This is a genomic window from Mesorhizobium prunaredense, from assembly GCF_900156895.1.
GTDB classification, from domain to species: Bacteria; Pseudomonadota; Alphaproteobacteria; order Rhizobiales; family Rhizobiaceae; genus Mesorhizobium; species Mesorhizobium prunaredense.
In genome coordinates this window covers 596,758-652,986 of record NZ_FTPD01000045.1, presented here as the reverse complement: position 1 = coordinate 652,986, position 56,229 = coordinate 596,758, and the positions used below count along the sequence as shown (strand labels likewise).

Genomic DNA, 56,229 nt, shown 5'->3' with positions numbered 1-56,229 from the left:
CGGGCATCACCTGAATATCGACAGATCCTAGATGACGGCGGCTACGCTGCGCAGGATCGGCTGCAGGCGTACGAGACCGATGTCCTCGCGTTCGAAGCGGCTGCCGACCTTGGTCAGTTTGGCCAGCACCTGCTCGCCCTCCTCGGGTCCGATCGGGGCGATGACGATGCCGCCGCTCGACAATTGATCGAGCAGGAAGCGCGGCAGGCTGTCGAAGGCCGCCCATGCGACGATACGGTCGAACGGCGCTTCATTGGCCAGTCCGTTGGAGCCGTCCGCCTGGCGCACGATGACATTGCCGATGCCGAGCGCCTCGAAGCGCTGTTTGGCCTGCTCGACCAGCGTCTTGTAGCGATCGATGGTGACGACGCGCGCGGCGAGCCGCGACATCACCGCCGCCGTGTAGCCTGACCCGGTGCCGATCTCGAGCACCCTGTTGCCCGGTTCGATGGCAAGTGCTGCGATCACCGCGGCTTGCAGATCGGCGCCCTCGATCGCCTCGCCGCATTCGATCGGCAGCATGCGGTCCGACCAGGCGATCGGATGGGACTGTGCGGAAAGGAAGCCGCGCCGCGGCGTCGCCTCGAAGGCGGCGATCAGCGCCTTCGGCACCACGCCCTTGCCACGCAGGCGGAGCAGGAAAGCGGCGAAGCCTTCGCGGTCATCGACTGTCGGACCATGGTTCAGGTTCATGCGAGCGCCTTGGTCAGTTGATCGCGAATTTCGTGCGCTGTGAGATCGAGCTGCAGCGGCGTCACCGACACCAGCCGGTTGCGCATGGCATAGAGATCAGTGCCTTGCTTGCCCTCGACCGGCTCGCGGCCGAAGCGCAGCCAGTAATAGGGAAGCCCGCGGCCGTCGCGGCGCTCGTCGACCCACAGGCTATGGACGAGCTTGCCTTGCGAGGTGACCACCGTGCCGGCGACCTCTTCTGGCGCGCAATTCGGAAAATTGACGTTGAGCAGCACGCCATCCGGCAGCGGCATGGCGACCAGCTTTTTGAGCAGCGCCGGCGCCAGCGCCTCGGTGGTCTCGTAAGGAACGACGCGATCCTCGCCGAGATAGGAATAAGCCTGGCTGAGCGCGATCGAGCGCACGCCGAGCAGCGCGCCTTCCATGGCGCCGGCAACGGTGCCCGAATAGGTGACGTCGTCGGCGATGTTGGCGCCGGAATTGACGCCGGACAGGATCAGGTCTGGTGCTGCGGGCAGGATTTTTTTCACGCCCATGATGACGCAGTCGGTCGGCGTGCCGCGCACGGCAAAGTGCTTTTCGCCGATCTTTCTCAGACGCAGCGGCTCCGAGATCGACAGCGAATGCGCATAGCCGGACTGATCCTGCTCCGGCGCCACCACCCAGACATCGTCCGACAGCGTGCGGGCGATGCGTTCGAGCGATGCGAGGCCCTCGGCATGGATGCCGTCATCATTGGTCAGGAGGATGCGCATTATCTCGATTCGATCTTTTCCAGACCGCCCATGTAAGGCCGAAGCGCTTCAGGAATGGTTACGCTGCTATCCTCATTCTGGTAGTTTTCGATGACCGCAATAAGGGCGCGGCCGACGGCGGTGCCGGAACCGTTCAGCGTGTGGACGAAGCGGTTGCCCTTGCCGTCCTTGTCCTTGTAGCGGGCATCCATGCGCCGCGCCTGGAAATCGCCACAGACCGAGCAGGACGAAATCTCGCGATAGGCGTTCTGGCCCGGCAGCCAGACCTCGATGTCATAGGTCTTGCGCGCGCCAAAGCCCATGTCGCCGGTGCACAGTGTCACGGTGCGGAACGGCAGGCCGAGCCGCTTCAACACTTCCTCAGCGCATTCGGTCATCCGCTCGTGCTCGGCAAGCGAGGACTCCTGGTCGGTGATCGACACCAATTCGACCTTGTAGAACTGGTGCTGGCGCAGCATGCCACGCGTGTCACGCCCGGCCGAGCCCGCTTCCGAGCGGAAGCACGAGGTCAGCGCGGTATAGCGCAGCGGCAGTTTTTCATGCGGCGTGATGTCTTCGCGCACGAGATTGGTCAGCGGCACTTCGGCGGTGGGAATGAGGCCAAGCCTGCCGTCCCCACGCGGGGCGAAGAACAGATCCTCCTCGAACTTCGGCAGTTGCCCGGTGCCGAAAAGAGCTTCGTCGCGCACCATCAGCGGCGGCTGGATCTCCTCGTAGCCATGCTCGGTCGTATGCAGGTCCAGCATGAACTGGCCGAGCGCGCGCTCCATCCGTGCCAGTCCGCCCTTGAGCACCGTGAACCGCGAACCGGACAGTTTCGCCGCCCGCTCAAAATCCATCATGCCGAGCGCTTCGCCGATCTCGAAATGCTCCTTCACCCAGTTCGGGCGGGCCGGCACCTTGCCGACGGTGCGCTTGACGACGTTGTCGTGCTCGTCCTTGCCGACCGGCACATCGTCGAGCGGCACGTTGGGCAGCACCGCCAATGCGTCGTTCAGCGCCTTGTCGAGCTCGCGTTCGCGCGCCTCGCCGTTCTGGATGAAGGCCTTGATCTCGCCGACCTCGGCTTTCAGTCTTTCGGCAAGGGCGGCGTCGCCCGAGCGCATGGCGTTGCCGATTTCTCTCGAGGCTGCGTTGCGGCGCTCCTGCCTAGTCTGCAACTCGGTCAGATGTTCGCGCCGCGCCTCGTCCCTGGCGATCAGATCTTGGAGTGTCGACCGCGCCAGGTGGCGGCCCAGGCCAAAAGCGCGCTTCAAACATGAGACGCCGGCCTCGATGCCGGCACGGAAGTTGCGCAGCTTGCGATACACCCAGCGGCTCTTGACCATGTCCTCGATCTTGATGCCGCATTTTTTGTGGAAGGCCATGTCCTTCACGCCCCAAGCCTTGGCCTGGATCAGATTGGCGCGGCTGGCATAGCCGCCATCGGCGGCCGCCTGACGTGGCGGCTCGCCATATCGGTCGAAGTGGCGCTGAAGCATCGGCAGCAACCGCTCGCTGTCGGCCGGATTGCCGGCTTCGACGATGAGGTCGAGAACCATGCCGCTCCTGCCCGTCGTCAGGTTGAGCTTGTGGCCATAATGGACATCGCGGCCGCCCTTGACGATGATGTCGGCATGCGGTTCGAACAGGCTGACCAGCTTCTCGGCGGCCGGCACCGCCTCGCCGGCCAGCACCCGCCGCTCGGTCTGGGCGATGATCTGCTCGATCAGCGGTCGATAGTGGCGCAGTTGCTCCTGCCAGACGATAACGTCCAGATCAGCCGCCGGGGTCAGCCGCTCCGCCGCCTGTCGGAGATAGCCCAGTGTCGTGCGAGTGATCCCGAGCAATTCGCGATAGAGTTGAACCCGTTTCGGGCGGCCGCGGCTGTATTGGATCGCCCGCGCCCGCTTCTTGGCCGCGCGGCAGTGATCGTGCCAGGAAAGCGCGCCGCTGCCCAATTTATCCGCCTGCCGCAGCAGGCGAACCATCACCCGTACGGCGTCCCACAACAGGCTGCTGTCGCTCGGCTCGTGGATGAGGGCTGCGGTGACGGTGCTGTCCACACGTATCACCCTGCCGCTTTCCAGCTTCTCGTGGCGGGCGCTCGAAAGCAGCACCTCGTTGATGTCTTCCCAGGTCGAGGCCCGGATCGCGCTGATCGTCTTGTGCAGGACCGACTTCTTCGGGCTCCATCCCCATGGCAGCCGGGCAAACGCCCCGAACGAGGCGGAGTCCTCCAGGTGGAAAGCCAGTTCCTGGTAGCTGAGCTGGCGATGCTGCTTGAGCAGCGCGCAGCGCAGCACCGCCTCCGCCGGCAGGCCCTCGCGGCCGGTCTCCTTGACCCCGTGCCGGCGCAGGTCGGCGGCCACCAGCTCGGTCAGGTGACGCTGCTCGTCCAGCCAATCGGACATGCCCTTCAGCTCACGGCCGATCTCGTGTCCGGCGAAAAGATCGAATACACTGGCTTGGACGGTGCGTTCTTGGCGCATTGTCGGCTCCGGGGGTGACAGAAAACGCTTTGGAATCAGTGGTATGATGCCAAAGTGTATCTGAAACCGCCGGAGCTTTCCTGCGGAAAACTACGATTCCTCAAGTAATTTCAACAACTTGCCGTTTATGGACGGACACTAGCTAAGCGGACGCTGGATGTTGCCAAGCGCGAAAAGATGCTCTCGGAACTCAGCGAGATCGTCTTCAATGCGTTGCCCTGATTCCGATGCACCGTGAGGTCCTCGTCGTGGCTGCCCGGAAGACCTTCAGTTCACGACGCGAGCCGACCAGTATACGCTGGCCATAAATTCCAAGACTGGCTGAGGAGTTGTAGACTTGACCAGCATCGCCACGGGATTCGCGGATCGCGGCCGCGCTGCATACGATCTTGGCGCGACCGCCATCTTTGCTTCCAAATCAGACCCACGCTTCCATTATTGTCTGTATGTGCCGCCTGCGGTGGGGGAAGGCGCCAAAGTCGATCTGCTGGTCGCCGTTCATGGTACAGGCCGTACCTCGTTCCTGGGTTTCCGCGACGCGTTCGCCGAGTTCGGACGCTGGAACGACTGCGCCATTTTGTGCCCGCTGTTCCCAATCGGCGTTCTCGGCGACGACGCCCGCAGCGGATACAAATACATGATCGAGGGCGACATCCGCTACGATCAGGTGCTGCTCGCCATAGTCGAGGAAGTCGTTGCCAAATATCGTCAGGACTGGACCCGCTTCGCCATGTTCGGATTTTCCGGCGGCGGGCATTTCACCCATCGCTTCGCCATCCTCCATCCCGACAGGCTATGGGCGGCTTCGATCGGTGCGCCGGGCTCGGTGACCTTGCTCGATGCCGCGCGGGACTGGTGGGTGGGCATTCGTGACCTGCCGGAGAAGTTCGGCATCAGCTTCGACGCCACGGCGCTGGCAAAAGTACCTGTCCAGATGGTCGTCGGCGATGCCGACCTGGAGACCTGGGAAATCACCCACGCCCAGGGCAGCAGCCATTGGATGCCGGGCGCCAACGATGCCGGGCGAACGCGGCCGGAACGCCTTAGGACGTTGTGTCGATCGTTCGAGGAAGCGGGTGTGCGCGTGCGCTTCGATTTGCTGCCAGGCATATCCCACGAACGCGACGCGGTTCTCGATGCGGTCAAGGATTTCCTGGCCCAGGCGCTCAAGGAGCGACGGAACGCATCAGGATGAATGCAATGGCCAAGCCCCGCACCGACAAGCTTGCGCAAGGATAGCCTGTTGCGGCGGGCCTCAATCGTATTTGGCGACAAAGCGTCCGACGGCGGCGAGGCAATCGTCCTTCTCCTCGACATGCGGCATATGGCTGGAATTCGGGAAGACAATGCCTTCCACGTCCGGGATGCGATCGAGAAAGGGCTGGACGCAGGCCTCGGTCGCTTCGTCGTAAAATCCGCGGAACGCCAGCGTCGGCGCCTCGATCAGATGCAGGCGGTCGACGATGGTCCAGTTCCGCATGGTGCCGATGACGTGGAATTCATTGGGTCCGTTCATGGTGTGATAAACCGTCGGATCCGCGTCGATTGCCGCGAATGTCCGGGCGACCTCCCGCGGCGTCGGAAGGACACGGCAGACGTGGCGGTCATAGAAGGCTTTGGTTGCTGCAACATAATCCGGGTGATCGGTGGTCCCGGCTGCCTCGTGCCGGTCAAGCGCGTTTTGCACATCGGCCGGCAGTCCGGCGCGCAATTGCAGCGCGCCTTCCACCCATAGCGCCATCGAGGCCAGAGAATTGGCCAGGATCAATGCCTTGAGCCCGGCCGGGCGTCGCACGGCGTGCTCTGCCGAGAGTATGCCGCCCCAGGACTGGCCGAGCAGGGCGTAGCGGTCGCCAATGCCAATGTGAGCGAGCAGCGCATCGAGTTCGCCCAAAAAGAAATCGACGGTCCAGAAGTCGCCGCCCTTGTCGGGCAGATGGGTCGATTTGCCGTTGCCGATCTGATCGTAGTGGATGACCGCCCGCCCGGTATCGGCAAGCTCCTTGAACGAATCGACATAGTCGTGGGTGCAACCCGGCCCGCCGTGAGCGACGACCAATGGCAGCTTGCCCGATTTGAGATTTCCGATCACGCGGTACCAGGTGCGGTAGCCCCTGTAATCGCTGAATCCTTCGGTGGTCGCATGTGCAGTCACAGTTCCAAGCTCCGCGTCATGGCGCGGCAGGAACCGAGTGACGGACCCTCCCAAGCCTTGTTTGCGGCCGACGGTACTAAGCCGCCCGGCGCATTTACAGCTAGCACTATTAATAGGTTTGCCCTGTCAGGGGGCGCTGGCCCTCAGGTGGAGAGCCTCAATGCTCCGGCTCGAAACGGTCGCCTGGTTGCTTGCCATCATCCAGGCGGCGGGCAAGGCGCGGGGTTCTCGTTCGGCGGACAGGTGGTTGCATGTGACGCTTCAACGCCACCCGATAGCCGCTAGCTCCCGTCCGCTCAAGCGGGCGCGGCTGTGCCGAGCGCTGCGGCCAGGACATCAGCGAGGCCACGTCCGGCGCTGCCGTCCTCGTCGAGGCGCGGATTGTAGATGGTGACCTCGAGTCCGACCGCCTTTCCGCTCGCCAGGATGATGCGGAGCGCCGCCGACAGCTCGTCCCACGAGAGCCCGCCCGGTACGCGGAAATCGACCGCCGGCATGATCGCATCGTCGAGACAATCGGCGTCGAGATGGATGAAGAAGCCATCGAGTTCCCCCCGCGTCAGCTGGCCAACGGCGGCCCGAGCGGCGGTTTCGACGCCCAGGCGGCGGATGGCGTGCAGATCGTAGGCGATGAGCTCGGCCGGCAAAGGCTGGCTGCCGAATTTGGCCTGGTCCTGGTGGTCGCGAAATGCGAAGGCGACGGCGTCCTCGGGGCGCACCAACGGGCGGCGGCCCTCCAGGTCGGTCAGCAGCGCCGGCCCGTAGCCGGTGACGAAGGCAAGGTCCATGGACGCGCCTTCGCTGTTGGGCTCCGCTTCCGGCTGGAAGAAGTCGGCGTGGCCGTCGATGAAGCACAGGCCGTAGCGGCCGCGCCGGCGCAGCGCGAGCATCGGACCCAGCAAGATCGTACAGTCGCCGCCCAGCACCACTGGGAATTCGCCAGCGTCCAGCACCTCCTCCACGGCGTCGGCGAGCTTGGGCGACCACGCCGCGATCGCGTTGGCATTCAGCGTCAGGGTGGCGGGGTCGGGCTTCGGGTCCTTCGGCGGGACGGCAAGCCGCCCGGCGCGGCGCGCATGAATGCGTTCGGCGAGGCCCAGTTCCAGCAGCCGACCGGGCAAGGCTTCAACGCCGTCGGTCGCCAGACCCAGCGAGGACGGCGCTTCAAGGATGGCATAGGGGCGGGTCGGCATCAGATGCTCCAGCTATCGCGAGAAAGAACCGGCGCAACGCCGGCGGTTTTCTGTTACTGAGCGCTGCGCTCGAGGCTGTCGGTCTGGCGGCCGCATAAGTGACGCTTTGCGGCCAAAAAACTCAACTCGCAGCCGACGTAGCCTCGGTAGGCAACATCCCAAATTGCGCTCCAGCCCGCCACGCTCTTCGACGTTATTTCCAGCGCGGCCGACGGCGTTTTCTCGTCAATTCGATCGCGCTGGTTTCGCCGGAGATCGCACCACTCGGCCAATTGATACCGAAAGTGGACAAAGCCGAGGAAATTTCAACCCGCCCAATTCCGTTTTGAAGCCAACGCGCACGCGGCCGGCGCCATGCCATCCGCAATGTCGGCGACAAGCCAGCTCGCGTGCTCGTCTTCTGCGCGCCGAGTTGCGGTCTTGATCAGATGTTCGCAGAATTGGACGCCGCGACCGCCGCCGGCACGCTGGAGATGGCGAAGGTCGTGGCCATCGCCGCCAAGTACGGCGTCACCATCGAGGCGCCGGCTGAGCCGCCGCGCTGAGGTCGAACGATCGTCTGTCAGGCCGGAAACAGAAATGCGGCGGCGGGATCGAAAAAAATCTGCTGTCCGCGCACGGCGATGCCTTCCTGTGCTTGCGCCATGTCGGAAGTCGGCCTGACGTCGATCTCCTGGCCGGCGGCCGTGCGCGCGATGACGCGCCTCCGCTCGCCGAAGAAGGCGGTGTCGATGAATTCGACCGCAAGCCCGGCAGTGGCCGTGCCGGGTCTCAGCCGAAACGCTTCCGGCCGCACCATCAGCCTGGTCTTCTGGCCATGGCTGAACTCCCGATCGTTCCTGACGCCGGAGACGACCGTGCCATCGGCGAGGCGGATCGTGGCGGAGCCTCTGACGGTTTCAAGATGCTCGGCCGGCAGGAAATTGGAATTTCCGATGAAGCTGGCCACGAATTCGCTCGCAGGTCTCAGATAGAGGTCCTCACCGCTGCCGATCTGCTCGATGCGCCCGTCCCGAAACAGCGCGATGCGATCCGAAAGATGCAGGGCCTCGTCCTGATCGTGGGTGACGTAAAGGATCGTTACGCCGGTTTCGCGATGGATGCGCCGTATCTCGGCCTGGATTTCCTCGCGCAGCTTCTTGTCGAGCGCCGAGAGCGGCTCGTCCATCAGGAGGATCGGCGGATCGTAGGCGAGCGCCCTGGCAAGCGCCACGCGCTGCTGCTGTCCGCCGGAAAGCGCGCCAGGATATCGGCCGCCGAAGCTCTCGAGCCGCACCAGCGACAGCATCTCGGCGACTTTTCGGTTCACCTCGGCGTCCGGCCGGCGGCGCACGCGCAACGGAAAGGCAACGTTCTCGGCGACGGTGAGATGCTGGAACAGCGTGTAGCGCTGGAACACCATGCCGATGTTGCGCTTGTGCGACGGCACCGGCAGCAGCGACCTGCCTTCGAGAAGAACGTCGCCGGATGTCGGATGCTGAAAGCCGGCTATCGCGTAGAGCGTCGTCGACTTGCCAGAGCCGGAAGGGCCGAGAAAGGTCAGAAATTGGCCCTTGGGTATATCGATCGTGACATCGTGCACGGCGACGAAGCTGCCGAACGCCTTGCGCAGGTCGCGAATGGAGAGGAACGGTTCGGTCATTTCGACAATTTCCGCCGAATGAGTGCGGTTACGATCATCAGGCTCAGCGTCAGAAGAACCAGAAGGCTGGAGGCCGCAGCGATGACCGGGCTGAGATCCTGGCGCAGGCTGCCCCAGATCTTGACCGGCAAGGTCTGCAAGGTGGGGCTGGCCATGAAGATCGCGACCACCACCTCGTCCCACGAGGCGAGGAAGGCAAAGATCGCCGCCGAAAAAATCCCGATCTTGATCGCCGGCAAGGTGACCCGGAGTTTTGCTTCGAATGGGCTTGCGCCGCAGACGATCGCCGCATCCTCGATGGTTTTGTCGAACCCTTCGAGTGCCGCGGTGATGGGAATGATGGCGAAGGGCAGTGCCAGGACCGTGTGGGCGATGACGAAGCCCGCCGTGGTGCCGCCGAGCCCGATCCGCAGGAAGAATGCATAGATGGCGATGGCGAAGACCACGACCGGCAGCACCATTGGCGTCAACAGCAGGCCGCGAAGCGTGTTGCGCCCGCGAAACTGTCCCCGGACCAGGGCGAAAGAAGCCAGCAGCCCGATGACGACAGCAAGAATTGCGGCCATGGTGGCAATGCGCGCGCTGGTCAGCGCCGCTTCGAGCCAGGCCGGATCGGCGAAGAGCTCCTCATACCATTTCAGCGTCCAGCTTGGTGGCGGAAAAGCCAGCCACCGCGACGAGCCGAACGACAAAAGCACGATGAAAACCACCGGCAGCAGCAGAAACGCCGCGACCAGGCCGGTGAAACCCAGAAGTGCTGCACGCAGCCAGCCCAGCCGGTCGTAGTCGAGCAGCATCTCAGATGCCTCCTGTCATGCGCTTGGCGCCGACGAGGCGCAGCTGCAGCGCGTAGAGCGCCATGGTGACCAAAAGCAGGATGAAAGCCGCCGCGCTTCCGAGCCCCCAGTTGAGCAAGGACTGGATCATCTGGGCGATCATTGCGGCGAGCATCATGTTGGAGGTGCCGCCGAGCAGCGTCGGCGTCACGAAATAGCCGAGCGACATGACGAAAACCATCAGGCCGCCTGCAGCGATTCCCGGGAGCGACAAGGGCAGCAGGATGCGGCGGAAGGCGTCGAAGGGGCTCGCACCGCACAGGGCGGCGGCGCGCAGCGTCATCGGATCGATGGCGCGCAGGGTTCCGACCAGCGGCAGTATCATGAAGGGCAGCATGATATAGACCATGCCGATGGTGACGCCGGTCAGGTTGTTGATCAGCGGCAGCGGCTGGCTGATCAGGCCAATATCCATCAGCGTCCGGTTGATGACGCCGGTGCGTTGAAGCAGCACCATCCAGGCATAGGTGCGGGTGAGCAGATTGGTCCACATCGACAGGATGATGATGCCGAAGACGATCGAGCCGAGGGCAGGCGGCATGATCGCCAGCATCCAGGCGACCGGAAACGCCACGATCACGGTGACGGCGGTGACGACGGTGGCGACCAGAAAGGTGTTCAAGAAGACCCGCGCATAGGTGCCGTCGCCAAACAGGGTGGCGTAGTTCTGCAGGCCCGGTACAGGTTCGGTTACGCTGCGCAACAGCAACGCGACGACCGGCACCACGAAGAACAGGGTGATGAGGGTCAGCGCTGGCAAGGCGCCGCCGACGCCATCTGGCCTTCGGAGGATTGGCTGTCGATGAAGCAAATTGCCCGACATGGCGATGATCCCGGCAGCTCAGGCGGGACGCCTGGCGACGCCCCGCCGGTTCATGGGTGAGGTCGGCTTCTATTTGGCCTGCCAGGCGTACCAGCGCTCCGCGATCTTATCGCGGTTTTCAGCCCAGTAGTTCATGTCGAGGTTGATCTGCCCGTCGACATAGGCGTCCGGCAGCGACTTGACGACATCGGCCGGCATTTCGGCCTTGGCTGCCGTGTTGATGGGGGCGTAGCCGCTTGCTTCAGCAAACATGGCCTGACTTTTCGGGCTTGTCGCAGCGGCCAGGAATTTCATGGCGCTCGCCTTGTTCTTCGAACCCTTGGGAATGACGAGCACGTCGGCGGCGGTCATGTTCTGATTCCAGGATACGCCGACATCGGCGCCTTCCTGCTCGAGGGCGAAGACTCGTCCGTTCCAGAGCTGCCCGAAGGCCGCCTCACCGGAGGCGATCAGCTGCTGCGACTGCGCGCCGCTGTCCCACCAGACGATTTCCGATTTGATCGTGTCGAGTTTCTTGAACGCCCGGTCGAGGTCGAGCGGATAGAGCTTGTCTGCAGGCACGCCGTCGGCCAACAGCGCAATCTCGATGACGCCCGGCGCCGACCATTTATAGAAGGTGCGCTTGCCGGGAAATTTCGTCAGGTCGAACATGTCGGCCCAGCCCGCCGGTTCGCCCGACACCGCGCCTTTGTTCCAGGCAAGAACGAAGGAGTAGTAGAAGCTCCCGACCGCATGCTCGGTGGTGAAGCGAGGATCGAGATCGGCTTTCGGCACGACGTTGAAATCGATCGGCTCGAGCAGGCCGTCCTTGGCCGCTTTGATGGCGAAATCCATTTCGACATCGACGACGTCCCAGGCGACGCTGCCGCCTTCCACCATGGCCTTCAGCTTGCCGTAGTCGGTCGGGCCGTCCTGCAGGACCTTGATGCCGGAACTCGCTTCGAACGGAGCAGCCCAGGATTTGGTCTGCGCCTCCTGCGTGGTTCCGCCCCAGCTGGTGAACACCATTTCATCGGCGTGCGCGGCAGTGGCTGCCAGGAGTCCGGCCAAGATGCCGGTCAAAATCAGTTTCATGTCATTCTCCTCTGTTGGTTGTTTTTGTTTCTTGTTGTTGTGAAGTTACGCGTTGGCGCTGCCTCATCGCATGACGAACGGGTCCGGGATCGGCTCGTCGGATATCCGTATCCAGACGGATTTCGAGCGCGTGTAATCGCGGATGGCGTCGAACCCGCCCTCACGGCCAAGCCCGGACTGACCGTAGCCGCCGAACGGCACGAGCGGCGAAACCGCGCGGTACGTGTTGACCCAGACGACGCCGGCATGGATGTCGCGCGCCATGCGGTGCGCCTTGGCGAGATTGGTGGTGAACACGCCCGAGGCGAGGCCGAACGGCGTGTCGTTGGCAAGCGCCAGGGCTTCGGCTTCCGTGTCGAAGGTGAGAACGCTGAGCACCGGACCGAACAATTCCTCGCGCACGCAGGGCAGCGCTGGATCCTCGGCGTCGATGATGGTCGGTGCGTAGTAGAAGCCGTGCGGATGATCGTCGGGCCTTTTTCCGCCGGTGACCAGCGTCCCGCCACTGGCGAGGCTCTCGGCAACGATCTTCTCGATCCATTCCCGCTGGCGTGGCGTTGCCAGTGGCCCCATTTCGGTGGCCGGATCCTGCGGATCGCCGATCCTGATGGCCTCGGCCTTGTGCTTCAGCCTGTCCAGGAACTCGGCCTTTATCGAACGCTCGACAAGCAGCCGCGAGCCGGCGACGCAGCTTTGTCCAGACGCGGCGAAAATCCCGGCCACTACCGCGTTGGCCGCACTGTCCAGGTCGGCGTCGGAGAAAACGACAACCGGGCTTTTCCCGCCCAGTTCCAGCGTCGTGTAGGCGAGATTTTCCGCCGTGTTGCGGACGATCGCACGAGCGGTCGAAGGCCCGCCGGTGAAGGCGACGCGTGAAACCAGCGGGTGACTTGTCAGGCGTCGGCCGCAATCGTGCCCGAACCCGGTCAGTATGTTGACGCTGCCGGCGGGAAATCCGGCCTCATGAACGAGTTCGGCGAAGGCCAGCAGCGGCGCTGGACCGTCCTCCGAGGCTTTCAGGACGACCGTGCAGCCGGCCGCCAGCGCCGGGCCGAGCTTGACGGCCGAAAGGAAGAGCTGCGAATTCCACGGCACGACGGCAGCGACGACGCCGATCGGCTCGCGCCGGATGGTGACGTCCATATCGGCCTTGTCGATGGGCAGATGCGAGCCTTCATGCTTGTCGGCAAGCCCGCCATAGTAGCGGTAATAGTCGCCGACATAGGCGATCTGGGCGCGGGTCTCGCGGATGATCTTGCCGGTGTCGCGCGTTTCCAGCTCCGCCAGGCGGCCGGCATTGGCGACGACCAGGTCGCCGAGGCGCACCAGCAGCTTGCCGCGCGCCGTCGCCGTCAGCGAGGCCCATGCGGCCGAGTGCAGCGTCCGGTGCGCCGCCTCGACGGCGCGGTCGACATCGGCCTCGGTTGCGGCGGGCATCGTCGCCCAGGGCGCACCGGTGGATGGATCGATGCTTTCGAAGGTGGTTTTCGGCGTATCGAACGCCCCATCTATGAAGTTGCTGAAGGCCACAAGGGTCATTGCGGCCTCCCATGCCCGAAAGCCGGCATCACCTTGTCGACGAACAGCTGCAGCGACTTCTTCTTGCGCTCGTGTGGCAGGCCGCTGTCGATCCAGATCGAATACTGGTCATAGCCGAGCGCCTCATATGCCTTCAGCCGGGTGATCACCTCTTCGGCTTCGCCGATGACCAGGTTCTGTCGGATCTTGTCAGGCGCGTATTGCGGCATGGCTGCGATCTCGTCGTCGGAAAGCGCTTCCAATATGCCTTGGCGAACCGGCTTCTTGTTCTGGAACCAGGCGCCGAACTGGCAGTAGAACAGCGACAGGTCCTTCGTCAGCTGCTCCGCATCGGCGGCGTCCTCGGCAACGAATGTGTGCATCAGCAGCATGATCTCGGGGCGGGCCATGTCGGGATGCGCCGCGCACGCCGCGTTGAAGCGCTCCATCAGGCAGGTTACTTCGTCGTCGCCGGAGGCGAGCGGCGTCACCTGGACGTTGCAGCCGTTGGAGACGGCGAAGTCGTGCGAGTTTGGATCGCGCGCCGCCACCCAGATCGGCGGGTGCGGCTTTTGCACCGGCTTGGGCGACGATGTGGTCGAGGGAAACGACCAGAATTCGCCGGACATCTCGAAATCGCCTTCCCAGAGGCCCTTGATGGCTGGGATGATCTCGCGCATGCGCTGGCCCGCGCCCCAGGCGTCGAGCCCGGGGAACAGGCGCTGGTACTCGTAGCTGTAGGCGCCGCGGGCGATGCCGATGTCGAGCCGGCCGCCGGTGACGACATCGGTCATGGCTGCCTCGCCGGCGAGCTTGATCGGATGCCAGAACGGCGCGATCACGGTTCCTGTGCCGAGCCGGATGCGCTGCGTCCTGGCGCCGAGATAGGCGATGTTGATGAACGGATTTGGCGAGATGGTGAACTCCATGCCGTGGTGTTCGCCGATCCAGGCCGTCTCGAAGCCTGCCGCCTCGGCCATCAGGACCAGTTCCTCAAGCTCGTCGATGAGCTCGGCATGCGGCTTTGCCGGGTCCGAGCGTTCCATGTGGACGAAGAGTGAGAACTTCATATCTGTTCACCCCGAAGTGTTCATGGCTGCCGGCTTGGCGAGCGGACGGACTTCACCTTCGACCGCGTTGCCGACATAGACGCCAAATGCATCCTCCCGACATTCGCGCACATAGCGGGCAAGCATCGAGCGCACAGCAGCATCGGCGATGTTCAGTCCGGCGATCCTGTCGATGTCGACGAGCCGGACCTTGCCGTCGCTGGAGTGGGGCGCGTCTATCGTGCCGCGGTAGTAGACATGCGTTCGCGACGGGCTTGCCGCGTCGTCCCAGACCGCAAACAGGAATCCGAGATGCGCCTCGATGGCTTTCGCAGCGAGGCGTCCCCTGAGGCTTCGCGCGTCGCCGGGTGCCCCGAGCCCCCGCCCCACTGGCAGTTCGAAAAAGCCGTCGGTGGTTTCGAGGAACAGCACGCGGCCTTCATCTTCGAGGATGGCGCCGACCTCCATGTCCGGAGGCGCGGCCGCCAGTGCTTCCTGGCTGAGGCCGGGCGAGACATAGGCGCCACGGCAATAGCCGAGGGGCTGCGATGAATTGTGGGAGAATTCGCGAACGCGGCCGATGAGGATCGAATGATCGCCGGCGTCGACCAACTGCTCCATGTCACAGTCGAACGTCGCCACCGATCCAGCGAGCAGCGGGCTGCCGGTCGGGCCGAAGCGCCACTCGACAGCCGAGAACTTGTCCTGCGATTTGGAAGCGAAGACGCCGGATGCGGCTCGCTGTTCCTCCGAGAGGACGTTGACGGCAAAGCACTTCGAGGTCGAAAACACCGGATGACCCAGCGCCTTCTTGGCGATGCAGACCAGCACAAGCGGCGGATCGAGCGAAACGGACGTAAACGAATTGGCGGTGAAGCCTCGAGGCTCTCCTTCCGGCCCGATCGCGGTGACGATGGTAACGCCGGTCAGGAAGGAACCGAGCGCCCGCCTGAATTCGCCCGAGTCGAAGGCTGTGTCCATTGCCGGTCGCGCCGATATGCTTGCGCCGTCGTTGCTCGCGAGAAAATCGACAATGCGCCGTGTGACCACGTCAGGCGAGGCTATGGCCATCATGTGTCGCTCGCCCTCCAGAACGACGCAGCGACCGCGCGGCGCGAGGCGTGCCATTGCCGCCGACATCACAGGCGAGGAATTTCTGTCCTGCGAGCCGGTCATGAACAGGGCCGGCACAGCGAGACCGGAGAGACGATCGCCATGCGCCGCATCGGCATGGGCGAAAAGTCGATAGGTGCGCGCATAGCCTTCGGAGTTGACGCTTTGCAGTGCCGCGCGCGTCGTCCTTGCAGCCTCGACTAGGCTGTCGGGGACCGGGTTGCCGAACCAGCGCGCGATGGTTGCGTCCGTCCCCGACGGGTTTTCCGCGCCATTCAATTCGGCGGCTCGCTCGCGCACTGCCTGCGCAAGCTCCGCCGGGCGGCGAAATACCGCATTGAGCGACACCAGGTTGCGGACCCGTTCGGGTGCATTGAGAGCGATTTCCTGCCCGACCAGCGCCCCCATTGAATGGCCGAGGATCGAGACGGTATCCAGGCCAAGGTGATCGAGAAGCCGGATTGCCTGTCCGGCATAGTCGGCAAGGCTGGCGGCCTCGGGCGGCAACGGCGACTGGCCATGTCCCAGGATGTCGATCGCGATCACATCCCATCTGTTTTTCATCAGCTCGATCTGGGGTGCCCAGATCGCCGCGTTCATGCCGACGCCGTGGATGAGGAGGACTGGCGCGCCGGATCCGGCACGGATGAAGCCGGTGCCGTCAGGCGCCGTTCCACGATGCCAGCCACGGTCCGCCAACTCAGCCATGCAGGTCGCCGACCTCCTTGAGATCCTGGTAGCGGTCGCCTATGCGATGATGCGGTCGTCCGCCGATCGAGGCGCCAAGCGCCACCACCAGCTCGTCTGGCGCCGGCGCGTCGCCGATCTGGAAATGCACCGTCAGGTAGTGCGAACGTCGGCCTTCGTCGTTCTTGTCCATGAGCGGGATCATGATCGGCGTGTTCGGACCGCCGCGCAGATTGGTGAAGGCAAGATAGGTCTTGGCGCCGACGGCACGCCGATAGTGGTTGCCGAAATGCAGCGTGTGGATGAGCGCCGAGGCATGCTCGATCTCGCCCGACGTGCCGCAGATTGCGGCCTTGCCGTAGCCTTCGATCGCTTCGCCAGATCCGGCGACTGCGAGGATTTCGTGGGTCAGCATCTCCCCCAAAACCGGCGCGTAGGCGCGGATCTCGGGAGAAAGGTCCTCGGTGAAACCGCGCCCGGCCCAGGGATTGTCGAGCACTGCCGCCACGCCGATCAGGCGTAGCGGCCGGGGGGCCACCTTGCCGCCTTCAATCAGCGTGTTCTCCACATAGGTGACGATCTTTCGGATGGCAGGCTTCATCAAATCCTCGGTGATCGATTGGGCTGAGGCATTCGGAAAGTTCCCTTTTGCCTAATCATCTTATGGTATACCATACTATTGAAGACCAAAACCCTTGTCAACGGATCATCGAATCTGTTTCTTGCGGATGCTGGGAGTAGATGAATTGGCCGACGACACACTGAGGATCGAACGATCCACCAAGACGCTGAGAACGCTGGCGCTGGAGCGCATGCGCGACGCGATCATGGGGTTTCACTTCCAGCCTGGCGAACGGTTGGTCGAGCGCCCGCTTTGCGATCAGCTCGGCGTCAGTCGCTCGGTGGTGCGCGAAGTTCTGCGGCAGTTGGAGACTGAGGGCCTTGTCCAGATGATACCAGGCCACGGACCCGCCGTGGCCCGGCCGGATCTCAGTCGCACCGATGAGATTTATGAACTGCGCGCTCTGATGGAGGGCATCGCGGCGCGCGCCTGCGCGCTGACGGCGACTGAGGACCAGATCGCTGCGCTTGAGCGCGCATTCGATGTGCTGCTCACCGCGTGGGCCTCAGCCAACCCGATCGAGGTGATGCGGGCGACGACAAAATTCTACGAAGTGCTTTTCGATGCCGCCGACAAGCGCATCGCCTGGGAGATCGTCCAGGGTCTGAACGTCCGCATCAACCAGCTGCGTTCCATGACCATCGCCTCGGAGAATCGTCGCGATGCCGCAATCGCCGAAATGACCGAGATCATGAACGCGATCAAGTCGCGCAACGGCGATGCCGCCGAAGCCGCGGCCCGGCGGCATGTGGAGCAGGCCTGGCGAATTGCGCAACAGACCCTTCGCGACAGCTGAAGCAGAAATTTCACATCACGGGATCGTCCGTCGCCCTCGCGCAGTGCTTTCGTCACAATTTCAGGGGCAATACTGTAACGGCTTGGTCGTTCTGAGCGCTGTCATGGCGCTGCGCGGACGGCGGCTGCAATGAGAAGGGATACACGATGAGCAAAGGGGCGCCGACATCCCCGGACGATTTTCTAACCGGGCTGAAGGGGCAGCGCGTGCTGGTGACGGCAGGCGCCGGCGGCATCGGCTTGGCCATTGCCGACACGCTGTCGCGGCTCGGCGCGCGCATCGTCGTTTGCGACGTCTCCGACGAGGCGCTGGCCGCCGCTCCGGACAAGATCGCCCTCGTCGCCGCGGTCAAGGCCGATGTCTCGCGCGACGACGACGTCGACCGGTTGTTCGAGACCGTGAAGGAAAAGCTCGGCGGCCTCGACGCGCTGATCAACAATGCCGGCATCGCCGGGCCGACCGGCGGCGTCGACGAAATCGATCCGGCAGAGTGGCGGCGCTGCATCGACATCTGCCTGACCGGCCAGTTCCTCTGCGCCCGGCGTGCCGTGCCGCTGATCAAGGCGGCGGGCGGCGGCTCGATCGTCTCGATGTCGTCCGCCGCCGGCCGCCATGGTTACGCTTTCCGCACCCCCTATTCGGCGGCCAAGTTCGGCGTCATCGGTTTCACGCAGAGCCTTGCCAAGGAACTCGGGCCGCACGGCATAAGGGTCAACGCCATCCTCCCAGGCATCATCGAGGGGCCACGCATCGACAAGGTCATCGCCGACCGGGCCAGGCAGCTCGGTGTGTCGAACGAAGAGATGACGCAGCGCTATCTCCAGAACATCTCGCTGCGCCGCATGACCAGTCCCTATGACGTCGCCGCGATGGTCGCCTTCCTGTTGTCCGATGCGGCGATCAACATCTCCGGCCAGTCGCTCGGCGTCGACGGCAATGTCGAAACCCTTTGAGGAGCCCGACCATGGTGAAAGTAGCAATTGTCGGCAGCGGGTTCATCGGGCGGGCCTGGGCGATCAGTTTTGCCCGCGCCGGTCATGACGTGCGGATGTGGGACCAGTCGCCGGCCGCGAGCGAAGGTGCTCGCGACTACATTGCCGGCGTGCTCGGCGACCTCGCCGCGAACGATCTGCTGCGGGGACAGGCAATCGACGCCGTGCTTGGCCGCATCGCCATTGTGGCAGAACTGGGCGAGGCGCTGGCCGATGCAGTCCATATCCAGGAGAACACGCCGGAAAACCTCGAGGTGAAGCGCGAGGTGTTCTCGCAGATCGATGCAATGGCCGCTCCGCAAGCGGTGATCGCCAGTTCCACCTCGGCGTTGCTGCCGTCGAAATTCACCGACCATCTGCAAGGGCGGCACCGCTGCCTGGTCGTGCATCCGATCAATCCGCCCTATCTCATCCCGGCTGCGGAAGTCGTGCCGGCGCCATGGACGTCTTCCGAAACGATCGAACGGACCCGCGCTTTCCTCGTCGATGCTGGCCACGCGCCGCTGGTGATGAAGCACGAACTCGACGGCTTCATCATGAACCGCCTGCAGGGCGCGCTGCTGGAGGAGGCTTTTCGACTTGTCGCCGACGGCTATGCCAGCGTCGAGGACGTTGATATCGGCATTCGCGACGGGCTGGCGCTGCGCTGGTCGTTCATGGGGCCGTTCGAAACGATCGACCTCAATGCGCCGGGCGGCGTACGCGACTATGTCGAGCGCTATCAGTCGATCTATTCCAACATTTTTCCGCAGATGCTGCGCCGCGTTGACTGGGCCGGCGAGGTCATCGAAACGGTAGAGGCCGACCGCCGCAAGCGGCTGCCGCGGGAAGAACTCGGCGAACGGCAGGTTTGGCGCGACCGCCGGCTGATGGCGCTGGCGGCGCACAAGAAAAAATCGGATCAGGAGTTTGGACGATGACGGAAACAAGCCGCAAGCCCGGTGCTATGCAGACCAGGGGCAAAATTATCATCACCTGTGCGGTGACCGGGGCAATCCACACACCGACCATGTCGCCCTATCTGCCGATCACGCCGGACCAGATCGCCACCGAGGCGATCGCGGCCGCGGAGGCAGGTGCGGCGATCCTGCACCTGCATGCCCGCGACCCCGAGACCGGCAAGCCCGACCAGACGCCGGCGGCCTTCGCCCGCTTCCTGCCGCGCATCAAGCAGGGCACCAATGCCGCCATCAACATCACCACCGGCGGCAGTCCCTACATGAAGGTCGAGGAACGCGTGCGCCCGGCCGCCGAGTTCAAGCCTGAGGTCGCCTCGCTCAACATGGGCTCGATCAATTTCGGGCTCTATCACCTCGTCGACAAATACGAGACCTTCAAGTTCGACTGGGAAAGGCCGCATCTGGAAGCGACGCGCGACCTTGTCTTCCGCAACTCGTTCAAAGACGTCGAATACATTCTTGCGACCTGCTACGACAACGGCACGCGCTTTGAGTTCGAGTGCTACGACATTGCCCATCTCTACAATCTCTCGCACTTCGCCGACCGCGGGCTGGTGAAGCCGCCGTTCTTAGTGCAGTCGGTGTTCGGTCTGCTTGGCGGCATCGGCACGCACCCCGAAGACGTCGCCCATATGAAGCGCACCGCCGACCGGCTGTTCGGCGACCAGTTCCGCTGGTCGGTGCTCGGCGCCGGCGCCAGCCAGTTGCGCATCGCGGCGCAATCGGCAGCGCTTGGCGGCAACATCCGCGTCGGGCTCGAAGACAGTCTTTGGGCCGGCAAGGGCAAGCTTGCCAAATCGAACGCCGAGCAGGTGGTGCTTGCCCGCAAGATCATCGAGGGGCTCGGCATGGAAGTGGCGACGCCCGACGAGGCGCGCGAGATCCTGTCATTGAAGGGCGGCGACAAGGTCGCGTTCTGATCGCGCCTGTCGCCCGCACGCCAAACACAGGAGGACGGCATGAAGATCGAAGTCGTGGTGGACGTGAAGACCACGCTGGGCGAGGGACCATTGTGGGACGTCGAACAGGAGCGCCTTTACTGGATCGACAGTTTCTCGTCCATCGATGGTGGCCACCTCGTTTCATCGCTGGGAGTTTGTCCATGAATTTCGACATTCCCGCCCGCACCGAAGATTACCGCGTCCGCATTGCCGACTTCGTCGAGCGCGAGATCCTGCCGCTCGAAGCCGACAAGACGTCCTATGACGCACATGGAAATATCGCCTTGCCGCTGCTGGAGACGCTTCGCGCCAAGGCGCGGATGGCGGGCCTGTGGTGCCTGCAGCTCAAGCCCGAAACCGGCGGCGTCGGTCTCGGCAAGATCGATATTGCGGTCTGTTACGAGGAGATGAACCGGTCGATCTTCGGACCCGTGGTGTTCAATTCGGCAGCGCCCGACGATGGCAACATGATGGTTCTGGAGGCGCTCGGCACGCCAGCGCAGAAGGAAAAATGGCTGAAGCCGATTGTCGAGGGCAAGGTGCGCTCGGCCTTTGCCATGACCGAACCGCATCCCGGCGGCGGCTCGGACCCTTCGATGATCATGACGCGTGCGAAGCGGCGCGGCGACAAATATGTGGTGACCGGCCGCAAATGGTTCATCACCGGCGCGGAGGAGGCCAGCCATTTCATTCTGATCGCGCGAACCTCGGACGACCCGCGCCACGGTCTGTCGGCCCTGATGTTCCACAAGGACCACCCGGGCTGGCGCATCATGCGTCGCATCGAGATCATGGGCCCGGAGGAGCATGGCGGGCATTGCGAGCTGGAATTCGATGGGCTCGAAATCCCTGTCGAAGACATGCTGGCCGGCGAGGGCAGGGGCATGAAGGTGACGCAGGTGCGGCTCGGCCCGGCGCGACTTACCCACTGCATGCGCTGGCTCGGATTGTCCAAGCGCTGCGTCGAGATCGCGCGCGCCTACGCTGCCGAGCGCTATGGTTTCGGCCAGCGCCTCGCCGACCGCGAAAGCGTCCAGCTGAAGCTCGGCGACCTCGCCATGCGCATCGAGATCGGCCGCATCCTGGTGATGAAGGCTGCGTGGGAACTGGACCGCGGCGGCTTTGCCCGCAAGGACGTGTCGATGGCCAAGGTCCAGGTCGCCAATGTGCTGCATGACGCGGCCGATGTCGCGATCCAGATCAATGGCGCGCGGGGCTATTCCAAGGACACCGTGCTCGAATGGATCTACCGCTATGCGCGCCAGGCGCGGCTGGTCGACGGCGCCGATGAGGTCCACAAGATGGTGCTGAACCGTTTCCTCGACGAGGGGGAGAGGGGCTTCTGGCGCTGGACCGTCGAAGGCGAGGCATAGCGGACGCGGGGTGGCACCCCAGGAGGAAAAGATGGCGCAGCCGCTGAATGCGGATTTCGATCCTGAGGCATTGAAGGGCTTTCTCGCGAACCGCTTCGGCGATGCCGCAATGTCGCTCGAGCGGATCGGCGGCGGACAGTCCAACCCCACCTACTTCGTCGACTATGGTGCGCATCGCATGGTGCTGCGCAAGAAGCCGGCCGGGCCGATCCTGCGTGGGGCGCATGCCGTCGACCGCGAATTCCGCGTGCTTGAGGCGCTCGCACCGACCAACGTCCCGGTGCCGCGGCCGGTGCTCTATCACGACGGTGTCGAGCCGCTCGGCACGTCCTTTTACTTGATGGAGCGGCTGGATGGTCGCGTTTTCCATGACTGTTCGCTGCCTGGCCTCGTCCCCGCGGAGCGACGCGGCATCTATTTCGGCATGGCCGAAGCGATGGCCAAATTGCATGCTGTCCGTCCCGACGCGGTCGGCCTCGGCGACTACGGCCGGCCCGGCAACTATTTCGAGCGCCAGATCGACCGCTGGACCCGGCAGCTCAGGGAATCGCCGAGTGACAGAATTCCGGCACTCGAAGCGGTCGCCGACTGGTTGCCGCAGCATATGCCCGCGGACGACGGGCGCGTGTCGATCGCCCATGGCGACTTCCGCCTCGGAAATCTGTTGTTCCATCCTGGCAAGCCGGAGGTGATCGGCATTCTCGATTGGGAGCTGTCGACGGTCGGCCATCCGCTCGCCGATCTCGGCTTTTGCTCGATGACCTGGCATTCGACGCCAGACGAATATGGCGGCATCCTCGGCCTCGATCAAGCCGCCCTCGGCATCCCCAGCCAGCGCGAATTCCTCGACCATTATTTCGCCCATGCCGTACCCACTGCGCCCCTGCAACGCTTCCACCTGGTTTTTTCGCTGTTCCGTTTCGCGGTGATCTTCGTCGGCATCGCCGACCGGGCGCGGGCAGGCAGCGCGGCGTCGGCCGATGCCGCCAGCAAGTCGCCGCTCGCCGGTCGCTTTGCCGCACGTGCTCAAGAGATCATCCAAGGGGCAAGACCGTGGAGCGCCGCCTGAGACGAGCGCTCGCGCCCAGGTCCTTTCCCTACCCGCGGCGTCAGCAATCCAGTCCGGAAATCCAGTCCGAGAGGTTTTGCGCACGCCGGGTCACGACCGGTGGACAGCGCTTCGTCGGCCGGCGACCAGCTTCAGCCAAGGCGCCGAATGGAAGGCGCTCATCAGCAAGTACATCATCGCCATTCCGCTCAGCGCCCACGCATCTTGCGGCGCGCAGATCATGTCGGCATCACCGGTAACGGCCGTCAGCAGCGCCATGATTGCGAAGGTTGGCGCGGCCGCCAGCGATAGCCAGTCGGCCGCGCCGCGGGCGGCGACATTGTCGCTTGGGAAATCGGCAGATACGCTGTCTGCGGGCGGCATCTTCTGCGTGTGGCTGGAGTGGAGTGTCATCGAAACGTCAGCCATGGCCGTACCGGTTCATGGCGTCGCCATCGGACCCGCGTCAAATTACGCCCTCGTGTTCCGGTCTTGTGTGTCGGCATCGTTCTTCTCCCTTGTGTCGTGCGTCCGTCGCACCGTTTCGATACGGCTCGCTGGCTGTTGCTCCTGAGATAGATTAGGACCGGACATCGAATGGTGAGAGTGACAAGTGTGACGGGATTCCGATGGATTCGCTGATCACCGCTGCGGCGCGCGCCCTCGCAACGGGTGATCCCCTTGGCGCTTTGAAGCGGGTCGCCCTGCGTGAGGATGCGCCCGCGCTCGCGCTGCGCGGCATCGCGATGGCGCAGCTCGGCGATCTCGTTCGAGCAAAGGCTCTCCTCAAAAGTGCTGCGCGCGCCTTCGGTCCGAGAGAGGCGGTGGCCCGCGCGAGGTGCGTCGTCGCCGAAGCCGAGATCGCGCTCGTCTCGCGCGACCTCGGCTGGCCGGCGAAGGCGCTCGACGCCGCACGGGCGACGCTTGAAAAGCACGGCGACCACGTCAATGCCGCGCATGCGCGCAATCTCGAAGCTCGGCGCCTGCTCCTGATCGGACGCCTCGATGAGGCCGAGAGCAGGCTCGCCGGATTCGACCCAACAACGCTCCCACCCGCGTCGAGGGCCGCCCACGAGCTGGTGATTGCGGGGATCGCGATACGCCGCCTCCGCACCAAGGCGGCGCGCGCTGCGCTCGGGCGAGCCGAGCACGCCGCGCGCCAGGCGGACATTCCAGCGCTGACGGCCGAGGTTGAAGGCGCATCCCTGGTGATGAACACGCCCGCGGCGCGCCTGATCGCGCGCGGGGTGGAGCGCCCGCTCCTGCTCGAGGAGGTCGAAGCGCTGCTGGCGTCGGGGGCGCTCGTCGTCGACGCCTGCCGTAATGTCGTGCGGGACGCCGGCACGATCGTCTCGCTGGCGACGCGCCCGGTCTTGTTCGCGCTTGCGCGCACGCTGGGCGAAGCCTGGCCCGCAGACGTGCCGAGGAGCACCCTCGTCGCACGCGCCTTCGGCGGCAAGCACGCCGATGAATCGCATCGCGCACGGTTGCGGGTCGAAGTCGGTCGGCTTCGAGTGGAGTTGCGGTCACTGGCGGATGTGAGCGCGACCAAGCGAGGCTTTGCGCTTAAGCCGCGCCGCCCACGCGATGTCGTGGTGCTGGCGCCACCCGCCGACGAGCCGCATGCAGCGGTGCTCGCCTTCCTCGCCGACGGCGAGTCGTGGTCGAGCTCGGCGCTCGCAATTGCGCTCGGAGCCAGCTCGCGCACCGTGCAGCGCTCGCTCGAGCAGCTTGCGGCAGCAGGCAAGGTGCAGTCCTTCGGCCGCGGGCGAGCGCGCCGTTGGATGACCCCACCCGTGCCGGGATTCCCGACAATCTTGTTACTCCCCGGCTCGCTGTCGAGCTACTAGGATAGAAGCATGAAACGATCTGCAGCCGAAGTCCTCCGCGAATATGGACCCTTTCCGGGTGTCGACCAGGTGGCTGGGGTCACGTTCGACGGTCAGCACATCTGGTTTGCCTCAGGAGACAGACTGAACGCCTTGGATCCTGCGAGCGGCAAGGTGGTGCGCGCGATCGATGTCGCCGCGCACGCAGGAACGGCCTTCGACGGCCAGCACCTGTTCCAGATCGCCGAAGATCGCATTCAGAAGATCGATCCCAACACTGGCCGCGTGCTCGCCACGATTCCGGCGCCAGGTGGCGGCGGCGACTCCGGGCTCGCCTGGGCCGAAGGCTCACTTTGGGTGGGGCAGAATCGCGGTCGCAAAATCCATCAGATCGACCCCCAGACAGGGGCAGTTCTTCGCACAATCGATTCGAACCGTATCGTCACAGGGGTCAGCTGGATCGACGGCGAACTCTGGCACGGCACCTGGGAAGGTGACGAGAGCGACGTCAGGCGGATAGATCCTGAAACCGGAAAGGTCCTGGAGAAGCTCGACATGCCGCCTGGAACAGGCGTGTCGGGGCTCGAGTCCGATGGTGGCGATCAGTTCTTCTGCGGCGGTGGAAACAGCGGCAAGGTGAGAGCCATCCGCCGGCCGAGGCGAGGCTCCGAAACACCGGTCGACCCCACGGGCAAGTAACCGAAGCGGCTGGCGGGCGCGCTTTCCGCTTTGACGAACCGTCCGCCGGGAGCGGCCAATGCGGCGGACCGGATCGCTGGAGCCCTTAAGCGCTGTTGGACTTGTCGCGACGCTCGACGATGTAGATATGGTCGGCCACCAGGACCACGTCGCCATGCTGGTTGATCACCTCGCAGTGCTCGATGACGCGACCTGACTCCGGCCGCTTCGGGTCGTCTTGCTTGGCAGAGATGGTGGTGCGGGTCTTGATCGTATCGCCGATGAACACCGGCTTGATGAAGCGCAGCCTGTCATAGCCATAGGAGAAGGCGACCGGGTTGATGACGCTTGCCGTCAGTCCGACACCGACCGAGAAGACCAGCGTGCCATGCGCCATGCGCTGGCCGAACGGCGTCGTCTTCATGAACTCGGCGTCCATGTGGTGAGGGAAGAAATCACCGGTATGGCCGGCATGCACGACGAAGTCGGTCTCGGTGATGGTGCGTCCGCTGGTCATGCGCGACGAGCCGATTTGGTAGTCCTCGAAATAGATCGTCTGCTCCATGTCAGGGCCTCGCCGCGATCGCTGTTGCCGGCGCCGTGCTCGATTGGTAGGCGGCTTCGACCAGCGCCATTGTGCTCCAGGCGTCCTCGGCCGAACTGACAAGCTCGGCGTCTTCGCCGCAAGCGTAGCGCTGGACATTGGCCATGCGGCCGACGAAGGCGTCCGGAAACCATTCGCCGATGAGTGGCACCGTAACCCAGTCTGAGCCGCCTTTCGGATAGATTTCAAGGATGTCAGGCTCGCCGCGCGGATAGTCGAGGTTGAGCCCGAGTTTGAGATAGGCGGCGCCCTCGGTTCCGCAGATGCGGAACTCGCAGGCCTGGTGTTTTCGGCCAAATTTATGATCGTGATTGATTGACAGCGCGCAGCGCACAATATCGCCATAGTCGAGGATCGCGCTGGTGCGGGTTTGCGCAACCTTATGGCCGGGATGACCGAGGGTCTTGGCGTGAACGCCTCTGGGATCGCCGAGCAATTGCCGGATCAGATCGAGATAATGGATCGAATGCATGGCAATCTCGACGCGCGGCGCCTTCAGCAGGAATTCCCACAGCTGCCAGGGTGTCGCCAGCGCCAGCCAGGCATCGAAGTCGACCACCTCGCCGAGCCAGCCCCTGGCGATCGCTTCCCTGAGCGCCAGCATCATCGGTGCGAAGCGAAGCTGGAAATTCACCGCCGCTTTTAGGTTTTTAGCGCGGCAGATTTCGAGGATCTCGGTGGCCTCGGTCAGATCGCCGCCCATCGGCTTCTGGATCAGCGCTGCGGCGCCGTCGGGCAACGCCCTGAGCACGCCGGCGTGATGAGCCGGCGGCGTCGCCAGGTCGAAGATGACGCCGTCGATTGACGCAGCCTCCTCGATCGACCGGTAAGCGGTAACGCCCCATTTTGCCGCGAGTTTTTCCGCCTTGGCCTGATCGGGATCGAAAAGCCCGGCGACCGGAAAGCCGGCTTTCCGATAGGCCGGGAAATGCGCATCGCCGACGATTGAGCCGGCGCCGAAAATCACGATCGGCCTCGACTTCGATGGCTTCGCCCAAGACTGGGAGAGCGAGGCTGGGTCGAAAACGCCATCAGTCATGATGGAAGACTTCGTCCATCGATGCCCACCATTCGCCCTCCTTGCGGGTCGGCAGCGGCTCCTGGCAAGGCATGCACAGCGCCCACCATTCCTGCGTCTTGGGATCGGCGGCCATCCTGGCCATGTCGGCGGCATAGTCGGTGCCGTGGTACTCGAAAGTGCTGAACAAGAGGTGCTCCGGCTCCTTGAGATAGATCGAATAGTTCCTGATGTTGCAGGCGGAAATCATCGCCAGCACGTCAGGCCAGACGGCAGCGTGAAGCCGCACATACTCGGCGACCTTTTCCGGCTTGAGGCCGAGCACCATTCCCATCCGCTGCATGTCCGGCTCCTATATCACTATGGTCGTTGTGAATCCCGCGATGCGTTGCGTTGCACCGGCGGTGATCTGCCCACTATTTACATACAAACAAATAATTTACACAATCGCCAAGCCGATGGTCCTTTCGGATGCTGACCACGGGGAGTGACTATGGTGGAGGACGAGGACGATGACCGCTATCGCGCGCCGGCGCTCGACAAGGGGCTTGACATCCTTGAGCTTCTGGCCGGCGTCGACGGCGGCTTGACCCAGGCGGAAATCGCCAAAAAGCTCGACCGCAGCCCCAACGAGTTCTACCGCATGCTGGATCGGCTGGTGCGGCGCGGCTACGTCACCCGGCCGGACGGCGATCGTTACGCGCTGACGCTCAAGCTGTTTGGCCTGGCGCAGCTGCACGCGCCGGTGCGGCGGCTGGTTTCCTATGCGACGCCGCTGATGCGCGAGCTTGCTGAAACCTCCCAGCAAGCAAACCAGCTTGTCGTCTTCGACCGCGGTTCTGCGGTGGTGATCGCCCAGCAGGAGGCGCCGGACTACTGGGGCATTTCGATTCGCGTTGGCGCGCATGTCAGCCTGTTCGACACCGGCTCCGGCCATGTGCTGCTGGCATTCCGCTCGCCGGAAGAGCGACAGATGATGATCTCCGAACATCTGCGCAGCACCGACAAACCGCCTCAATCGCCGGAATTCTTCGCTCGCCTCGACCAGATTCGTGAACGCGGCTATGAGATGATGGCGTCGATGCAGACCGCCGGTGTGTTCAACCTGTCGGCACCCGTGCTTGGCTCGGACGGTAGGGCGATCGCCGCGCTGTCGATCCCCTACGTAACTCTGGTCAACGCACCCAAGGCGCCCGATATCACCGGGACGATAGAACTGTTGCTGGCAGCGACGGAAAAACTATCGCAACTGGCGGGAGCCGCGGCCAAGCAGGCGAAATAGATTCCTATTTGAACGAAGAATTTCCTTCGTGAGATGATCGGGAAATGCAGAGGAGCGCGCCGTTATGATCTTCGATACCCATCTGCATCTGATCGACCAGTCAGCGCTGCGCTATCCCTGGCTCTCCGGCGTGCCGGCGCTAAACCGCGATTTTTCCTACGACGAATACGCAGTCCAGGCTCGCCGCGCCGGCATGGAGGGCGCGTTGCACATGGAGGTCGATGTCGATCCGGCCGATATCGAGGCTGAGACCAGTCACGTAAAGGCGCTGTCGCAACAGAAGGACAGTTTACTGCGCGGGGCAATAGCCTCCTGCCGTCCCGAAGAGCCGGGCTTTGCCGCCTATCTCGAGCGCCAGCGCGCCGATCGTTTCGTCAAGGGTTTTCGACGTGTGCTCCACGTCGTGCCGGACGAGCTTTCGGAAGGCGCGCTGTTTCGCGAAAACATCAAGCGGCTTGCCGGCACCAAACTGACCTTCGACCTCGTCGTCCTGCCGCATCAGATCCCCAAGGCGATCGCGCTTGCCGACCTCGCGCCGGACGTGCAGTTCGTGCTCGACCATTGCGGCGTGCCCGACATCAAGGGCAGCAGTGAGCATCCCTGGCGCGAGCATATGGCGGAGATTGCGCGGCGCCCGAACGTCGTCGGCAAAATTTCCGGTGTGGTCGCCTATGCCGACGCTGGATCCTGGACTGTCGAAACGCTGCGTTCCTATGTCGAGCACACCATCCAATGCTTTGGCTGGGACCGGGTCGTGTGGGGCAGCGACTGGCCGGTCTGCACGCTTGGCGGCGGGCTTGCGACCTGGATTGCGGCGACGCATGCGCTGCTCGCCGGTGCAAGCATCGATGAACGGCAAAATCTGCTCTCCGCCAATGCGAAGCGGCTGTGGAATTTGTAGAGAAGTTAGCGAACTCCGCCTCAGCTCAGCGCCGGGTGCCGGAAACTCTCCACAAACAGGCGATTGAGATCGGCAACGACGCGACCGGCATCGTGCTTTTCGGTCAGGCCGAGATTGATGCGATCGGACGCCGCCTGCTGGAAGGCCATGTAGCCATCGTGGCGTGGCCTGACCCAGGCCCTCTCGAGCGTGGCGCGGGTATCCATGTAGAAATTACCGGTGGCTGCGTTGACGGCTGCATCGTCCCAGGCTGCGGCATGGCCGGGCTGGCCGCCGGCCGACGCATAGGGGCCGCGCTGCACCTCGCCGCTGGCGATCCAGTAGGCAAAGTCGATGGCCGCTTGCCTCGCCTTCGAAAAGGCCGACACGGCAATGCCGGTTCCGCCGAGCGCCGAGCCGACCGGACCGGCATTGCCCTCAGCCGGAATGTCGGCGAAGGCAAGGCGGTTGCTCCGAAAGCCGGCGATGGCATAGGAGACATAGCCATAGATCAGCGGCGCGCACGCGATCCGTGAGCCGGACCTGGCCATTTGCTCCAGGATGTCGATCGGGTCCATGCCAAGGCAGGCCGGATCGACGAGAGCCGCGACCTCGCGCATCATCTCGAAAACGCGGCTGCCCATGTCAGGATTTACGTGGGCGCCAGGCTCTTCGACGGCGGGCCGGCCGAGATTGCCGGCAAGCGTGTAGAACACCATGAGCGAATGCGGCGGCCTCAGCGGCAGCAGCACGCGGCCTTGCCGCGCCAGATCGAGCACCTCGGCCCAGTTCGTCGGCGCGGCGGAAAGCATATCAGGCCGCCACGCCTGCACCTGGCTGGCCGTGTCGATTGGAAACGCCCACTGCCGGCCTTGCCAGTTGTAGCTCGGATAGGACCGGCCGACGCTGCCCGCCGCCAGCGCCGCGCGCTCCGCTTCGCGGCCAACGACATCGAGTGGCGCCAAACAAGTCTCGGCGGTGATCTGGCCGACATGCGGATGATCGATGACGATCAAGTCGTAGGCACGGGCCAGATCCTCGACCGGGAAGGATTCGAAATCCTGCAGCGAGCGCTTGTCCCATTCGATGGTGACGCCGGTCCGTTGCTTCCACAGCACCGAACAGGCGACCATCGGGTCGTAGCCGCGCGGATGGCTCCAGGTCATGCCTTTGAGCGTCACGTCGCTCACAGCCCGAACTCCTCGCGGATCTTTGCGCTGTGCTCGCCGATGCGTGGCGCCGCCCGCTCGACCTTGGCGCGGACGCCATCGACCCTCAGCGGCGAACGCGTGGTGAGGATCGAGACGTCATCCTCGCGCGTCACTATCTGCAGCATGTCGAGCACCTGAAAGCCTTCGCTGGCCATCATTTCCGGCCAGGTCAGCACCTTGGCGCACCAGATGTCGGCGGGCTCGAGGATGGCAAGCCATTCGTCGACGGTTTTCGTCGCGATTTTTTGCGCAATGATCGCCTTGATCTCGTCGCGGGCGGTGAACCAGGTCGACGGCTGATCGCGATAGGGCGCAAGCTGTTCGAGTTCCAAAAGGTCGGCCAGCTTCGGGATCGGCGTCATCGCGATCGCCAGATAGCCGTCCTTGGCCGGATAGACGCCGTAAGGCGCCGACAGATAGGCATGGGCGCTGCGGAAGGCCGATCGCCGCGGCAGGCGACGTCCGTCATTGAGATGCGTGGTCAGCACCTCGAACTGGAAGTCGACCAGCGCTTCGAGCAGGCTGGTCTCGACATGGCTGCCGATGCCGGTCAGGCCGCGCCGGACCAGTGCCGCAAGGATGCCTTGCGCGGCGGCGGCGCCGGCCAGCATGTCGGCAATCGCCAAGCCGAACGGCACCGGTCCCTGGTCCTCGTCGCCGTTCAGCCACATCACGCCGGAACGCGCCTGCGCCAGCAAATCCTGCCCGGGCCGCTTGACCCAGGGGCCTTCCTCGCCATAGCCGCTGATCGAGGCATAGACCAGGCGCGGATTGATCTTGCGCACCGCCTCGTAGTCAAGGCCCAGGCGCTCGATGACGCCGGGCCGGAAATTCTGGATCAGCACGTCGGCCTTGGCCAGCAGGCCGCGCAGCGCCGCCAAATCGGCCTCGTCCTTGAGGTCGATGGCAAAGCTTTCCTTGGCCCGGTTGATGGCGTGGAAGATGGTGGAATCGCCGCCGATCTCGGTGTCGCTGAGATAGAGCCGGCGCGACAGGTCACCGCCATCCGGGCGCTCGATCTTGATGACGCGGGCCCCGAGGTCGAGCAGCCGCAGCGAGCAGTAGGGCCCGGACAGGAACTGGCTCATGTCGACGACGACGAGCCCGGTCAGCGGCAATTCGGCAATGGCAGCCATCGCCTATTTCTCCGTCTTGCCGGCGAAATCGGCCGGATTGCGGCACTTCACCGTCTGCAGGTGCTCGCAATAAAGCACGAGTTCTCCTTCGCCCTTGAAGACTTCATAGCTGGCGCGGATCAGCCCCATCTCCTTGTATTGGGGTTGCACGATCGGTCCCCGCGTTGATCTTCTTTGGTGAATAGTATTTTCACATATGGGATTGTGTTTCAAGCGTGAACAGGCGAATTTGCCGCGATCCGCTGCGACTGGGTGCCGGCGGAACAAGGGAGGATTTCGATGCAGGACGCCTATCGGGTCTTCGTCGGCAGCCTCAACCGCGAGGCGCCTTATTTTCAGGGCGCGCGCGGCGTAGGGCTCAGTGTTTACAGTTTCGACGAAGAGACGCTGGAGATGAGGAAACTGGCCGAGACGGGAGACGTCGACAATCCGACCTTCCTGTCGGTGACTCCGGACGGCTCCCATGTCTATGCCAACTCCGAAGTGTTCACCTGGCGCGAAGGCGTGGTCTCGGCCTACCATTTCGACAGGCAAACCGGCACGCTTTCCTACATCAACAAGCAGCCGACGCTTGGCAGCATCACGGCGCACAACACCGTCACGCGCGACGGGACGAAGCTGCTGGTCGCCAATTACGGCATGGGCGAAGGCGGCCCCGATCGCTCAGTCGTGGTTTACGGATTGCGCGACGATGGCGGCCTGACTGCGCCGTTGTCGAGCGTCGCCCATAGCGGAACTGGTCCCGACGCAGCTCGTCAGGAACGTCCCCATGCCCACAGCGTCACCGAGACGATTGCCGGTGGCGTGGCGATCGTCGCCGATCTCGGCATCGATCGGCTTGTCTCGTACCGCATCGGGCCCGACGGCGGCCTGACCAGACTGGCAGAGTCGGTACTTGCGCCCGGCGCCGGTCCACGTCACGTGGCGCTGCATCCGGGCGGGTGCTTCGTGTTCGTCATGAACGAACTGGATTCGACGGTCGTCTCGCTTGCGCTGGACGAAGCGTCAGGCAGGCTCACCGAGATCGACACGAAGCCGGCCGTGCCGGCCGCGGCGCGCGACGGCAATCATTGCGCCGACATCCAGATCTCGCCCGACGGCCGCTTCCTCTATGGCTCCAACCGCGGCCATGACAGTGTTGTGGTGTTTTCTGTCGACCAGCAGACGGGCACGCTTGCGCTGGTCGACCATGCGCCATGCGGGGGCGCTACGCCACGCAATCTGGCACTGACGCCCTCAGGTCGGCATCTCTTCTCGGCCAACCAGAACGCCGACCGCATCTCGATTTTCGCGCGCGCCGCGGCCACGGGGCGGCTGGCCGACACCGGGCGGTTTATCGAAATCGGCACGCCGATGTGCGTGAAGATCGTGCGTTGAAAGCCATCGGTCTTCTTCCAGCAGCGAGGGCGTGCACGGTCCTGTGATTTCGGCTGAGCCATCAGCGTGGTAGCTTCCAGTCGTTCCGCTGCGGAGTCGTCATGCGTGCCAAGCTGCTAGAAATCACCCTTGCTATGCTGCTGCTGGTTAGCCATGCGCAAGTGGCCGAGCGGCCGTCGCCTTCGGGCGGCGTTCTGTCGCTGCTCCCGCCGCCGCAGGTCTCAGATCATTCGATCGTGATCGCGGGACGCACGCTCAACTATCAGGCAAGGGCCGGCACTCTTTCGTTGCTATCCGGCAAAGGTGACGTCACCGCGGAAATCTTTCATGTCGCCTACACGCTGCGTCCCGAGCCAAGCCGGGAACCTGATCCCCGGCGCCCGATCACTTTCGTATTCAACGGTGGTCCCGGAGCAGCCTCCGCCTATCTGCATCTTGGCGCGCTCGGTCCACGCGTGATGGCGACAGCGGCCGATGGAAGTTTTCTCCCACCGCCGCAGCGGCTTTTGGACAACTCGAACACCTGGCTCGACATGACCGACCTGGTCTTTGTCGACCCCGTCGGAACCGGTTACAGCCGCGAAGCACCCGGCACCGAAGCACGCAGCTTCTGGGGCGTCAACCAGGACGCCGCCGCGATGGGCGCCTTCATCCGGCTCTATCTGGCACAGGCGGGCCGCACAGCGTCGCCGGTGTTTCTTGCCGGCGAAAGCTATGGCGGGTTTCGGGCGGCACTGCTTGCCAAGACGCTTCAGGATGATATCGGCATCAGTCCTCGCGGCATCGTGCTCATCTCGCCGGCGCTCGAATTCACACTGGTGCGACCCGACGAGTTCCAGCCGCTTCACTGGGCGCTTGAGCTGCCGTCGCTGGCGGCGGTGCGCCTGCGCAGCGAAAGCGTCACCGGCTCCGAACTGCAGGAGCGGTTGGCCGATGTCGAACGCTATGCGCTAGGCGACTATCTCGTCGCGCTTGCCAGCGGGCTCGAACAGGGCGGGCGCCTGGCGAGCCCGCGCGTTGCCGAAATCACCGGCCTGCCGCTCGAACTCGTCAAACGAAACTTTGCACGCATTCCCACCGCGCTCTTCGCCAAGGAGTTTGCGCGGGCGAGGGGCAATGTTCTCAGCGTCTATGACGGCACGATCGAAACGGCAGACGTTGCCCCGGAAAATCCAAGGCCCAGCGGTCCTGATCCGGTGCTCGACCGAAGCGTGCCGGCGCTCACTTCCGCCTTTGTCAGCTATATCAGGGAGGAATTGAAATTCCGCACCGATCTGAGCTATCGGCTTCTCAACCGTGAAATCAGCGGCAATTGGGATTACGGGACGAGCCCGACGCGTCAGGGCTATGTCGGCGTGATGGACGACCTTCAGCAGGCGCGCGCGTTGAATCCCGGCCTCGGTGTTTTGATCGTCAACGGCTACACCGACCTGGTGACACCCTATCTGGCGTCACGCTACCTTGTCGGCCAGGTCCCTTCGCTTCCCGGCGCAAAGCCTATCCGCGTCCAGCTACTGGAAGGCGGTCACATGATGTATTTCAGGCCGGAGAGCCGGCGCGCGCTGAGAGAGGCCGCGTCCGAGCTTTACCAAACGCCGAAATGAAACGGTTGAAGCCGGGTACAAGAGACAAATCTGCTTCGTCGCAAGAGCGGCGGATGACGCAACATGAACCGGCGAGACGAGCAAGCCGATGACATCTCAGAATGCAGAACTGACCTGGCTCAACCCGCCACCGCATCATGCTTTCGGCGACAGCACCGTACATGTGCGGACCGGCAAGGAAACCGATTTCTGGCGCGAGACGTTTTATGGCTTCTGGCGCGACAATGGCCACTTCCTCTACCGGCAGGTCGAGGGCGACTTCAGCGCCGAGGTCACCGTCAAGGGGGACTACAAGGTGCTCTATGATCAAGCCGGTTTGATGGTCCGGCTGAGCGAGACGCACTGGGTCAAGGCCGGCATCGAGTTCACCGACGGGCTGGCCTATTTTTCCGTCGTCGTCACCAATGATGCTTCCGACTGGTCGTTGGTCAGCATCCCGGCTGGTCCGGACGGCGTCAGGATCCGGCTGACCCGCCATGCCGAGACGATCCGTGTTCAGTATCTCGATGCCTCCGACCATCACTGGAAGCCGGTGCGGCTCGCCTACTTCCCGCCCTCGAAAACAGTCGCTATCGGCATGATGTGCTGTTCGCCGCAACGTGAAGGTTTCGAAGTCACATTCAGCGATTTTTCGGTCGGCCCGGTGATCTCGAGGGAACTGCATGACTGACGCGTCCTGTCAGCGGATCGGGGCTCCGCTTTCACAGCAGCATCGTTCCGACAGGTGAATTGCGCGGCAAGATGATCGTCTCAATTCGTCCGGAATCCTTCCGCTTCAACCGGGACAATGACACCACGCAATCGGCGATGGGACGGGTCGAGGATGTCATCTTCATCGGCAGCAGGTCTTTCTACACTATCTGCCCGGCCGACGGCGTTCGCGCCGTCGGCAGCCATCCACGATGCGATCGAAGACGAAATAGACGAAAGCCGTCATTCCAATCAATCCGCGTGAAATGACGTTGTTGCACTCGAGGCTTACTGCTGTACCTTCAAGGTTAAGGAGGCGTGAGCTTTATGCTGCTTGAGCGAGAGGGGCCGCTTGGAACTTTGTTGGCCAGCGCCGAGAGAGCTGCGGCCGGACACGGCGGGACCGTGCTGGTGGACGGCGAAGCGGGCGTCGGCAAGACTTCCCTCCTGCGCGAATTCGCGGAAAACGCGGACAGGAATTACCGGATGCTGTGGGGCTGGTGCGAGGCGCTCTTCACACCGCGCCCGCTCGGTCCTCTTCAGGACATGGCGCACCTGCTGGATCCCCGCGTGGCGGCGCTGCTCGAGGAGACCGCGGCGCCGGAGCGGCTTTTTCCGGCGTTGTTGAATGCGCTTCAGCACACCAAGGGCACGACCGTGCTCGTCTTCGAGGACATGCAATGGGCCGACAATGCGACACTTGACCTGGTAAGATACCTCGGTCGCCGCGTCTCCCTGCTTCGCACGATGCTGGTGCTCAGCATGCGCAGAGACGAGATAAGTGCCGATCATCCTCTGACCCACGTGCTCGGCGACCTTCCGTCCGACTCGGTGAGCCGCGTGACCCTGGAACCGCTGTCTTCCCAGGCGGTGACGGTGCTGGCCGAGCAGGCCGGCCGCTCCGCCGACGGGCTTTATCGCATTACCGAGGGCAATCCCTTCTTCGTCACCGAACTCCTGTCTAGCAGTGAGGTCGAATCGGGGCGCGTGCCCGATTCCATACGCGATGCGGTCTGGTCGCGCTTGTCGCGCCTGACCCCAGGAGAGCGCGAGGTGCTGGAGGTCATGAGCATCATGCCGGGCAGCGTTGAGCCGTGGCTGATCCGGGCACTTCTCGGGGACGAGACCGAAGTTCTCGTGGATCAGTGCGTGGGACGGGGATTGCTGCGGCGGGATGTTCAAGGCGCGCTGACGTTTCGCCACGAGCTTGCCAGGGAAGCGACGCTCGACCGCCTCGCTCCGTCTCTCCAACGGTCGCTGCATGCGAAAGTCGAAGCGGCACTCTCCGAACTTCCGGCGGCGCAGGCAAGCGCTCTACTTTCGCGACGGGTGCACCATGCCGGCGGCGCCGACAACGGCGAACGCGTCCTGGAACTCGCGCCGCTGGCCGCCGAGCAGGCCGCGCGTCTGGGCGCGCATAGAGAGGCGGCTTCACATCTGGCGACCGCACTCCGATACGTTTCAGAGGCTCGGTCGGCGATGGCTGCCCAGCTTTGTGAAGACTGGGCCTACGAGGCAGGCCTGTCACTGTTCGTCTACGATGAAATCATCGAGGCGCGGCATCGCGCCATTGCGATCTGGCGGGAGCTTGGGCGCATCGACAAGGTCGGGGCCAATCTGCGCTGGCTGTCGCGTCTCCACTGGCGCCGAGGAGAGGGGCAGGAGGCTGAAGACTACGCGGATCAGGCAGTGCGTGAAGTGGAGAACCTGCCGCCTGGGCCGGAACTGGCGATGGCCTACAGCACGCGCTCGCAGCTACACATGCTGCATTATCGCTTCAACGAGGCGATCGAATGGGGCGAGCGCGCGATCAGCCTGGCGGACCGGTTGGGTGAGGTCGAGACACGCGTCCACGCCCTGAACAATGTCGGCACAGCGCTGATGTTCGCCGACCGCCCGGGCGGGCGAGAGCGGTTGGAGGAAAGCCTTACCCTGGCGCTCGATCACGGGTTTCACGACCATGCGTCGCGAGCCTATACGAACTTCGCCGAATGCGCGGTAGTGGCCAAGGACTTCGCCTTGGCCGAACGGCTGCTCGCGGAAGGGATTGCGTATTGCGCCAGGCACGACCTCGATTCGGCGGCGCAATACCTGCTCGGCCGGCAGGCACAGCTTCGTACCGAGCAGGGCCGCTTTCGCGAGGCCGAGACGATTGCCCAAGGCGTCATGAATCTGGAACGCCTGCCGATGGTGATGCACCTGCCGGCTCTGACGGAACTCGGCAGGGCGCGGATCCGGCTGGGTGAACCCAGTGGCGCGGGCCTGCTGGAGCAGGCGCTCCAGGAGGGTCTGACGACCGGCGAGGCTCAACGCGTCATACCGGTTCGCTTGGCGCTGGCCGAGGCCGCCTGGCTTGCCGAGGAGCCCGGCGCCGGCCACGAGCAGCTGACGGCCCTCACCGAAATGGACCTCGACAATTTCCGTCCCTGGGATGTCGGTGAACTGGCAGTCTGGTGGCAGCGCTGCGGAATGGCGGGATCGCTGCCGGTGCCGGCCGGCCGCATTCCTTTGCCGCAAGCATTGGAACTCCGCGGCGACCCAATGGCGGCCTCGGCAGAATGGTCCCGCCTGGGTCTCCCCTATGAGTCAGCGCTCGCCCTCATGCAGGTCCGCGGAACCGATGCCGGCGCGGCGCTGGCTCGCGCCGTGGCTACATTCGAGGGCGTCGAAGCGCGCCCCGCGGCAGCGCTGGCGCGAAAGCTGGCGCAGCGCATCGGAACTGCCAATCAGCTGCCGAAGCAGCGCCGGGGGCCATACACCGTGGCTAGGCAGCATCCACTGGGCCTGACGAGGCAAGAACAACAGGTACTCACAATGATCGCTCAAGGTTTGGGCAACAAGGAGGCGGCACGGCGTCTGTCGCGCTCGCCGCGGACAATCGAGCACCAGGTTTCCGCCGTGCTCGGCAAATTCAACGCAGCAAACCGGATGGAAATTCTGCTCCGCCTTCGCGGCGAGCCCTGGCTTTTGCCGTCGGCAGCCGCGCTGCAAGTCCGTGAAAACTAGGCAAGCCCGTGAAAAACTAGGAGATCAGCTGCCGGGAAACTAGGTGACCGTACCGATGTGCGCGAATGCCCCCGCGCATAGGTTGCGCTTGTGAGTTTGGAATAGACTGGGAAGCAGTCCATGAGCTCGCCAATCGGAGAGAATAGCAATGATCAGATATTCTACCGCATTTGCGACGGTCTTGCTCGCCACCACGAGCGTGGCCGCGGCCTCGGAACTTGCGCCGGGGAACGGCCACAGCATCCATTTCGGCCACGTCAAAGGCGTCGTCTACTACACGGTCGAGCAGGATGGCTACCGGGTCGTTGCGACCCTGGCTTCAGGGGCCGATGCGCAGCCGATGCGGTTCGTCTCCACGCTCGGACCGGGGCAACACATGGTGATCTCCTTGCCTCAAGCCCTCGGCCAGCCATCTCTCGATTTCGAGATCATGCGGGACGGCACCACGGTTCTCCTGAGCGAGCCCGCTGCCACTCCGATGGCCGATCCGATGGAACAAGCATCGATCCAGGACGCTCTCGACCGGTGAGCCGGTAATGGGCCGCCGCTCAGCGCGGTCTCGACGGTGAAACGATGCAGGCCGCACCGAGGGCCCGGTTGCGAACGGCCCGGCAGATCAAAGCCTTGGACGCCGAGCCGCCGTACATCGGGTGCTTCCTCGAAGTCCACGAGGTTTCCTATGACCAGGATCGAAATGGCGCTCCTTGTCTTCACTTCATTCAATGCGGTTGCCGTTCTCAGATGGCAGCAATTGTCCGGGATACGAACGGTGCGACTGCGGTCTCTTATTGGACCTGGAGCCTTTTCGCCGCATCGCATCTTTCAACTGTTGTCGCCTACACCGCTCGTAGCGGTGCGGGACTGGCAGATGGTGACGGCGCTCGCGATCAACGCTGTTTGCTGCATTTCCATCATCCTGCTCGGTTTCATAAGCGCCGTGAGCATCGGAGCCACCGCCGACTGAATGGCGAGACCGCTGCGTACAAAAACGCGTCGTTCCCGACGGGCGCCTATCCGCTGAACCGCACGAAAATTAGGTAATTCCCGCAAAAGCAAGAACACGCCCGCGAAAACTGGGAAACCGGCCGCCCAAAAATGGGTGATGGCACCGATTTGCGAACCCGCCGGCACGCATAGAGTTGGGCTCGCAGCGTGAAAGACTTTCCCAAGATCATTCACGCCTTCCTGATCCGAAGGAAGAGGGCAGTGGGGTGAGGCACAGGAAGCCGCCGACGGCGTCGAAATCGCGCGCCGTCGGTGGGTGCGCCCAACGATCCTTCAAGTCGGTAGCACCGCCCCTCTGCGATCCACGCAAAGATCAGGAGGGTGCCGTTCGAATTCGCCCTAATCCCGCAGCAGATCGAACATCAGTTTGAAGAAGCGGTTCGCATCGACCTCGTGCGCGATGCGGGCATTGTCCTTTTCGCCACGCAGGGGCCATTCACCACACCTGCGGCTGTGCTGGCGCCGAAACCCTCAATGCCATAACAATCCGACCGGACCGCTTGATGGGGCGGATCACGGAGGACCGGATGGCGACTGGACGTTGTCTCTGCGGCGGCGTGCGCTACGAAATCACCGGCGAAGTTGCTCAGCCGATCGCCTGCCACTGCACACCAGGTGCGCGCACCAGCGGCAACTTTGCCGTCATGGCGGGCTGCAAGTCGGCGGACCTCAGGCTTCCGCCCTCTGACACCTTGAATTGGTACCAGTCATCGGAAAGTGTCCAACGCGGCTTCTGCTCACATTGCGGTGGCAATTTGTTCTGGAAGGCCGCGCCGGGCGTGGAAACATACGCCACGCTCGGGACCCTCGATCGGTCGACCGGCCTTCGTCTCGGCGAACATATTTATGTCGGCTCGAAATCCGACTTTCGATCTGAGAGACGGTCTGCCTTAGGAATATGAGTGGTAGGACCTGAATCGCCAATCCGCCGCACTAGAATCCGTACCACACCAGAATCCGTAAGGGAGAAGCTCCATGACATCAGACGTGGCAGTTATCGCAGGAGCAGGGCTGGGGCTGAGCGCCTCGCTTGCACGTCTTTTCACCAAGGAGGGCCTTCGCGTGGTCCTGGCTGCCCGCAACGTCGGCAAGCTGAGCACGCTGGTCGACGAGACCGGCGCGCTGGCGGTCGAAACAAACGTTGCCGATGTCGCGTCGGTCGAAAACCTGTTCGACGTCGCCGACAAGGCCGGTCCTCTGTCGCTTGTGGTTTTCAACGCCAGCGGCCGCGCCCGCGGAGCGATCGCCGACCTCGAACCCGAAGCGGTCAGACAGGCATTGCTGGTCGGCGCCTATGGCGGGTTCCTGGTCGGCCAGCAGGCCGCGCGCCGGTTTCTTTCCCGCGGCTCCGGCTCGATCCTGTTCACCGGCGCCACCGCCAGCGTCAAAGGGTTTCCAGGTTCGGCCGGCTTTGCCATGCCAAAGTTCGGCCTGCGCGGACTGGCCCAATCCATGGCCCGCGAACTTGCCCCGAAAAACATCCATGTCGCGCATTTCATCATCGACGGTGTGATCGCGCCGAACGAGTCCGGACCGAATAGGCCCGGACAGGCCAGCGAACCCGACCGGCAGGATCGCCGGCTATCTCCGGACGCGATCGCCGAAACCTATCTCGCAATCCACCGGCAGCATCGCAGCGCCTGGACTTGGGAGCTCGAACTCAGGCCGTGGGTCGAAAATTTCTGAGTCTCCGGCCGCACTGCAATTCGAGCATATGGTTGCCATGATGCCTTCGTGCCATGGAACACCCGTTCGGACGTTATTTGCCTGGCGGCCGCCAAACGCAGCGCTGACTTTCTTCCATTGGCATCGAGATTGGATCGATCGTTGCTTTGATCGCAACGACCTGCATGTCACCGTTAAGGCCTGATCCAAGCCTGAGGCAGAAGGAGGTTGACCATGGCCAGGATTGTACCCGTGCTCGATCTCAGCCGTCTCGAACAGGGCGCGTCGGAGCGTCGGACCTTTCTGTTCGACCTGCGCACGGCGGCCCGCGATGTCGGATTCTTCTATCTCAGCGGCCATGGAATTTCGGGTGTGGAGATCGACGAGGTGCTCGACGCCTCGCGTCAGTTCTTTGCCTTGCCGGAAGCCGACAAGCTTGCCATCGAAATGGTCAAGTCCCCGCAATTCCGCGGCTACACGCGCACCGGTGGCGAACTGACCAAGGGCAAGGCCGACTGGCGCGAACAGCTCGACATCGGCGTCGAGCGTCGATCCATACCACAGGGGGCGGGCATTCCTGCCTGGACGCGATTGCAAGGGCCGAACCAGTGGCCTTCGGCTCTGCCGGAACTCAAGCCGGCGCTGCTGGCATGGCAGACCAAGGCGACGGCGGTAGCAGTCCGCCTGCTGAAGGCATTCGCGCTGTCGCTCGATCAGGTCGAGGACGCTTTCGATCCGATCTATAGCGGTGAGCCCAACCACCGCATGAAGATCGTGCGCTATCCCGGGCGCGACCCAACCGGCGGCGACCAGGGCGTCGGCGCACACAAGGACGGCGGTTTCCTGACGCTCCTGCTTCAGGACCACAACAAGGGGCTGCAGGTCGAATATGACGGAAGCTGGGTGAACGTGGATCCGATCCCCGGAACGCTGGTGGTCAACATCGGCGAGCTCCTCGAACTGGCATCGAACGGTTATCTCAGGGCGACGGTCCACCGTGTCGTCACGCCGCCGGCCGGTGTCGAGCGAATTTCCGTTCCTTTCTTCTTCAGCGCCCGGCTCGATGCGACGATCCCGTTGCTCACCCTGCCTGAAGAACTGGTTGCCGAGGCGCGCGGACCGGCGAGCGATCCGGACAACCCGCTGTTTCGCGACGTCGGAACCAACGTGCTGAAAAGTCGCCTGCGCTCGCATCCTGACGTGGCGCGCCGGCACTATGCCGATCTTCTGGAAACCAGGACGGCTTCGGCCTGAGGCTTCCGAGGAACAGAACAGAAATTTTCGTCATCCCGCGGCTTTTGGAATTTTGTTCGTCGCCAACGCGTCCAAACAAGCTCAAACAGGCAAGACCGTTCAGCGGTTTCCTCCCATTCCCCTGAACGGTGTTCCCCTCTGAAGGTTGTAACCTTCTTTTGGCCGGGCCGCATTCGAGCCCGGCCTTTTTTTCGGGTGAAATTCGGATTCGCAACACTGGCGGTTTAGTCGAGCCTCGAACCGTGAACCTGGGAACGGGACGCCGGTTTTGCCATAAGCGATCCATATGCGCCTGCCTTCCACACTGCGTCGCGTGGGAGGCCGCAGATGCAGAAGGGTGCGCGACCGAAACAGCCAGGTGACGTGACATGACAGCCGACTCCCTGTTGTCGCCGGCAGCGGTGTCCGGCTTCGTGTTCGGCCTCGGGCTTGTCGTTTCCCTCGGCCCCCAGAACCTCATGCTGATCCAGGCGGGGCTGACCCGCAGCCACCCCTTTGCGGTCGCTTCCACCGGTTACGTCTCGGAAATCGAAATCTGTTGGGGCCACTGTTCGCATCGCGAGGTCTCCGGCAATCGCAAGCGCTTGGTGACGCCTGCCACTCACGGTGCAACGTTTCCAACACGCGCGCTTACGGATCGCTTACGGCATTCGGCGTGACTGGCTCACCGAGCATGCTGCTATGATTTGAGGTCAGCTGCCGGCGCGAACGGCCGGTCGTTCAATCGGCCGGAACGCTTTCCACTCGCTCCGCCAGCCTTGCAACGAAGCTGCGCCAACCGCCATAGGCCGAAATGTTGATCGCTCGTGACAACCCGGCGGTTTCGACCAGGAAGCCCTTGGCCGATGTCCCGTCATCGAGCTCGATCGTGCCGATGCCGAGCGGCGGCGGGATCGCGGCCACGAAGCGTCCGAACGCGGCTGCTGAAAGCCGCCAAACCTCGACATCGATCGACTTCCCGTTGCCATCGGCAACACGCACGAGCCCCGGCTTCGGCACGGATTGGCCGGCGAGTGCATAGAGCTGATAGGAGGCGACCGTCTTGGCGGCCCTGCTCATTCGGCCTCCCAGCGCGCAGAGCTGGCCGTTGAGCGGCATTCCCGACAAATGCGCGCCGACGACCACGATCTCGATCATGTCGTCATCGAAGTCGGGGATTTTGGCGGGGGAAGCAGGCATCGCCCAGCCAGTCGCGCCAAGGCCGAGACCGCTGGCTGCATGGAGCTCGCTGGCCAGCGACGCCGTCAGGGCGTCCCTGCCGGCGGCGGCAAGCAAGGTGACGCTCATCGGCAAGCCATCGTCGCGCTTGCCCGTCGGTATGGCGATGCCGCACATGTCGAGCAGGTTGACGAAGTTGGTGTAGGTGCCGAGCCGGCTGTTGGTGACGATCGGATCGGCCAACACGGCACCGATGGTGTAGTGCGTCGGCGCGGTCGGTACGCAGAAAAGGTCGACCGAGGCGATGATAGGCGCGAGCCTGGCCTTGTAGGCCTGCAGCGCATAGAGGCCGTTGAACGCGTCTGCCGCGGAAAGTTTCCGCGCCCCGCCGATGACTGTGCGCGTCACCGGATGCATGGCCGCTTCGTTCGCGTCCATGAAATCCGCAATCGCCGCATAGCGCTCCGCCACCCAGGCGCCTTCGTAGAGAAGGTTGGCGGTGGCGTAGAAATCGCCGAAGGGAATTTCGATCAGTCGGCAGCCGAGCTGTTCCAGCGTCCGCAGCGCCGTTTCGAATCCCGCCTGCATGGCCGCGTCGCCAAAAAATTCCCGATCCGTCTTTGCCGGAACGCCGACAGCCAGAACGGGTGGACGCGGACCGAGTGACGGCGCCGCGATGGAGCGCGAATAAGGATCGGCGTCATCCTTGGCCGCCGCGGCCCTAAAGACGCCGTAGGCGTCAGCGACGGTGAGCGCGAAGACGGAGACGCAGTCGAGCGTACGGCAGGCCGGCACGACGCCGGCGGCCGACAGCGCGCCGACCGTCGGCTTCAGCCCGACGATGTTATTGAGGCCGGCGGGAATGCGGCCGGATCCCGCGGTGTCGGTGCCGAGCGCGAAGGAAACAATGCCGCGCGCCGTCGCCACAGCCGAGCCGCACGAAGAACCGCCGGGCACCAGTTTCCGATCGATCGCGTTTCTCGGGATCGGATAGGGCGTGCGCACGCCGACGAGCCCGGTGGCGAATTGGTCGAGATTGGTTTTTCCGACGACCAGCGCCCCGGCCGCCCTCAGACGCGCGACGACGGTGGCGTCTTTCGCCGGCAAGTAGGCATATTCGGCGCAGGCGGCCGTGGTCGGCATGCCGGCAACATCGATGTTGTCCTTGACCGCGAACGGCACGCCCCAGAGCGGCTTTGCCACGGGATCGAATCCGCCGAGTGCCTCGGCTTCGGCGAGCAGGTCCGCCTTGCTTGCCAGATGGATAAAGATGCCGGGATCGTTCGCTTCCGCTATGCGCTGAAACACGGTTTCAACGACGGCCGCGACCGACATGCCGGAGGCATAGGCCGCGCGCAGGCTGCCGATATCAAAACGGATGTCGCTCATTTCGTCTCGTCCAGAATGACCACCGGCAGATTCCACTGGATCAGCACGACGCAGCCGTCTTTCGTCCACACCGAATGCTCGGTCCCGACCGGGTTCAGGATCACGCTTCCGGGAAGATAGTCGCCAGTCTCGTCGCTCTGGGTGCCTTCCAGCACAACGATGGTTTCCAGTGCGACGTGGCGATGGCGCGGCACGCCGGCGCCGGGCCGATAGTTCAGGATCGCGACGGAGGGTTCGGCCGGTCCGCCCTTGAGCAGCCAATGCACCGTGATGCCGTCGCGAAAATGCTCGAATGCCAGATCACGCCAGCCCCCATCGATGAGAGCCGGGTATGCAATGTTAGGCATCGGCAATTCCTTTGAGCACCTGGTCCGTCATCGCCGTCCAGCCGACGATCGCGCCCTGCGCCCTGATCATGGCCAGTGCGGCCGCCTTGAATTCCGGAAAATAGCTTTCCGTCGCATCCTCCGCCAGCAGGCATTCGTAGCCGCGGTCGTTGGCCTCGCGCATCGTCGTCTGCACGCAGACTTCCGTCGTGACTCCGGCGAAGACGAGCTGCCGCACGCCGAGCCGCTTCAGGTCCTCGCCGAAACTGGTAGCGTAGAACGCGCCCTTGCCGGGTTTTTCGATGACGATTTCGCCAGGCAGCGGGGCCACCTCGTCGAGGATCGCCGTTCCCGGCTCGCCGACGACCAGCACGCGGCCCATCGGACCGACATCGCCGTTTCTGACAGACGGATTGCCGCGATTGCGCTTGGCCGGCGGCAGGTCCGAAAGGTCTGACCTGTGGCACTCCATCGTGTGGATCACCGGCAGGCCGGCGGCGCGAAATCCCTGGATCAGCCTTTTTACCGTCGGCACGATCGCCACCACCCGGCCGACGTCATTGCCGAGGCTGGCGCCGAAGCCGCCCGGCTCGGCGAAATCGCGCTGCATGTCGATGACGACCAGCGCCATCGCCTCAGGTTTGAAGGCAAACGGAAATGGCAACGCGTCGATCTCTGCCATCAGTGATGTCCCGCCATATGCTCACCGATCGTCTGGACGCTCGCCTTGGCGATCGGCGTCTCGTAGACCAGCGCGCCGTCGGACATGACGAAGATGCGGTCGGAGAGCTCCAGCAACTCGTCGAGGTCCTCCGACATCAAGAGCACCGCGGCACCAGCGTTGCGTGCCCGCATGATACGGGCGCGGATTTCGGCGACGGCAGAGAAGTCGAGGCCGAAGCAGGGGTTCGACACGATGAGAAGATCGACCTCGCCGGTCAGTTCGCGGGCGAGCACCGCGCGCTGGACGTTGCCGCCGGAGAGCGACGAAATCGGCGAGGCGAGCGAGGCTGTCTTGACCTTGAACTGCTCGACCAGGCGCGTCGCATAGTCCCTGATGGCGCTCATCCGGATCCAGCTTATCGGCTTGCCGGCCTCGTTCAGGTCGAAGGTCCGGAATGCCATGTTTTCCGCCACCGTCATCCTCGGCGCGCAGGCATTGCGCAACGGTTCCTCCGGGATGAAGCGCACATTGAGCGTGCGGGCCTCGGCGCGGCTGGCGCCGTAGGGCGATCCCTTCACCAGGACGTCGCCGGCATCACGCGTACGCTGCCCGGCAAGCACTTCTAAAAATTCCTTCTGGCCGTTGCCGGAAATGCCGGCGACACCGACGATCTCGCCGGACTTCACATCGAGCTCGCCGATATTGATGGTTTTCAGGCCGGTGCGGTCGGGCGCCTTCAGTGCCTTCACCGTCAGGATTTGTCTGGCGCCGACCGGCACGGGAGCGCGGCTGTCGAGCGCGGCGATCGGCTGGTCACCGATCATCATCGCCGCCATCTGCTTGTGAGACAGCTCCGACACTTTTCCAGTTCCTGTCAGTCTGCCCTTGCGCAGCACCGTGATGTCGTCGGCGAAAGCCGTCACCTCGTGGAACTTGTGCGAGATCATCAACACGGTGAGATCGCCCGCCTTGGTCATGCCGCGCACGAGGCCCAGCACTTCCTGCGCCTCGCCGGGGGTTAGCACCGACGTCGGCTCATCCAGCACCAGAAAACTGCGGCCGAGATAAAGCTGCTTGATGATTTCGAGCTTCTGTTTCTCGCCGGCGGCGAGTTCGTCCACCTTGACGTCGAGCGGCAGCTTGAACGGCATCCGCTCCATGAATTGGGCAAGTGCGGCGCGCTCCTTGCGCCAGTCGATAATCCCCGGCACCTTCTCGCGGGAAATGACCAGGTTTTCGGCCCCCGTGAGCGACGGGACCAGGGTAAAATGCTGGTAGACCATGCCGAGGCCGAGCGCCGAGGCGTCCTTCGGACTGGCGATCCCGACCTCGCGGCCGTCGACCAGAATGTCGCCGGCGGTCGGGTGATAAAAGCCCATGATGCATTTGACCAGCGTCGACTTGCCCGCGCCGTTTTCGCCAAGCAGCGCATGAAACGATCCCGCCGGCACCTTGATGGAGACGTCGTCCAGCGCGGTGAAGGCACCGAAGCGCATGCTCATGCCGATCGTCTCGACGCCAACCGCTCTTTTGCCGAGATCACTCATGGTCGAACCCTCATGGCAACTGGGCGACGAAGGACACCGAATTGGACACCGCGCCGAACACGCCGCCTTGCATCTTGATCATCTTGATCGCGGCGAGATGGTTGCCGTAGTCGGTCGCCCCGCAGCAATCCTCCAGCATCACGCATTCGAAGCCGCGGTCGTTGGCTTCGCGCATCGTCGTGTGCACGCAGACGTCGGTGGTGATGCCGGTCAGCACGATGTTTTCGATGCCGCGCTGGTTGAGGATCAGCTCCAGGTCGGTGGCGCAGAACGAGCCCTTTCCCGGCTTGTCGATGATCGGCTCGCCTTCGGCCGGATAGAGGTCGGGGATGATGTCCCAGCCCGGCTCGCCGCGCACCAGGATGCGCCCGCAGGGTCCGGGGTCGCCGATGCCGGCATTGATGCGGCGCGAGCGCCAGCGCTTGTTGGCTGGCAGGTCGGCGAGGTCGGGCCGGTGGCCCTCTCGCGTATGAATGATGGTGTAGCCCTTCGCCCGCATGGCAGACAGCACCGATCTGATCGGTTCGATCGGCGCCCGCACCAGCGAGAGATCGTAGCCCATATGATCGACATAGCCGCCCGGCCCACAGAAATCGGTCTGCATGTCGATGATGATCAGCGCGGTGTTGTCGGGCCGAAGCTCGCCATTGTAGGGCCATGGATAGGGATCGGCATCGATGTAGCGCTGCGTGACCTCGGCTCTGGCGTTCATTTAGAAAAACTCCAGTCTGGAAAACGTCATTTGGTGATCGACAGTTCGCCCGGCGCGCCGGCCAGCGAACGGCTCGGCGACGAGGTGGCGATCATGATGACGAGGGTGAGAATGTAGGGTGCGGCGTAGAACAGATAGTAGCCTTGCGTGACGCCGACCGATTGCAGCGCCGGCCCCAGCGCGCCGGCCCCGCCGAACAGCAGCGCGGCGGCAAAGCAGCCGAGCGGGTTCCAGCGCGCGAAGATGACCAGCGCCACTGCCATCAGCCCTTGGCCCGACGAAATGCCTTCGGTCCAGCTGCCGGGGTAGTAGAGCGACAGATAGGCGCCACCGATTCCGGCCAGCGCGCCACCGATGCCGGTGGCGATGAGGCGCACCGTATTCGGGTTGAGGCCCATGGCGCGCGCGGCGTCGGAACTGTCGCCGACCACGCGCAGGATCAGGCCGGCCCGGGTGTTGCGGAAAGCCCACCACAGGAACACGGCAAGTGCTGCGCCGATCAGGAACAGCACATTGACGTTGAGCGCCGCCTGCACCTGCGGAACGTCGGACCAGCCGCCAAACGGGATGGCCGGCAGGTCGGGCGCCGAGGGCTGGATGAACGGTTTGCCGAAGAAGAAGGCGAGACCCGAGCCGAACAACATCAGCGCAATGCCGATGGCGATGTCGTTGACCCCACGGAATTTGCAGATCCAGCCGTGGAACAGGCCGAAACAAAGACCGGCGGCGGCGGCGGCCAGCAGGCCGAGCCATGGTGAGCCGGTCATCACCGCCACGGCATAGGCGGTCATCGCGCCGAACACCAGCGTGCCTTCGAGACCGAGATTGATGCGCCCCGAACGCTCGGTGATGGCTTCGCCCAGCGACACGAAGATGAAGGGCGTCGACACGCGGATGGCGCCGCCGAGCATGGCGAGCGGAACGCCCCAGAGGCCGATCTCGGTTGCGTCCATCAGGCAGTTCCCTTCAAGAGATCGCCCCTCTGCCAGAGGTCGGGATTGAAGGCCTTGAAGCGGCCGTAGAAGGTTTCGCTGAACAGGATGACGACGAAGAGCATGCCTTGCAGCACCAGCACGGTGGCGTCGGGCAGATCCATGCGGCGCTGGATCAGCCCGCCGGAGGCGTCGATGCCGCCAAGCAGGAAGGCGACTGGGATGATAGCGAGCGGATTGTGGCGGGCGAGGAAGGCGACCAGGATACCGGTATACCCGTAGCCGGCGGCGAGCGAGGCGTTGGCGCTGCCTTGCACGGCGGCGACTTCCAGCATGCCGGCAAGGCCGGCGAAGCCGCCGGCCAGCGCGGTGAAACCGACGATCAGCGGTCCGACGGCAAGTCCCTGCACCTGGGCCGCCCTGACATTGCCGCCAGCGATGCGAGCGGCGAAGCCCCAGCGGGTCTTTTCGATCAGCAGCCAGGACAGAATGCAGGCGGTGATGCCGACGACCAGGCCCCAATGCACGTCCATGCCCGGAATGTTGCCGATGCGATAGGCCTCAGCCAGCGGCTCGGTCGACGGTTTGTTGAGCGAGGCGGGATCGCGCAGCGGTCCTTCCACCAGATGGTTCATCAGGGCGATGGCGATATAGGCCATCAAAAGGCTCGATATGGTTTCGTTGACGGCACGGTAGTGGCGTAGCGCGCCGACGGCACCGATCCAGATGCCGCCGGCGGCCAGGCCCGCCACGCCCATGGCAAGAATAACGAAAAAGGCGGGGGCGCCGCTGGCGGCCACGCCCATGGCAGCCGCGGCAACGCCGCCCAGCACGATCGCGCCTTCGCCACCGATGACGACAAGGCCGAGCCGGGCCGGCAGTGCCACGCAGAGCGCCGCAAGCAGCAAGGGTGCGGCCCGCGACAGCGAGTTCTGGACCGAGAACCACGAGCCGAAGCCGCCGCGCCACATCGTTTCATAGAGTTGCGCCGGCGATTTGCCGACCAGCGCGATGAACAGGCTGAACAGCGCCATGCCGACAATCAGTGCCGCGAGCGGGATGACGAAGGCTTCCGCCCGCCGGGCGATCCATTCGAACGCCGTCGGATAGCTTTTGGCGCCGAGCATCACTGGCACGCTCGCGCTGCTCACGGTGTCTGCCATGGCCCCCGTCTCCGATCCATGCTCAAGCGGTCGAGCCGACGACACCCTCGACGAGATAGTCCATGCTTTCCAACTCAATCGCGGCTTCGACGAAGGTTTGGCCCTCGGTTGCGACGACGTCGCCCTTGTTGTTCTTCAACGGCCCCTTGATCACGGAAAAGCCGCCCTTCATCATTTCGGCGAGCGTGCCGTCGAACTGTGCGCGCGCCGCCTCGCTGACGGCGGGGCCGAGCGGGCTCATCTTGACGAAGCCGTCGGCCAGTCCGCCGCGCGTGAAATTGGGCAGCGGCTTGCCGGCCACGAGGTCGTCGACGAACATCTTGTAGACCTTCGCCCAGTTCCATTCCGCGCCGGTCAGGTATTTTTCGGGTGCCAGCGGGCTCTGATTGGCATGGTAGCCGCAGATGAAGGCGCCGCGCCCCGCCGCCGTTTCGACCACCACTTTCGGGCTGTCGACATGGCAGGTGATGACGTCGGCACCCTGATCGACCAGTGCATTGGTGGCCTCCGCCTCTTTGACCGCCAGTGACCATTCGCCGGTGAAGATCACCTGGCAGGTAATTGCCGGGTCGACCGAGCGTGCGCCGAGCAGGAAGGAGTTGATGTTGAGCAGGACCTGCGGAATCGGCTTTGCCGCGACGAAGCCGATCTTCTTGGTCTTGGTGGCGTGGCCGGCGGCGACGCCGTTGAGATACTGGCCCATGCCGATATAGCCGAAATAGGAACCGGCATTCATCGGATGCTTGTCCTTGTTCCACATGCCGCCGCAATGGCGGAACTGCACGTCGGGGAATTTCGCGCACATGGCCAGCATGTGCGGATCGAAATAGCCGAACGAGGTCGGGAAGATCAGCGAGGCGCCGTCGAGGTTGATCATCGATTCCATCGACTTCTGGACATCGACCGTTTCGGGGACGTTCTCCTCCTCGACCACGGAGATGCCCTCGATGGCCTTCAATGTGGCGGCACCCTCGGCATGCGCCTGGTTGTAGCCATAGTCGTCCTTCGGTCCGACATAGACGAAGCCGACAGTGACGGCAGCGGCGAACGCCCTGCTGATCGGGAATGACGCCGAGGCCAGACCGAGCGCCGCTCCGGCGGCGGAGGTCTTGAGCAGATCGCGGCGGCTAAGCATGAATCTCTCGGTCATGTGAACGCTCCCTGTTGAACCCTTTCCGGGTCGATTAATTCCCTTCTCGTAAAAGTGCATGCAATCGCTGTGCCAGTTCAAAAGCTAGAATTTATCCAATTAAATCAGTTGGCGGGCCGATTTGCCGTGCTCAAGCGAAAGGCAATTGCATCCACTTTTTGCCTTTCAATTAGCCAGTTTGACATCTAGATTAAAATAAAGGCATAGAGGGCGCGCCCGAGTCGAAACTTCCGGCGAGCCACTTGCCGCACGCCGCGAAAAAGACTGACGGAGGAGAATTGTCGGGGAAGCGCAGCTTGATCAGGTCGGGCACGACCGTCGATCAGATGGTGAGGGCGATCGGTGACCGGATCGTCACCGGCTTCCTGCGCCCCGGCGAAAAGCTCGACGAGGCCTCGCTGGCTGCCCGTTTCGATGTGTCGCGCACCCCCGTCAGGGAGGCGCTTGGCCGGCTGAGCGCCATGGGGTTGGTCGAAAGGCGGCCCAACCGCGGCGCCACCGTCGCCGTGGTGACGCAGGAGCATCTTGCCTCGATGTTCGAGAGCATGGCCGAGCTTGAAGCGATCTGCGCGCGGTTCTCGGCCGAGCGCATGACCGCCGGCGAACGCCGCGCGCTCGAAATCGAGCACCAGGCATCGGCGCGCCTCGTGCAGCTGGGTGCGGAGGAGGATTACGAGTATTTCAACACCGAGTTCCACACTCGGCTCTATCGCGGCGCGCACAGCAAGCACATCTATGAACTGACCGTCATGACCCGCAGCCGGCTGGCGCCGTTTCGGCGCGCGCAATTCATGCTGCCGGGCCGCCTGGCCAAATCCTGGCAGGAGCATGACGTCATCGTTACCGCAATCATGCGCGGCGACAGCGCTGCCGCAGGGCATGCAGCCAAGGATCACGTTTCCATCGTCAGCGAGGCGAGCGCCGTCTTTGCAGCGGTTGACCCGATGAAGCCGGCGGCGGATCCGATCGGGATGTCGTCCTAGCGGTCAAAACCTGGCGCTTGGTACCCGAAACGGAATACCGTTTTGACCCCGAGGCGACCTATGTCTTGCGTGTAGCGAATGGCCGCTTCGCGCCTGATTCCAGACATTGGCGAGCAGTCGCTTTATGCCTGAAAACAGCCATTCGACCGTTGCACAAGCGACGTTCTGCGACTTCAGCGTCAGCGTCTGAAGGAAGCCCAGTCGGAAAAAGACGCTGACTGAGCAGATCCCTTGCGGGCGACCGTAGGTGGCAAGGTTCGGATGCAACCTCCCCGCACGCGTCAGCCCGCTGCATGGGCGAAGTCCCGATAGGAGGCTATGATCACAACCGACGGGGCGAAGGGCAGCCTCCCGATGGCCGCTTTGGTTCCGATCGACGGGACGTGGTCCGGCCGCGCCCGCGCTATGTGGAGGAAGCATGACGCCATCGGAGAGTTCACCAGGCGAGTATCAGGATGTCGTCCTTTTCCTGGTCACGGCGGGTATCGTCGTGCCGCTGTTCCGGCGGATGAAATTGAGCCCCATTCTCGGGTTCCTTGCCGCCGGGGTGGTGCTCGGTCCATCCGGCCTTGGCAGTTTTGCTGGAAACCTGCCCTGGCTTTCAGCAGTTACGATCGACAATCCCGCGCAGCTCGCGCAACTCGCAGAACTCGGAGTCGTCTTTCTGCTGTTCATGATCGGGCTGGAACTTTCATGGGAGCGATTACGACTCATGCGCCGGCTGGTGTTCGGCTTCGGAGGCCTGCAGGTAGCAATTTGCGGAGCAGTTATTGCTGGAGCGACACTGCTCTTTGGACAGTCCGTATCGTCCGCCGTGGCCATAGGCGCTGCGCTCGCTCTGTCGTCCACAGCTATCGTCATGCCGCTATTGGCCGAGGCAAAACGGCAACATTCGCAGGCCGGTCGCGCCACTTTCGCGGTATTGCTGTTCCAAGACCTGGCGGTGGCTCCCATCTTAATCACGTTGGCTGTGCTGGGCAGCCAAGCCGACAACTTCTCGCCGAGACTACTATTTGCATTCGTGCCGGCTGCGCTCGGCCTGATGCTGATCGTTGTGGTAGGGAGGCTTCTATTGAGGCCAATGCTCCGTTCGGTGGCCAAGGCCAGGAGCGAGGAGCTTTTCGTGGCCGCGTGCCTGTTGGTTGTCATCGGCGCTGGTGTCTTGAGCGCGGTGGCTGGCCTGTCTATGGCCCTGGGCGCGTTTATCGCTGGCCTGCTGCTGGCAGAGACTGAATTTCGTCACGAGGTCGAGGTGACAATCGAACCCTTCAAGGGCCTCCTGCTGGGGCTGTTCTTCTTGTCGGTTGGAATAGGACTCGACCTATCTTTGATGGCGCAGAAGCCAGTGTTGATCGTCGGCTTGTCTGCAAGTCTTATCCTTCTCAACGGAACCGTGATTTTTGCACTGGCGCGGCTATTCGGCTTTGCAAAGAAAAGCGCGCTGGAGATCGCATTTCTGCTCGCTGCGTCTGGAGAGTTCGCCTTCGTTATTTTGTTCAGCTCCATGAATGAGGGACTTCTCGATCGATCCGTGGGCGAAGTCGTCCTGGTATCTTCCACCCTCTCTATGTTTTGTATTCCATTCCTTGCTGCAGCGGGCGCCAAGCTGGCAGGTCGGCCGGATGCAAGGTCGGCAGTTCCAGCGGAACCACCAGCCTGGGCCGGATCGCTGGACAGCGGCATAGTGCTGGTGATGGGCTATGGCCGAGTGGGCCGATTGGTCGGTGACATGCTGTCCCGCCACAATATCGCGTGGGTCGCGGCCGAACTCGACACGCGTCTTGTAGAGGCTGGCCGTCGGAGGGGCCATGCTGTTTGGTTTGGCGATGCCTCTCGGGCGGAATTCCTCAAACGCTGCGGGCTTGAGCAGGCCCGTGCCGTCATCGTCACGATGGACGATCCAGAGGCTGCCGAAGCGGCTGTTGCGTGCGCTCGCGAGCTTCGCCCAGAACTCACCATCGTCGCCCGTGCCAGAGACGCACGCCACGCCAAGCAGCTTTATGAAATTGGAGCCACGGAAACAGTTCCCGACACTATCGAAGCGTCTCTTCAACTCTCAGAGGCTGCTCTTCTCAACCTCGGAATCCCGATGGGTCTTGTCATCGCATCCATTCACGAACGCCGCGCCGAGTTCCGCAAAGAGTTGGACCAGCCAGAGGCGCCAGGCGGTCGCAGCAGGCAGCTTCGTGACGCTGCGGAAAAGAACTGAAAAGCACCTATTGGGTCAAGGAGTTGTCATTGACAACGGCTGGGTCAGATGCAGCCATTGCTAAGATCGCCATTCTGATCCCACCGATCGCGGTCGGCTATCTCACGCAAGCGAGTGATGCGCAGGTGTTTCGGCCGAGGCAGATTACATGTGTCCTGATGGTCGGCTACGCGCCGATCTCGGCCGTTGCGGACAGATTTGCCACTGATTGAAAGCGGACACATCGCGGCGACCACGCTGGGTGTCGCTCGCGACTCGGCGCGATCAAAGCCACCACGGCCGAGACGAGAGTCGTACGACCGATTTGGTTTGTGCGTCAGTGCATTGGCAGGATGTTCTGGTTGAGGCGGAACAGATTGTCCGGATCGTATCTGTGCTTGATCTTGGCGAGCCGCGCGTAGGCTTCGGCTCCCAAGGCGTCGCGCACGAGATCCGCTCCTTCGCCATGGCCGGGGAAGTTCAGATAGAGGCGGCCGGTCGAGTAGCGCTGCATGTCCTGCCAGAAGCTGCGAACCCAGCCGATGTTCGCATCGTCCTCGTCAGCGCCTGGCCAGATGGCGTCGAGGCTGAGCATGAAGGGCATGGAGCGGTCGCCGAAGGCAGTCGCATCGGCTGCAACGCGCTGGACGAAACCGCCGAACTTCCAGATCGAGGCGAAGGTCATTTCGGAGGGGCGCTTCGCCATCCGCGCGGTGATCTCCCCGATGACCTCGTCGTCGAGGCGCGAGAGGTAGGTGGATTTCCAGTAGCAGCGGTCGCGGCCTTTCGGGAACAGGTCGTCATAGAGCGACTGGATGGTGCGATACGGCATGCGACCGCTGAAATCGACGAGCGGTTCGCCAAAGCTGCGCAACGGCGCCACGACCCGCTCGCCCTCGTCGGCCGGTCCGTCATAGACATGCGCGAGTGCCAGGACGCGGCGGCCCCTTGCATGCTCGGGAATCGAGGGATCGTTCGGCAGCGTCGAGAATTCCGCCAGCCCGCTCAGGCGGTCGGGTGCGGTTTGCATGAAGTCGCGCCAGAGCGAAATGATCTCGTTGGCGCGCTCTTCGGGATAGGCAGGACCGCAGAATATCAGCTCCGGTTCGATCGGGTGCAGCTTGAACTCGAAGCTCGTCACCACGCCAAAATTGCCGCCGCCGCCGCGCAGCGCCCAGAAGAGATCCGGGTTCTGCGTCGCATCGACATGGATGAGGCGTCCATCGGCGGTCACCAGATCGGCGGCCAGCAGATTGTCGACGCTGAGGCCGTGGCTGCCGCGCAGCCAGCCGATGCCTCCTGAGAGTGTAAGGCCGGCAACGCCGGTCGCCGAGATCAGGCCGCCCGGCGTGGCGTGGCCAAGCGGGGTGGTGGCCGCATCGACATCGGCCCAAATAGCGCCGCCCTCAACGAAGGCACGATCGAGGCCGGGCGCGACCCGCACGCCATTCATCGGCGACATGTCGATCATCAGGCCGCCGTCGCAGACGGCGTAGCCTGCAACATTGTGGCCTCCCGAGCGGATCGCGATCGCCAGCCGCTCTTCGCGCGCGAAATTCACCGACGCCTCGACATCGGCAGAACTCCGGCAGCGCGCGATGAGAGCGGGACGTCGGTCGATCATGCCGTTCCAGACGATCCGCGTCGTGTCATAGGATGGGCTCGACGGCTCCAGCACCTCGCCGCGCATGATGGAACGGAAGCTTTCGATGCTCGATGGTGCAAGGGTAGCGGTGGCGGCCATGTGGCGGTCTCCTCGTTTCACACACGCTAGCGCAGCGCGGGCACGGCCACTAAAGTCGAAAATGCTGGAAGGCGGTCATTTCTGCCATGGTTGAACAGACCGGCCCATTGAATGTGGCGATCCTTGCCGTTCCGGAGGCTACCGCCTCCACGATCTACGGCATGTTCGACCTGTTTTCCTCGCCCGGCAGGGATTTCCTGTTCATCACCAGCGGTGCGGCGGGCACGCAGCGCATGCGGCCCTATGTGGTTGCTGGGGACGGCAGCGCGTTTCGCGCCGCAAACGGCGTCTGGG

The 56,229-nt window shown here is 63.6% G+C and carries 54 protein-coding genes and 3 pseudogenes; 27 read left to right on the top strand and 30 right to left on the bottom strand.

Annotated features, from left to right (window positions below; translation table 11 throughout):
• Positions 1–27 precede the first annotated feature (27 nt).
• From BQ8794_RS26920 to BQ8794_RS35765, 4 genes and pseudogenes are all read right to left on the bottom strand, one after another.
• The gene (locus BQ8794_RS26920; RefSeq protein WP_174654529.1) at positions 28–693 is read right to left on the bottom strand and encodes a protein-L-isoaspartate(D-aspartate) O-methyltransferase; all 666 of its coding nucleotides are present in this window, start codon (positions 691–693) and stop codon (positions 28–30) included.
• A complete protein-coding gene (gene surE / locus BQ8794_RS26915) occupies positions 690–1,448 on the bottom strand; it encodes a 5'/3'-nucleotidase SurE (RefSeq protein WP_077381583.1) in 759 nt (252 codons plus the stop codon). The genes BQ8794_RS26920 and surE overlap by 4 nt, the downstream gene beginning before the upstream one ends.
• Positions 1,448–2,617 carry a serine--tRNA ligase gene (gene serS, locus BQ8794_RS35770; protein WP_483189063.1) on the bottom strand — a complete coding sequence of 390 codons (1,170 nt, stop codon included), beginning with the start codon at positions 2,615–2,617 and terminating at the stop codon, positions 1,448–1,450. The genes surE and serS overlap by 1 nt, the downstream gene beginning before the upstream one ends.
• A 47-nt stretch (positions 2,618–2,664) precedes the next feature.
• Positions 2,665–3,919, bottom strand: a pseudogene (locus BQ8794_RS35765) (ISNCY family transposase); the annotation flags it as partial.
• Positions 3,920–4,256: 337 nt separating this feature from the next.
• Here BQ8794_RS35765 and BQ8794_RS26905 point away from each other — a divergent pair.
• Positions 4,257–5,114 (top strand): alpha/beta hydrolase family protein, encoded by an 858-nt coding sequence (locus BQ8794_RS26905; protein ID WP_077381582.1) that lies wholly within the window; start codon positions 4,257–4,259, stop codon positions 5,112–5,114.
• A 60-nt stretch (positions 5,115–5,174) separates the two neighbouring features.
• Here the strand turns inward: BQ8794_RS26905 and BQ8794_RS26900 are convergent, their stop codons facing one another.
• The 10 genes from BQ8794_RS26900 to BQ8794_RS26850 form a co-directional block, all read right to left on the bottom strand.
• Positions 5,175–6,074 carry a proline iminopeptidase-family hydrolase gene (locus tag BQ8794_RS26900; RefSeq protein ID WP_077381581.1) on the bottom strand — a complete coding sequence of 300 codons (900 nt, stop codon included), beginning with the start codon at positions 6,072–6,074 and terminating at the stop codon, positions 5,175–5,177.
• A 296-nt stretch (positions 6,075–6,370) separates the two neighbouring features.
• Positions 6,371–7,267, bottom strand: coding sequence for an arginase family protein (locus BQ8794_RS26895; protein ID WP_077381580.1), 897 nt, complete (start codon positions 7,265–7,267; stop codon positions 6,371–6,373).
• Between the two features lie 562 nt (positions 7,268–7,829).
• Complete coding sequence (locus BQ8794_RS26885) at positions 7,830–8,909, bottom strand: ABC transporter ATP-binding protein (protein ID WP_077381578.1); 1,080 nt, start codon at positions 8,907–8,909, stop codon at positions 7,830–7,832.
• Complete coding sequence (locus BQ8794_RS26880) at positions 8,906–9,706, bottom strand: ABC transporter permease (RefSeq protein WP_077381577.1); 801 nt, start codon at positions 9,704–9,706, stop codon at positions 8,906–8,908. Before BQ8794_RS26880 ends, BQ8794_RS26885 begins: the two co-directional genes overlap by 4 nt.
• A gap of 1 nt (position 9,707) precedes the next feature.
• A complete protein-coding gene (locus tag BQ8794_RS26875) occupies positions 9,708–10,568 on the bottom strand; it encodes an ABC transporter permease (RefSeq protein ID WP_077381576.1) in 861 nt (286 codons plus the stop codon).
• 69 nt (positions 10,569–10,637) lie between these two features.
• Entirely contained in the window at positions 10,638–11,642 is a 1,005-nt protein-coding gene (locus BQ8794_RS26870; protein ID WP_077381575.1) for an ABC transporter substrate-binding protein, read from the bottom strand.
• 63 nt (positions 11,643–11,705) lie between these two features.
• Complete coding sequence (locus tag BQ8794_RS26865; protein ID WP_077381574.1) at positions 11,706–13,181, bottom strand: aldehyde dehydrogenase; 1,476 nt, start codon at positions 13,179–13,181, stop codon at positions 11,706–11,708.
• Complete coding sequence (locus BQ8794_RS26860; protein ID WP_077381573.1) at positions 13,178–14,230, bottom strand: LLM class flavin-dependent oxidoreductase; 1,053 nt, start codon at positions 14,228–14,230, stop codon at positions 13,178–13,180. The genes BQ8794_RS26865 and BQ8794_RS26860 overlap by 4 nt, the downstream gene beginning before the upstream one ends.
• A 6-nt stretch (positions 14,231–14,236) precedes the next feature.
• The gene (locus BQ8794_RS26855) at positions 14,237–16,030 is read right to left on the bottom strand and encodes an alpha/beta fold hydrolase (RefSeq protein ID WP_077381572.1); all 1,794 of its coding nucleotides are present in this window, start codon (positions 16,028–16,030) and stop codon (positions 14,237–14,239) included.
• Complete coding sequence (locus tag BQ8794_RS26850; protein WP_077381571.1) at positions 16,023–16,610, bottom strand: amino acid synthesis family protein; 588 nt, start codon at positions 16,608–16,610, stop codon at positions 16,023–16,025. Before BQ8794_RS26850 ends, BQ8794_RS26855 begins: the two co-directional genes overlap by 8 nt.
• Before the next feature lie 145 nt (positions 16,611–16,755).
• On the opposite strand from BQ8794_RS26850, the gene BQ8794_RS26845 reads away from it, so the two are divergent.
• The 7 genes from BQ8794_RS26845 (at position 16,756) to BQ8794_RS26820 (ending at position 22,761) form a co-directional block, all read left to right on the top strand.
• Positions 16,756–17,427 (top strand): GntR family transcriptional regulator, encoded by a 672-nt coding sequence (locus BQ8794_RS26845; protein WP_077381570.1) that lies wholly within the window; start codon positions 16,756–16,758, stop codon positions 17,425–17,427.
• A gap of 146 nt (positions 17,428–17,573) precedes the next feature.
• Positions 17,574–18,380 (top strand): SDR family oxidoreductase, encoded by an 807-nt coding sequence (locus BQ8794_RS26840; protein WP_077381569.1) that lies wholly within the window; start codon positions 17,574–17,576, stop codon positions 18,378–18,380.
• 11 nt (positions 18,381–18,391) lie between these two features.
• Positions 18,392–19,339 (top strand): 3-hydroxyacyl-CoA dehydrogenase, encoded by a 948-nt coding sequence (locus BQ8794_RS26835; RefSeq protein ID WP_077381568.1) that lies wholly within the window; start codon positions 18,392–18,394, stop codon positions 19,337–19,339.
• Entirely contained in the window at positions 19,336–20,298 is a 963-nt protein-coding gene (gene kce, locus BQ8794_RS26830; RefSeq protein ID WP_077381567.1) for a 3,5-dioxohexanoate:acetyl-CoA acetone transferase, read from the top strand. Before BQ8794_RS26835 ends, kce begins: the two co-directional genes overlap by 4 nt.
• A gap of 39 nt (positions 20,299–20,337) precedes the next feature.
• Complete coding sequence (locus tag BQ8794_RS35145) at positions 20,338–20,484, top strand: SMP-30/gluconolactonase/LRE family protein (RefSeq protein ID WP_244555107.1); 147 nt, start codon at positions 20,338–20,340, stop codon at positions 20,482–20,484.
• Positions 20,481–21,692, top strand: coding sequence for an acyl-CoA dehydrogenase family protein (locus tag BQ8794_RS26825; RefSeq protein WP_077381566.1), 1,212 nt, complete (start codon positions 20,481–20,483; stop codon positions 21,690–21,692). Before BQ8794_RS35145 ends, BQ8794_RS26825 begins: the two co-directional genes overlap by 4 nt.
• 31 nt (positions 21,693–21,723) lie before the next feature.
• The gene (locus tag BQ8794_RS26820) at positions 21,724–22,761 is read left to right on the top strand and encodes a phosphotransferase family protein (protein ID WP_077381565.1); all 1,038 of its coding nucleotides are present in this window, start codon (positions 21,724–21,726) and stop codon (positions 22,759–22,761) included.
• Between the two features lie 90 nt (positions 22,762–22,851).
• Here the strand turns inward: BQ8794_RS26820 and BQ8794_RS26815 are convergent, their stop codons facing one another.
• Positions 22,852–23,169, bottom strand: coding sequence for a hypothetical protein (locus BQ8794_RS26815; protein WP_077381564.1), 318 nt, complete (start codon positions 23,167–23,169; stop codon positions 22,852–22,854).
• Between the two features lie 200 nt (positions 23,170–23,369).
• On the opposite strand from BQ8794_RS26815, the gene BQ8794_RS26810 reads away from it, so the two are divergent.
• Both BQ8794_RS26810 and BQ8794_RS26805 read left to right on the top strand, forming a co-directional pair.
• The gene (locus tag BQ8794_RS26810; protein WP_077381563.1) at positions 23,370–24,590 is read left to right on the top strand and encodes a helix-turn-helix domain-containing protein; all 1,221 of its coding nucleotides are present in this window, start codon (positions 23,370–23,372) and stop codon (positions 24,588–24,590) included.
• A gap of 9 nt (positions 24,591–24,599) precedes the next feature.
• A complete protein-coding gene (locus tag BQ8794_RS26805) occupies positions 24,600–25,268 on the top strand; it encodes a Vgb family protein (protein ID WP_077381562.1) in 669 nt (222 codons plus the stop codon).
• 85 nt (positions 25,269–25,353) lie between these two features.
• Here the strand turns inward: BQ8794_RS26805 and BQ8794_RS26800 are convergent, their stop codons facing one another.
• From BQ8794_RS26800 to BQ8794_RS26790, 3 genes are read right to left on the bottom strand one after another with little or no spacing between them, the layout of a single operon-like run.
• On the bottom strand, positions 25,354–25,812 hold the full coding sequence (locus BQ8794_RS26800; protein WP_077381561.1) for a MaoC/PaaZ C-terminal domain-containing protein: 459 nt from the start codon (positions 25,810–25,812) through the stop codon (positions 25,354–25,356).
• Between the two features lies 1 nt (position 25,813).
• Complete coding sequence (locus BQ8794_RS26795; protein WP_077381560.1) at positions 25,814–26,890, bottom strand: Gfo/Idh/MocA family protein; 1,077 nt, start codon at positions 26,888–26,890, stop codon at positions 25,814–25,816.
• On the bottom strand, positions 26,883–27,212 hold the full coding sequence (locus BQ8794_RS26790; protein WP_077381559.1) for an L-rhamnose mutarotase: 330 nt from the start codon (positions 27,210–27,212) through the stop codon (positions 26,883–26,885). The genes BQ8794_RS26795 and BQ8794_RS26790 overlap by 8 nt, the downstream gene beginning before the upstream one ends.
• A 150-nt stretch (positions 27,213–27,362) precedes the next feature.
• Here BQ8794_RS26790 and BQ8794_RS26785 point away from each other — a divergent pair, with 150 nt between their 5' ends.
• Together BQ8794_RS26785 and BQ8794_RS26780 are read left to right on the top strand one after the other, a co-directional pair.
• Entirely contained in the window at positions 27,363–28,151 is a 789-nt protein-coding gene (locus BQ8794_RS26785) for an IclR family transcriptional regulator (RefSeq protein ID WP_425293582.1), read from the top strand.
• 64 nt (positions 28,152–28,215) lie between these two features.
• Entirely contained in the window at positions 28,216–29,052 is an 837-nt protein-coding gene (locus BQ8794_RS26780; RefSeq protein WP_077381558.1) for an amidohydrolase family protein, read from the top strand.
• 20 nt (positions 29,053–29,072) lie between these two features.
• Here BQ8794_RS26780 and BQ8794_RS26775 read toward each other — a convergent pair whose 3' ends face one another.
• From BQ8794_RS26775 to BQ8794_RS26765, 3 genes and pseudogenes are all read right to left on the bottom strand, one after another.
• On the bottom strand, positions 29,073–30,221 hold the full coding sequence (locus tag BQ8794_RS26775) for an extracellular solute-binding protein (RefSeq protein ID WP_077381557.1): 1,149 nt from the start codon (positions 30,219–30,221) through the stop codon (positions 29,073–29,075).
• On the bottom strand, positions 30,218–31,378 hold the full coding sequence (locus BQ8794_RS26770) for a CaiB/BaiF CoA transferase family protein (RefSeq protein WP_077381556.1): 1,161 nt from the start codon (positions 31,376–31,378) through the stop codon (positions 30,218–30,220). Before BQ8794_RS26770 ends, BQ8794_RS26775 begins: the two co-directional genes overlap by 4 nt.
• Positions 31,379–31,381: 3 nt before the next feature.
• Positions 31,382–31,522 (bottom strand): annotated as a pseudogene (locus BQ8794_RS26765) (amine oxidase); the annotation flags it as partial.
• Between the two features lie 135 nt (positions 31,523–31,657).
• Here BQ8794_RS26765 and BQ8794_RS26760 point away from each other — a divergent pair.
• From BQ8794_RS26760 to BQ8794_RS36800, 12 genes are all read left to right on the top strand, one after another.
• Positions 31,658–32,755: a lactonase family protein gene (locus BQ8794_RS26760; protein ID WP_077381555.1), complete on the top strand. Its 1,098-nt coding sequence runs from the start codon at positions 31,658–31,660 to the stop codon at positions 32,753–32,755.
• Between the two features lie 101 nt (positions 32,756–32,856).
• Positions 32,857–34,359 carry a S10 family peptidase gene (locus BQ8794_RS26755; RefSeq protein ID WP_077381554.1) on the top strand — a complete coding sequence of 501 codons (1,503 nt, stop codon included), beginning with the start codon at positions 32,857–32,859 and terminating at the stop codon, positions 34,357–34,359.
• A gap of 88 nt (positions 34,360–34,447) precedes the next feature.
• Positions 34,448–35,029, top strand: coding sequence for a DUF1349 domain-containing protein (locus tag BQ8794_RS26750; RefSeq protein WP_077381553.1), 582 nt, complete (start codon positions 34,448–34,450; stop codon positions 35,027–35,029).
• A 59-nt stretch (positions 35,030–35,088) separates the two neighbouring features.
• Complete coding sequence (locus BQ8794_RS26745) at positions 35,089–35,319, top strand: TOBE domain-containing protein (RefSeq protein ID WP_244555106.1); 231 nt, start codon at positions 35,089–35,091, stop codon at positions 35,317–35,319.
• Positions 35,320–35,376: 57 nt separating this feature from the next.
• Positions 35,377–38,055, top strand: coding sequence for an ATP-binding protein (locus BQ8794_RS26740; RefSeq protein WP_077381552.1), 2,679 nt, complete (start codon positions 35,377–35,379; stop codon positions 38,053–38,055).
• 148 nt (positions 38,056–38,203) lie between these two features.
• Complete coding sequence (locus BQ8794_RS26735) at positions 38,204–38,584, top strand: hypothetical protein (protein WP_077381551.1); 381 nt, start codon at positions 38,204–38,206, stop codon at positions 38,582–38,584.
• Between the two features lie 165 nt (positions 38,585–38,749).
• Positions 38,750–39,019, top strand: a complete 270-nt coding sequence (locus BQ8794_RS26730; RefSeq protein ID WP_143744690.1) for a hypothetical protein — start codon at positions 38,750–38,752, stop codon at positions 39,017–39,019.
• Between the two features lie 362 nt (positions 39,020–39,381).
• The gene (locus tag BQ8794_RS35760) at positions 39,382–39,543 is read left to right on the top strand and encodes a hypothetical protein (RefSeq protein WP_167378846.1); all 162 of its coding nucleotides are present in this window, start codon (positions 39,382–39,384) and stop codon (positions 39,541–39,543) included.
• Between the two features lie 44 nt (positions 39,544–39,587).
• Complete coding sequence (locus BQ8794_RS26725) at positions 39,588–39,962, top strand: GFA family protein (RefSeq protein WP_244555104.1); 375 nt, start codon at positions 39,588–39,590, stop codon at positions 39,960–39,962.
• Between the two features lie 73 nt (positions 39,963–40,035).
• Complete coding sequence (locus BQ8794_RS26720) at positions 40,036–40,746, top strand: SDR family NAD(P)-dependent oxidoreductase (protein ID WP_077381549.1); 711 nt, start codon at positions 40,036–40,038, stop codon at positions 40,744–40,746.
• A 213-nt stretch (positions 40,747–40,959) separates the two neighbouring features.
• Positions 40,960–41,979 (top strand): isopenicillin N synthase family dioxygenase, encoded by a 1,020-nt coding sequence (locus BQ8794_RS26715; protein WP_077381548.1) that lies wholly within the window; start codon positions 40,960–40,962, stop codon positions 41,977–41,979.
• Positions 41,980–42,347: 368 nt separating this feature from the next.
• Positions 42,348–42,638: a hypothetical protein gene (locus tag BQ8794_RS36800; RefSeq protein ID WP_244555103.1), complete on the top strand. Its 291-nt coding sequence runs from the start codon at positions 42,348–42,350 to the stop codon at positions 42,636–42,638.
• 61 nt (positions 42,639–42,699) lie between these two features.
• Here BQ8794_RS36800 and atzF read toward each other — a convergent pair whose 3' ends face one another.
• The 8 genes from atzF to BQ8794_RS26670 are packed head-to-tail and all read right to left on the bottom strand — an operon-like array spanning position 42,700 to position 51,020.
• Positions 42,700–44,526, bottom strand: a complete 1,827-nt coding sequence (gene atzF / locus BQ8794_RS26705; protein WP_077381547.1) for an allophanate hydrolase — start codon at positions 44,524–44,526, stop codon at positions 42,700–42,702.
• Entirely contained in the window at positions 44,523–44,873 is a 351-nt protein-coding gene (locus BQ8794_RS26700; RefSeq protein ID WP_077381546.1) for a cupin domain-containing protein, read from the bottom strand. The genes atzF and BQ8794_RS26700 overlap by 4 nt, the downstream gene beginning before the upstream one ends.
• Entirely contained in the window at positions 44,866–45,534 is a 669-nt protein-coding gene (locus BQ8794_RS26695) for a cysteine hydrolase family protein (RefSeq protein WP_077381545.1), read from the bottom strand. The genes BQ8794_RS26700 and BQ8794_RS26695 overlap by 8 nt, the downstream gene beginning before the upstream one ends.
• Positions 45,534–47,063, bottom strand: a complete 1,530-nt coding sequence (locus BQ8794_RS26690; RefSeq protein WP_077381544.1) for an ABC transporter ATP-binding protein — start codon at positions 47,061–47,063, stop codon at positions 45,534–45,536. The genes BQ8794_RS26695 and BQ8794_RS26690 overlap by 1 nt, the downstream gene beginning before the upstream one ends.
• A 10-nt stretch (positions 47,064–47,073) precedes the next feature.
• Positions 47,074–47,775 carry a biuret amidohydrolase gene (gene biuH / locus BQ8794_RS26685; protein ID WP_077381543.1) on the bottom strand — a complete coding sequence of 234 codons (702 nt, stop codon included), beginning with the start codon at positions 47,773–47,775 and terminating at the stop codon, positions 47,074–47,076.
• 26 nt (positions 47,776–47,801) lie between these two features.
• Complete coding sequence (locus BQ8794_RS26680; RefSeq protein ID WP_077381542.1) at positions 47,802–48,728, bottom strand: ABC transporter permease; 927 nt, start codon at positions 48,726–48,728, stop codon at positions 47,802–47,804.
• Positions 48,728–49,834: an ABC transporter permease gene (locus BQ8794_RS26675; protein ID WP_077381713.1), complete on the bottom strand. Its 1,107-nt coding sequence runs from the start codon at positions 49,832–49,834 to the stop codon at positions 48,728–48,730. Before BQ8794_RS26675 ends, BQ8794_RS26680 begins: the two co-directional genes overlap by 1 nt.
• Before the next feature lie 58 nt (positions 49,835–49,892).
• The gene (locus BQ8794_RS26670) at positions 49,893–51,020 is read right to left on the bottom strand and encodes a BMP family ABC transporter substrate-binding protein (RefSeq protein ID WP_077381541.1); all 1,128 of its coding nucleotides are present in this window, start codon (positions 51,018–51,020) and stop codon (positions 49,893–49,895) included.
• A gap of 296 nt (positions 51,021–51,316) precedes the next feature.
• Here BQ8794_RS26670 and BQ8794_RS26665 point away from each other — a divergent pair, with 296 nt between their 5' ends.
• Both BQ8794_RS26665 and BQ8794_RS26660 read left to right on the top strand, forming a co-directional pair.
• The gene (locus tag BQ8794_RS26665; RefSeq protein WP_077381540.1) at positions 51,317–52,003 is read left to right on the top strand and encodes a GntR family transcriptional regulator; all 687 of its coding nucleotides are present in this window, start codon (positions 51,317–51,319) and stop codon (positions 52,001–52,003) included.
• A gap of 418 nt (positions 52,004–52,421) precedes the next feature.
• Positions 52,422–54,212, top strand: coding sequence for a cation:proton antiporter domain-containing protein (locus tag BQ8794_RS26660; RefSeq protein WP_077381539.1), 1,791 nt, complete (start codon positions 52,422–52,424; stop codon positions 54,210–54,212).
• Positions 54,213–54,528: 316 nt separating this feature from the next.
• On the opposite strand, the gene BQ8794_RS26650 is transcribed toward BQ8794_RS26660, so the two are convergent.
• Complete coding sequence (locus BQ8794_RS26650) at positions 54,529–55,935, bottom strand: FAD-binding oxidoreductase (protein ID WP_077381537.1); 1,407 nt, start codon at positions 55,933–55,935, stop codon at positions 54,529–54,531.
• Positions 55,936–56,021: 86 nt separating this feature from the next.
• On the opposite strand from BQ8794_RS26650, the pseudogene BQ8794_RS36115 reads away from it, so the two are divergent.
• Positions 56,022–56,229: pseudogene (locus BQ8794_RS36115) on the top strand (AraC family transcriptional regulator); the annotation flags it as partial.

Coding starts and splice junctions, on each gene's coding strand:
- BQ8794_RS26755 (WP_077381554.1), top strand. CDS start 32,857: ATGCGTGCCAAGCTGCTAGAAATCACCCTTGCTATGCTGCTGCTGGTT.
- BQ8794_RS35145 (WP_244555107.1), top strand. CDS start 20,338: ATGAAGATCGAAGTCGTGGTGGACGTGAAGACCACGCTGGGCGAGGGA.
- BQ8794_RS26920 (WP_174654529.1), bottom strand. CDS start 693: ATGAACCTGAACCATGGTCCGACAGTCGATGACCGCGAAGGCTTCGCC.
- BQ8794_RS26840 (WP_077381569.1), top strand. CDS start 17,574: ATGAGCAAAGGGGCGCCGACATCCCCGGACGATTTTCTAACCGGGCTG.
- BQ8794_RS26680 (WP_077381542.1), bottom strand. CDS start 48,728: ATGGACGCAACCGAGATCGGCCTCTGGGGCGTTCCGCTCGCCATGCTC.
- BQ8794_RS26660 (WP_077381539.1), top strand. CDS start 52,422: ATGACGCCATCGGAGAGTTCACCAGGCGAGTATCAGGATGTCGTCCTT.
- BQ8794_RS26790 (WP_077381559.1), bottom strand. CDS start 27,212: ATGCAGCGGATGGGAATGGTGCTCGGCCTCAAGCCGGAAAAGGTCGCC.
- BQ8794_RS26850 (WP_077381571.1), bottom strand. CDS start 16,610: ATGAAGCCTGCCATCCGAAAGATCGTCACCTATGTGGAGAACACGCTG.
- BQ8794_RS26785 (WP_425293582.1), top strand. CDS start 27,363: ATGGTGGAGGACGAGGACGATGACCGCTATCGCGCGCCGGCGCTCGAC.
- kce (WP_077381567.1), top strand. CDS start 19,336: ATGACGGAAACAAGCCGCAAGCCCGGTGCTATGCAGACCAGGGGCAAA.
- BQ8794_RS26875 (WP_077381576.1), bottom strand. CDS start 10,568: ATGTCGGGCAATTTGCTTCATCGACAGCCAATCCTCCGAAGGCCAGAT.
- BQ8794_RS26695 (WP_077381545.1), bottom strand. CDS start 45,534: ATGGCAGAGATCGACGCGTTGCCATTTCCGTTTGCCTTCAAACCTGAG.
- BQ8794_RS26895 (WP_077381580.1), bottom strand. CDS start 7,267: ATGCCGACCCGCCCCTATGCCATCCTTGAAGCGCCGTCCTCGCTGGGT.
- BQ8794_RS26670 (WP_077381541.1), bottom strand. CDS start 51,020: ATGACCGAGAGATTCATGCTTAGCCGCCGCGATCTGCTCAAGACCTCC.
- BQ8794_RS26720 (WP_077381549.1), top strand. CDS start 40,036: ATGACATCAGACGTGGCAGTTATCGCAGGAGCAGGGCTGGGGCTGAGC.
- BQ8794_RS26820 (WP_077381565.1), top strand. CDS start 21,724: ATGGCGCAGCCGCTGAATGCGGATTTCGATCCTGAGGCATTGAAGGGC.
- BQ8794_RS26735 (WP_077381551.1), top strand. CDS start 38,204: ATGATCAGATATTCTACCGCATTTGCGACGGTCTTGCTCGCCACCACG.
- BQ8794_RS26880 (WP_077381577.1), bottom strand. CDS start 9,706: ATGCTGCTCGACTACGACCGGCTGGGCTGGCTGCGTGCAGCACTTCTG.
- BQ8794_RS26795 (WP_077381560.1), bottom strand. CDS start 26,890: ATGACTGATGGCGTTTTCGACCCAGCCTCGCTCTCCCAGTCTTGGGCG.
- BQ8794_RS26800 (WP_077381561.1), bottom strand. CDS start 25,812: ATGGAGCAGACGATCTATTTCGAGGACTACCAAATCGGCTCGTCGCGC.
- BQ8794_RS26675 (WP_077381713.1), bottom strand. CDS start 49,834: ATGCTCGGCGCCAAAAGCTATCCGACGGCGTTCGAATGGATCGCCCGG.
- BQ8794_RS26870 (WP_077381575.1), bottom strand. CDS start 11,642: ATGAAACTGATTTTGACCGGCATCTTGGCCGGACTCCTGGCAGCCACT.
- BQ8794_RS26750 (WP_077381553.1), top strand. CDS start 34,448: ATGACATCTCAGAATGCAGAACTGACCTGGCTCAACCCGCCACCGCAT.
- BQ8794_RS36800 (WP_244555103.1), top strand. CDS start 42,348: ATGACAGCCGACTCCCTGTTGTCGCCGGCAGCGGTGTCCGGCTTCGTG.
- BQ8794_RS26810 (WP_077381563.1), top strand. CDS start 23,370: ATGGATTCGCTGATCACCGCTGCGGCGCGCGCCCTCGCAACGGGTGAT.
- BQ8794_RS26770 (WP_077381556.1), bottom strand. CDS start 31,378: ATGGCTGCCATTGCCGAATTGCCGCTGACCGGGCTCGTCGTCGTCGAC.
- atzF (WP_077381547.1), bottom strand. CDS start 44,526: ATGAGCGACATCCGTTTTGATATCGGCAGCCTGCGCGCGGCCTATGCC.
- BQ8794_RS26805 (WP_077381562.1), top strand. CDS start 24,600: ATGAAACGATCTGCAGCCGAAGTCCTCCGCGAATATGGACCCTTTCCG.
- BQ8794_RS26860 (WP_077381573.1), bottom strand. CDS start 14,230: ATGAAGTTCTCACTCTTCGTCCACATGGAACGCTCGGACCCGGCAAAG.
- BQ8794_RS26690 (WP_077381544.1), bottom strand. CDS start 47,063: ATGAGTGATCTCGGCAAAAGAGCGGTTGGCGTCGAGACGATCGGCATG.
- BQ8794_RS26740 (WP_077381552.1), top strand. CDS start 35,377: ATGCTGCTTGAGCGAGAGGGGCCGCTTGGAACTTTGTTGGCCAGCGCC.
- BQ8794_RS26760 (WP_077381555.1), top strand. CDS start 31,658: ATGCAGGACGCCTATCGGGTCTTCGTCGGCAGCCTCAACCGCGAGGCG.
- BQ8794_RS26835 (WP_077381568.1), top strand. CDS start 18,392: ATGGTGAAAGTAGCAATTGTCGGCAGCGGGTTCATCGGGCGGGCCTGG.
- BQ8794_RS26650 (WP_077381537.1), bottom strand. CDS start 55,935: ATGGCCGCCACCGCTACCCTTGCACCATCGAGCATCGAAAGCTTCCGT.
- BQ8794_RS26780 (WP_077381558.1), top strand. CDS start 28,216: ATGATCTTCGATACCCATCTGCATCTGATCGACCAGTCAGCGCTGCGC.
- surE (WP_077381583.1), bottom strand. CDS start 1,448: ATGCGCATCCTCCTGACCAATGATGACGGCATCCATGCCGAGGGCCTC.
- BQ8794_RS26715 (WP_077381548.1), top strand. CDS start 40,960: ATGGCCAGGATTGTACCCGTGCTCGATCTCAGCCGTCTCGAACAGGGC.
- biuH (WP_077381543.1), bottom strand. CDS start 47,775: ATGAACGCCAGAGCCGAGGTCACGCAGCGCTACATCGATGCCGATCCC.
- BQ8794_RS26700 (WP_077381546.1), bottom strand. CDS start 44,873: ATGCCTAACATTGCATACCCGGCTCTCATCGATGGGGGCTGGCGTGAT.
- BQ8794_RS26865 (WP_077381574.1), bottom strand. CDS start 13,181: ATGACCCTTGTGGCCTTCAGCAACTTCATAGATGGGGCGTTCGATACG.
- BQ8794_RS26855 (WP_077381572.1), bottom strand. CDS start 16,030: ATGGCTGAGTTGGCGGACCGTGGCTGGCATCGTGGAACGGCGCCTGAC.
- BQ8794_RS26725 (WP_244555104.1), top strand. CDS start 39,588: ATGGCGACTGGACGTTGTCTCTGCGGCGGCGTGCGCTACGAAATCACC.
- BQ8794_RS26825 (WP_077381566.1), top strand. CDS start 20,481: ATGAATTTCGACATTCCCGCCCGCACCGAAGATTACCGCGTCCGCATT.
- BQ8794_RS26815 (WP_077381564.1), bottom strand. CDS start 23,169: ATGGCTGACGTTTCGATGACACTCCACTCCAGCCACACGCAGAAGATG.
- BQ8794_RS26730 (WP_143744690.1), top strand. CDS start 38,750: ATGGCGCTCCTTGTCTTCACTTCATTCAATGCGGTTGCCGTTCTCAGA.
- BQ8794_RS26885 (WP_077381578.1), bottom strand. CDS start 8,909: ATGACCGAACCGTTCCTCTCCATTCGCGACCTGCGCAAGGCGTTCGGC.